Annotated in this window: 47 protein-coding genes and 1 pseudogene (1 of these 48 running past the window's edge); 27 read left to right on the top strand and 21 right to left on the bottom strand. The window is 71.9% G+C overall.

What is annotated here, in order from left to right; translation table 11 throughout:
- Positions 1-1,024: the 3' portion of an O-acetylhomoserine aminocarboxypropyltransferase/cysteine synthase family protein gene (locus AB0K00_RS49290; protein WP_363537337.1), read on the top strand. Its footprint begins 290 nt before the window's first position; only the last 1,024 of its 1,314 coding nucleotides appear in the window; its start codon lies off the left edge, out of view; the stop codon is at positions 1,022-1,024.
- Position 1,025: 1 nt separating this feature from the next.
- Positions 1,026-1,508, top strand: a complete 483-nt coding sequence (locus AB0K00_RS49285; RefSeq protein WP_363537334.1) for a CoA-binding protein — start codon at positions 1,026-1,028, stop codon at positions 1,506-1,508.
- Between the two features lie 3 nt (positions 1,509-1,511).
- On the opposite strand, the gene AB0K00_RS49280 is transcribed toward AB0K00_RS49285, so the two are convergent.
- The gene (locus tag AB0K00_RS49280; protein ID WP_363537332.1) at positions 1,512-3,164 is read right to left on the bottom strand and encodes an ABC transporter family substrate-binding protein; all 1,653 of its coding nucleotides are present in this window, start codon (positions 3,162-3,164) and stop codon (positions 1,512-1,514) included.
- A 95-nt stretch (positions 3,165-3,259) separates the two neighbouring features.
- On the opposite strand from AB0K00_RS49280, the gene AB0K00_RS49275 reads away from it, so the two are divergent.
- Positions 3,260-4,255 carry an ABC transporter permease gene (locus AB0K00_RS49275; RefSeq protein ID WP_363537329.1) on the top strand — a complete coding sequence of 332 codons (996 nt, stop codon included), beginning with the start codon at positions 3,260-3,262 and terminating at the stop codon, positions 4,253-4,255.
- A 41-nt stretch (positions 4,256-4,296) separates the two neighbouring features.
- Positions 4,297-7,062, top strand: coding sequence for a dipeptide ABC transporter ATP-binding protein (locus AB0K00_RS49270; protein ID WP_363537326.1), 2,766 nt, complete (start codon positions 4,297-4,299; stop codon positions 7,060-7,062).
- Here AB0K00_RS49270 and AB0K00_RS49265 read toward each other — a convergent pair whose 3' ends face one another.
- Both AB0K00_RS49265 and AB0K00_RS49260 read right to left on the bottom strand, forming a co-directional pair.
- On the bottom strand, positions 7,063-8,751 hold the full coding sequence (locus tag AB0K00_RS49265) for an SUMF1/EgtB/PvdO family nonheme iron enzyme (RefSeq protein ID WP_363537323.1): 1,689 nt from the start codon (positions 8,749-8,751) through the stop codon (positions 7,063-7,065).
- Positions 8,744-9,205 (bottom strand): hypothetical protein, encoded by a 462-nt coding sequence (locus AB0K00_RS49260; protein ID WP_363537320.1) that lies wholly within the window; start codon positions 9,203-9,205, stop codon positions 8,744-8,746. The genes AB0K00_RS49265 and AB0K00_RS49260 overlap by 8 nt, the downstream gene beginning before the upstream one ends.
- Positions 9,206-9,301: 96 nt before the next feature.
- Between AB0K00_RS49260 and AB0K00_RS49255 the strand changes: the two genes are divergently transcribed.
- The 6 genes from AB0K00_RS49255 to AB0K00_RS49230 all read left to right on the top strand — a co-directional run bounded on the left by AB0K00_RS49255 (position 9,302) and on the right by AB0K00_RS49230 (position 15,150).
- Positions 9,302-9,955 carry an SIMPL domain-containing protein gene (locus AB0K00_RS49255; protein WP_363537318.1) on the top strand — a complete coding sequence of 218 codons (654 nt, stop codon included), beginning with the start codon at positions 9,302-9,304 and terminating at the stop codon, positions 9,953-9,955.
- Between the two features lie 31 nt (positions 9,956-9,986).
- Complete coding sequence (locus tag AB0K00_RS49250) at positions 9,987-10,280, top strand: metalloregulator ArsR/SmtB family transcription factor (protein WP_363537315.1); 294 nt, start codon at positions 9,987-9,989, stop codon at positions 10,278-10,280.
- Positions 10,280-10,669, top strand: a complete 390-nt coding sequence (locus tag AB0K00_RS49245) for a VOC family protein (RefSeq protein ID WP_363537365.1) — start codon at positions 10,280-10,282, stop codon at positions 10,667-10,669. The genes AB0K00_RS49250 and AB0K00_RS49245 overlap by 1 nt, the downstream gene beginning before the upstream one ends.
- Before the next feature lie 45 nt (positions 10,670-10,714).
- The gene (locus tag AB0K00_RS49240) at positions 10,715-11,110 is read left to right on the top strand and encodes a cupin domain-containing protein (RefSeq protein ID WP_363537312.1); all 396 of its coding nucleotides are present in this window, start codon (positions 10,715-10,717) and stop codon (positions 11,108-11,110) included.
- Complete coding sequence (locus AB0K00_RS49235) at positions 11,107-12,108, top strand: phosphotransferase (protein WP_363537309.1); 1,002 nt, start codon at positions 11,107-11,109, stop codon at positions 12,106-12,108. Before AB0K00_RS49240 ends, AB0K00_RS49235 begins: the two co-directional genes overlap by 4 nt.
- Before the next feature lie 2,664 nt (positions 12,109-14,772).
- Entirely contained in the window at positions 14,773-15,150 is a 378-nt protein-coding gene (locus AB0K00_RS49230) for an SgcJ/EcaC family oxidoreductase (protein WP_363537306.1), read from the top strand.
- Here AB0K00_RS49230 and AB0K00_RS49225 read toward each other — a convergent pair.
- Positions 15,143-16,030: a LysR substrate-binding domain-containing protein gene (locus AB0K00_RS49225; protein ID WP_363537303.1), complete on the bottom strand. Its 888-nt coding sequence runs from the start codon at positions 16,028-16,030 to the stop codon at positions 15,143-15,145. The genes AB0K00_RS49230 and AB0K00_RS49225 overlap by 8 nt on opposite strands.
- A 65-nt stretch (positions 16,031-16,095) precedes the next feature.
- Between AB0K00_RS49225 and AB0K00_RS49220 the strand changes: the two genes are divergently transcribed.
- Positions 16,096-17,022, top strand: coding sequence for an EamA family transporter (locus tag AB0K00_RS49220; protein WP_363537300.1), 927 nt, complete (start codon positions 16,096-16,098; stop codon positions 17,020-17,022).
- Positions 17,023-17,067: 45 nt separating this feature from the next.
- On the opposite strand, the pseudogene AB0K00_RS49215 reads toward AB0K00_RS49220, so the two are convergent.
- Positions 17,068-18,054 (bottom strand): annotated as a pseudogene (locus tag AB0K00_RS49215) (PQQ-binding-like beta-propeller repeat protein); the annotation flags it as partial.
- A 190-nt stretch (positions 18,055-18,244) separates the two neighbouring features.
- Complete coding sequence (locus AB0K00_RS49210; RefSeq protein ID WP_363537297.1) at positions 18,245-19,141, bottom strand: hypothetical protein; 897 nt, start codon at positions 19,139-19,141, stop codon at positions 18,245-18,247.
- A 163-nt stretch (positions 19,142-19,304) separates the two neighbouring features.
- On the opposite strand from AB0K00_RS49210, the gene AB0K00_RS49205 reads away from it, so the two are divergent.
- Complete coding sequence (locus AB0K00_RS49205; protein WP_363537363.1) at positions 19,305-22,577, top strand: DUF5127 domain-containing protein; 3,273 nt, start codon at positions 19,305-19,307, stop codon at positions 22,575-22,577.
- A gap of 4 nt (positions 22,578-22,581) precedes the next feature.
- Positions 22,582-24,345, top strand: a complete 1,764-nt coding sequence (locus AB0K00_RS49200; protein WP_363537294.1) for a glycoside hydrolase family 76 protein — start codon at positions 22,582-22,584, stop codon at positions 24,343-24,345.
- 292 nt (positions 24,346-24,637) lie between these two features.
- On the opposite strand, the gene AB0K00_RS49195 is transcribed toward AB0K00_RS49200, so the two are convergent.
- On the bottom strand, positions 24,638-25,156 hold the full coding sequence (locus AB0K00_RS49195; protein WP_363537291.1) for a hypothetical protein: 519 nt from the start codon (positions 25,154-25,156) through the stop codon (positions 24,638-24,640).
- Between the two features lie 23 nt (positions 25,157-25,179).
- On the opposite strand from AB0K00_RS49195, the gene AB0K00_RS49190 reads away from it, so the two are divergent.
- A complete protein-coding gene (locus AB0K00_RS49190; protein WP_363537288.1) occupies positions 25,180-25,686 on the top strand; it encodes a diadenosine tetraphosphate hydrolase in 507 nt (168 codons plus the stop codon).
- A gap of 50 nt (positions 25,687-25,736) precedes the next feature.
- Here the strand turns inward: AB0K00_RS49190 and AB0K00_RS49185 are convergent, their stop codons facing one another.
- Complete coding sequence (locus AB0K00_RS49185) at positions 25,737-26,450, bottom strand: HD domain-containing protein (protein WP_363537285.1); 714 nt, start codon at positions 26,448-26,450, stop codon at positions 25,737-25,739.
- Positions 26,451-26,541: 91 nt separating this feature from the next.
- Here AB0K00_RS49185 and AB0K00_RS49180 point away from each other — a divergent pair, with 91 nt between their 5' ends.
- Positions 26,542-27,471, top strand: a complete 930-nt coding sequence (locus AB0K00_RS49180) for a zinc-binding dehydrogenase (RefSeq protein WP_363537282.1) — start codon at positions 26,542-26,544, stop codon at positions 27,469-27,471.
- Here AB0K00_RS49180 and AB0K00_RS49175 read toward each other — a convergent pair.
- Entirely contained in the window at positions 27,464-27,796 is a 333-nt protein-coding gene (locus AB0K00_RS49175; protein ID WP_363537279.1) for a helix-turn-helix domain-containing protein, read from the bottom strand. The two genes, AB0K00_RS49180 and AB0K00_RS49175, sit on opposite strands and share 8 nt — an antisense overlap.
- Before the next feature lie 71 nt (positions 27,797-27,867).
- On the opposite strand from AB0K00_RS49175, the gene AB0K00_RS49170 reads away from it, so the two are divergent.
- Both AB0K00_RS49170 and AB0K00_RS49165 read left to right on the top strand, forming a co-directional pair.
- On the top strand, positions 27,868-28,353 hold the full coding sequence (locus tag AB0K00_RS49170) for a group II truncated hemoglobin (RefSeq protein WP_363537276.1): 486 nt from the start codon (positions 27,868-27,870) through the stop codon (positions 28,351-28,353).
- A 34-nt stretch (positions 28,354-28,387) separates the two neighbouring features.
- Positions 28,388-30,283 (top strand): Hsp70 family protein, encoded by a 1,896-nt coding sequence (locus AB0K00_RS49165; protein WP_363537273.1) that lies wholly within the window; start codon positions 28,388-28,390, stop codon positions 30,281-30,283.
- 83 nt (positions 30,284-30,366) lie between these two features.
- On the opposite strand, the gene AB0K00_RS49160 is transcribed toward AB0K00_RS49165, so the two are convergent.
- From AB0K00_RS49160 to AB0K00_RS49130, 7 genes are all read right to left on the bottom strand, one after another.
- Complete coding sequence (locus tag AB0K00_RS49160) at positions 30,367-31,443, bottom strand: hypothetical protein (RefSeq protein ID WP_363537270.1); 1,077 nt, start codon at positions 31,441-31,443, stop codon at positions 30,367-30,369.
- Positions 31,440-32,387 (bottom strand): hypothetical protein, encoded by a 948-nt coding sequence (locus AB0K00_RS49155; RefSeq protein WP_363537268.1) that lies wholly within the window; start codon positions 32,385-32,387, stop codon positions 31,440-31,442. The genes AB0K00_RS49160 and AB0K00_RS49155 overlap by 4 nt, the downstream gene beginning before the upstream one ends.
- The gene (locus AB0K00_RS49150) at positions 32,384-33,103 is read right to left on the bottom strand and encodes a hypothetical protein (RefSeq protein ID WP_363537265.1); all 720 of its coding nucleotides are present in this window, start codon (positions 33,101-33,103) and stop codon (positions 32,384-32,386) included. The genes AB0K00_RS49155 and AB0K00_RS49150 overlap by 4 nt, the downstream gene beginning before the upstream one ends.
- Positions 33,087-34,337, bottom strand: a complete 1,251-nt coding sequence (locus AB0K00_RS49145; protein ID WP_363537263.1) for a hypothetical protein — start codon at positions 34,335-34,337, stop codon at positions 33,087-33,089. Before AB0K00_RS49145 ends, AB0K00_RS49150 begins: the two co-directional genes overlap by 17 nt.
- 170 nt (positions 34,338-34,507) lie before the next feature.
- Complete coding sequence (locus tag AB0K00_RS49140) at positions 34,508-35,422, bottom strand: hypothetical protein (protein ID WP_363537261.1); 915 nt, start codon at positions 35,420-35,422, stop codon at positions 34,508-34,510.
- Between the two features lie 147 nt (positions 35,423-35,569).
- Positions 35,570-35,947 carry a VOC family protein gene (locus tag AB0K00_RS49135; protein WP_363537258.1) on the bottom strand — a complete coding sequence of 126 codons (378 nt, stop codon included), beginning with the start codon at positions 35,945-35,947 and terminating at the stop codon, positions 35,570-35,572.
- Positions 35,948-35,955: 8 nt separating this feature from the next.
- The gene (locus tag AB0K00_RS49130; RefSeq protein WP_363537255.1) at positions 35,956-36,867 is read right to left on the bottom strand and encodes a hypothetical protein; all 912 of its coding nucleotides are present in this window, start codon (positions 36,865-36,867) and stop codon (positions 35,956-35,958) included.
- Between the two features lie 271 nt (positions 36,868-37,138).
- Between AB0K00_RS49130 and AB0K00_RS49125 the strand changes: the two genes are divergently transcribed.
- Positions 37,139-39,328 carry a discoidin domain-containing protein gene (locus AB0K00_RS49125; RefSeq protein WP_363537252.1) on the top strand — a complete coding sequence of 730 codons (2,190 nt, stop codon included), beginning with the start codon at positions 37,139-37,141 and terminating at the stop codon, positions 39,326-39,328.
- Between the two features lie 168 nt (positions 39,329-39,496).
- On the opposite strand, the gene AB0K00_RS49120 is transcribed toward AB0K00_RS49125, so the two are convergent.
- From AB0K00_RS49120 to AB0K00_RS49105, 4 genes are all read right to left on the bottom strand, one after another.
- The gene (locus tag AB0K00_RS49120; protein WP_363537250.1) at positions 39,497-41,521 is read right to left on the bottom strand and encodes an MMPL family transporter; all 2,025 of its coding nucleotides are present in this window, start codon (positions 41,519-41,521) and stop codon (positions 39,497-39,499) included.
- Positions 41,522-41,604: 83 nt separating this feature from the next.
- The gene (locus AB0K00_RS49115) at positions 41,605-42,369 is read right to left on the bottom strand and encodes an aminotransferase class IV (RefSeq protein ID WP_363537247.1); all 765 of its coding nucleotides are present in this window, start codon (positions 42,367-42,369) and stop codon (positions 41,605-41,607) included.
- The gene (locus AB0K00_RS49110; protein WP_363537245.1) at positions 42,320-43,828 is read right to left on the bottom strand and encodes a chemotaxis protein CheW; all 1,509 of its coding nucleotides are present in this window, start codon (positions 43,826-43,828) and stop codon (positions 42,320-42,322) included. The genes AB0K00_RS49115 and AB0K00_RS49110 overlap by 50 nt, the downstream gene beginning before the upstream one ends.
- Positions 43,825-46,644, bottom strand: a complete 2,820-nt coding sequence (locus AB0K00_RS49105) for a PAS domain S-box protein (protein ID WP_363537242.1) — start codon at positions 46,642-46,644, stop codon at positions 43,825-43,827. The genes AB0K00_RS49110 and AB0K00_RS49105 overlap by 4 nt, the downstream gene beginning before the upstream one ends.
- Before the next feature lie 130 nt (positions 46,645-46,774).
- Between AB0K00_RS49105 and AB0K00_RS49100 the strand changes: the two genes are divergently transcribed.
- The 8 genes from AB0K00_RS49100 to AB0K00_RS49065 all read left to right on the top strand — a co-directional run bounded on the left by AB0K00_RS49100 (position 46,775) and on the right by AB0K00_RS49065 (position 54,739).
- Positions 46,775-47,836: a sensor histidine kinase gene (locus AB0K00_RS49100; protein WP_363537239.1), complete on the top strand. Its 1,062-nt coding sequence runs from the start codon at positions 46,775-46,777 to the stop codon at positions 47,834-47,836.
- Positions 47,837-47,845: 9 nt separating this feature from the next.
- Positions 47,846-48,508 (top strand): response regulator transcription factor, encoded by a 663-nt coding sequence (locus AB0K00_RS49095; protein WP_363537237.1) that lies wholly within the window; start codon positions 47,846-47,848, stop codon positions 48,506-48,508.
- Between the two features lie 20 nt (positions 48,509-48,528).
- Positions 48,529-49,323 (top strand): HEAT repeat domain-containing protein, encoded by a 795-nt coding sequence (locus AB0K00_RS49090; RefSeq protein ID WP_363537234.1) that lies wholly within the window; start codon positions 48,529-48,531, stop codon positions 49,321-49,323.
- An 85-nt stretch (positions 49,324-49,408) separates the two neighbouring features.
- Positions 49,409-50,614, top strand: a complete 1,206-nt coding sequence (locus AB0K00_RS49085) for an MFS transporter (RefSeq protein ID WP_363537231.1) — start codon at positions 49,409-49,411, stop codon at positions 50,612-50,614.
- A gap of 102 nt (positions 50,615-50,716) precedes the next feature.
- Complete coding sequence (gene clpX, locus AB0K00_RS49080) at positions 50,717-52,444, top strand: ATP-dependent Clp protease ATP-binding subunit ClpX (protein WP_363537228.1); 1,728 nt, start codon at positions 50,717-50,719, stop codon at positions 52,442-52,444.
- A gap of 32 nt (positions 52,445-52,476) precedes the next feature.
- On the top strand, positions 52,477-53,148 hold the full coding sequence (locus tag AB0K00_RS49075; protein WP_363537225.1) for a hypothetical protein: 672 nt from the start codon (positions 52,477-52,479) through the stop codon (positions 53,146-53,148).
- A 33-nt stretch (positions 53,149-53,181) separates the two neighbouring features.
- Positions 53,182-53,547 carry a hypothetical protein gene (locus AB0K00_RS49070; protein WP_363537222.1) on the top strand — a complete coding sequence of 122 codons (366 nt, stop codon included), beginning with the start codon at positions 53,182-53,184 and terminating at the stop codon, positions 53,545-53,547.
- A 253-nt stretch (positions 53,548-53,800) separates the two neighbouring features.
- Positions 53,801-54,739, top strand: a complete 939-nt coding sequence (locus AB0K00_RS49065; protein ID WP_363537219.1) for a helix-turn-helix domain-containing protein — start codon at positions 53,801-53,803, stop codon at positions 54,737-54,739.
- Between the two features lie 49 nt (positions 54,740-54,788).
- Here AB0K00_RS49065 and AB0K00_RS49060 read toward each other — a convergent pair whose 3' ends face one another.
- Positions 54,789-56,357, bottom strand: coding sequence for a putative Ig domain-containing protein (locus AB0K00_RS49060; RefSeq protein ID WP_363537216.1), 1,569 nt, complete (start codon positions 56,355-56,357; stop codon positions 54,789-54,791).
- Between the two features lie 166 nt (positions 56,358-56,523).
- Between AB0K00_RS49060 and AB0K00_RS49055 the strand changes: the two genes are divergently transcribed.
- Positions 56,524-57,671 (top strand): amidohydrolase family protein (locus AB0K00_RS49055; RefSeq protein WP_363537213.1); only part of this gene is annotated, 1,148 nt, incomplete at its 3' end.

Here is a 57,671-nt window from a genome sequence, read left to right as displayed (position 1 = left end):
CGCCCAGGCCGCGGCCCTCTTCACGCTGCTGCAACCGGGCGACCACATTGTGTCGTCCTCCGCGCTGTACGGCGGCACCGTGAACCAGTTCAAGCACCTGCTGCGCAAGATGAGCGTCGAGGTGACCTGGGTCGACCCCGACGACCCGGAGGCGTGGCGCAAGGCCCTGCGGGACACCACGAAGGCGTTCTTCGGCGAGACGATCGGCAACCCGTCCGGCAACGTGCTGGACATCGAGACCCTCGCCGGCATCGCACACGAGCACGCCCTGCCGCTGATCGTGGACAACACGTTCGCCACGCCGTACCTGTGCCGCCCGATCGAATGGGGCGCCGACATCGTCATCCATTCGGCGACGAAGTTCATCGGCGGCCACGGCACCAGCATCGGCGGCGTCGTCGTGGAGGCCGGCACCTTCAACTGGTCCAACGGCCGGTTCCCGGTCGTCGCCGACCCGTCGCCCGCCTACCACGGGCTGCAGTTCCACGAGACGTTCGGCACCTACGGGTACCTGATGAAGCTGCGCGCCGAGACGCTGCGCGACCTCGGGGCGGCGCTGTCGCCGTTCAACGCGTTCCTGTTCCTGCAGGGCCTGGAGACGCTGTCGCTGCGGATGGACCGGCACGTCGCCAACGCGCTGAAGGTCGCGCAGTTCCTGGAGACGCACGAGCTGGCCGCGAACGTCACGCATCCGGGGCTGCCCGGTAGCAAGTATCGTCCGCTGGTGGACAAGTACCTGCCGCTCGGCGCGGGGGCCGTGTTCTCCTTCGAGTGCGCGGGCGGCCGCGACGGCGGGCAGGACCTGATCCGCGGCGTGCAGCTGTGGTCGCACCTGGCCAACGTCGGCGACGCGAAGAGCCTCATCATCCACCCGGCGAGCACCACGCACCGCCAGCTCAGCGACGACGAGCTGCGCGCGGCCGGCGTCGCGCCCGGCACGGTGCGGCTGTCGGTCGGCACCGAGTCGGTCGACGACCTGATTTGGGACCTGGAGCAGGGCTTCGCGAACGTCAAGGCAGGCTGAGATGACCGACCTCGAGCGGTACCAGGACCCGCTGACGATCCAGCGGGTGCTGCACGGCGCCAAGACGATCGCGGTCGTCGGGCTGTCCGGCAACGAGCTGCGCGCGAGCCATTTCGTGGGCTATTACCTCAAGCGGCACGGGTACCAGGTGATCCCGGTCAACCCACGCGAGCCGCGGATCCTCGGCGAGACCAGCTACCCGAGCCTGCACGACGTGCCGGTGCCGGTCGACATCGTCAACGTGTTCCGCGCCCCGGACGCGCTGCCGGGCATCGCCCGGGACGCGGTCGCGATCGGGGCGAAGACCCTGTGGACCCAGTTCGGCGTCATCAACGCCGAGGGTGCGCAGATCGCCGAGGACGGCGGGCTCACCGTCATCGTGGACCGCTGCCTGAAGGTCGAGCACGCCCGGTACGTCGGACGGATGCACTGGCTCGGATTCAACACCCAGCGCATCACGTCCGTCCGCGGCGGCCTGCAATAGCGGTTACGAGGTCCAGCCGACGTCCACGTACTGCCGCTCGCTGCTCAGGCCGAACGCGCCGAAGTTCGCCAGCCCAGGGCGGACCGCGGAGATCTGCGGGGTCTGGAACAGCGGCACCGAGTGCCCGGCCTTCCACAGCAGCACGTCGGCCTGGTTGAGCAGGTCGACGGCCTTGGCCCGGTTCGTCTCCGCGCCGGCCTGGTCGAGCAACTTGTCGATCTCCGGCGCCCCGACCTTGCCGTAGTTCTGCTCGCCGTCGCTGCGGTACACGGGGAACAGCAGCGACGGGTAGATGTTGTCGACGTTGCGGAAATAGGTGAGGTCGAACGCGCCCACGTTGACGTATTTGGCGAAGAAGTCGTTGCTGGGCACCTTGCGCAGCTCGACGTCGATGCCGACCTGGGCGAGCATGTTCTGGATCAGCTGCGGCAGGTCGGTGCTGGCCCGGTTGCTGACGACGAAGACGAGCTTGAGCGCCGCGCCGTCCTTGGTACGGGCCTTGCCGTCCGAGCCCGCGGCCCAGCCGGCCGCGTCGAGCTGCTGTTTGGCCCGGGCGACGTCGAAGCGGCCGGTGTCGCCGCTGTTGTCGCGGTACCCGTCCTGGCTCGGCATGAAGAAGTGGTTGCCGATCGTGTTCACCTTGAACGGCAGCCCCGCCGACTGCGCCGCGGCCAGGGCGGTGCGGTCGATGGCGTTGGCGACGGCCTGACGCACCCGCTCGTCGCCGAGGGGACCGTTGTGGCCGACCGTCAGCTGCGTCTCGTCCCAACGGCCGCCGGTACGGATCGCGGTGTTCGCGGCGCCGGAGAGGCGCTTGTACGCGTCGGCCTCCCGGCCGGGAGCCTGGTCGATCTCGTTGTTGAGATACGCCTCGGTGATCGCGGTCGCGTCCAGGGCCCGGAACACCACCGAGTCCAGCAGCGGCTTCGCGCCCCAGTACTTTTCGTTCGGGACCACGGTGATCGTCTGGGCGGTCTTGTCGGTGGTACCGATCTTCCACGGCCCGCCCCACACCGGGATCTTCTCGATCCAGCCGGTGTTGAACTCCTCCGGCGTGTCGAGCGCGGCGCCGGGCATCAGCGGGTTGAACAGGGACTGCCAGTCCGCGTAGGGCGCCTTGAACGTCACCTTCGCGGTCCGGTCGTCGCCGCCGCGCTCGACCCCGGTGATGGTGTCGTAGCCGGTGGTGGAGGCGACCTGGAACCGGTCGTCGGTGCCGTTGAGCGTCTTCCACTGGGTGGCGAAGTCCTGCCACGTGACCGGGGTGCCGTCCGACCAGGTCGCCTTGGGGTTCAGCTGGTAGGTGACGACCTGCTTGCCCCCGTCGGTGCCGACCTCGGCGGAGGCGAGGACGTCGGGGTTCGCCGCCGGTACCCCGTTGGCGTCGAGGAACCACAGCGCGGGCTGGGTCAGCGCGAGGATCGACGCGCCGTCGCCCTGGGTGCCGTCGGTCTGGCCCACGTTGTACTGGGTGATCCACTGCTGGATCGACAGCCGCAGCGTGCCGCCCTTGCGCAGGGTGTCGCGCGGCTTCGGGTTGATGTCGGCGCTGCCGGTCTTCGGCTGCTCGCCCTGCTTCGCCGGGGCGCCGCCCCCGCCGCCGCAGCCCGTCACCAGTAGCAGCGCCGCAACCGCCAGCGCCATGGAGTTCCTCATCGAACCCGCCTTCCGTCGCTCCATACTTTGTCGATCAGCTATGTATACATCTTCTGATACGTTCATCGATACGATACGCATGAATGTGAGGTGTTGTGCTCGGCTTCCTCGCCCGAAGACTGGCGTACTACGTGGTGCTGCTGCTGTCCGCCGCCTTCCTGTCCTACGTGCTGGCGGCGACCGCGCTGTCGCCGCGCGCCTACTTCCAGGCCCGGGTGCCCCCGCCGCCGGCCGCACAGGTCGACCGGCAGCTGCGCGCCGTCGGTCTCGACGACCGGTCGCCGGTCACGTCGCGGTTCGCCGCATGGGCCGGCCGCGCCGCCCGCGGCGACCTGGGCGTCAGCATCACCGGCACCTCCGTCAACGACGAGTTCGGCCGCCGCATCGGGGTGAGCCTGCGCCTGCTGGTGCTCGGCACCACGCTCGGCATCGTGGCCGGGGTCGCCGCGGGCGCGTGGACGGCGGTCAAGCAGTACCGGCTGTCGGACCGCTCGTTCACGCTCGTGGCGTTCCTGTTGCTGTCCATGCCGACGTTCCTGGTCGCGCTGCTGCTGAAGATCGCCGCGCTCGCGTTGAACCAGGCCAGCGGCCGGCAGGTCGTCGCCTTCACGGGCGAGTCGACGCCCGGGCTGACCGGCCCGACGCTGAGCGTGCTCGCCGACCGGGCCGGGCACCTGCTGCTGCCGACGCTGTCGATCGGGCTCGTCGCGCTCGCCACCTACAGCCGCTACCAGCGCAGCGCCATGCTCGACGTCCTCGGCGCCGACTACCTGCGCACCGCCGAGGCCAAGGGCCTGTCCCGCCGCACGGCGCTGGTCAAGCACGGGCTGCGTACCGCGCTGATCCCGATGTCGACGTTCTTCTCGTTCGGGTTCCTCGGCGTCCTCACCGGCGCCACCTTCACCGAGAAGATCTTCGGCTGGCACGGGATGGGGGAGTGGTTCATCGACTCGGTGAACAACAACGACGTCAACGCGGTCGTCGCGGTGAACCTGTTCGCCGCCGTCACCGTCCTGCTGGCCGGGCTGCTCGCCGACGTGCTGCACGCCGTGCTCGATCCCCGCGTCCGCCTCGGCGGGCGCCGTGGCTGACACGCATGCCGGATCGCCGGCCGGGACAGGCGGTGGCCGCCGTGGCTGACGCCCTGACGGCCGAGCTCGGCGAGCTGGCCGACACCGATCGCGCACCGACGCGGCTGCGGGTGGTCGCCGGCCGGTTCCGCCGGGACCGCGGCGCGCTCACCGGCGCCGCGATCGTGCTGCTGCTGTTCGTGCTCGCCTTCGCCGGGCCGTACCTGACGCGCTGGTCCTACAGCGCGATCGACTACACCGCGCTGCGCGCCGCACCGTCGCCGGCGCACTGGTGGGGCACCAACGGCATCGGCCAGGACGTGTTCGCCCAGACCGTCCGCGGGCTGCAGAAGTCGCTGCTCATCGGCCTGGCCGTCGCCGTCGTCGCAACCGCCCTCGCGGCCGTGGTCGGCGCCGTCGCCGGCTACGTCGGCGGCTGGACCGAACGTCTCCTCGTGCTCGTCGTCGACCTGCTGCTGGTCTTCCCGTCGTTCCTCATCATCGCCATCGTCTCGCCCCGGCTGCGCAGCGGCGGCTGGGTCGCGTTCGTCGGGCTCCTCGCGGTCTTCGGCTGGATGGTGTCGGCCCGGGTCGTACGGTCGCTGACGATCTCGCTCAAGGACCTGCAGTTCGTGCGGGCGGCCCGGTTCATGGGCGTGTCCGCGCCCCGCATCATCGTGCGGCACGTGCTGCCCAGCACCGCGTCGTTCCTCATCATCGACGCGACCCTGGCCGTCGGCGCCGCCGTCATGACCGAGACGTCGCTGTCCTACTTCGGCTTCGGCGTCCAGCCGCCGGACGTGTCCCTCGGCACGCTCATCGCCGCCGGCACCCCGTCCGCGGTCACCTACCCGTGGATGTTCTTCTTCCCGGCCGGCCTGCTCGTGGTGTTCGTCCTCGCGGTGAACCTCGTCGGCGACGGGCTGCGCGACGCCGTCGACCCCCGCTCCCGCCCGGCCCGCGTCCCACGCACCGAGGTCGTCGCACCGTCCACGAAGGACACGACGGACGGTGCCGCGGTGCTGGAGATCCGGGGGCTGCGGGTCGCGTTCGGTGACGGGCCGCCCGCCGTGGACGGCATCGACCTCACCGTCCACCGTGGACAGGTGCTCGGCATCGTCGGCGAGTCCGGGTCGGGCAAGTCCGTCACCGTCCTCGCCGCGCTCGGCCTGCTGCCCGCCAACGCCGCCGTGTCCGGCAGTGTCGTCGTCGGCGGCACCCAGGTCCTGGGCGCCGCACCCCGCGACCTGCGGCGGCTGCGTGGCAACGTCGCCTCGGTCGTCTTCCAGGACTCGTTGTCGGCGTTGACTCCCGTGTACCGCGTCGGCGACCAGCTCGCCGAGGCCGTCACCGCGCACCGCGACGTCTCGCGCGCCGAGGCCCGGCGCCGCGCCGTGGAGCTGCTGCGGCTGGTCGGCATCCCGTCGCCGGAGCTGCGCGCCCGTTCGTTCCCGGACGAGCTGTCCGGCGGCATGCGGCAGCGCGTGATGATCGCGATGGCGATCGCGAACGACCCGGACCTCATCCTCGCCGACGAGCCGACCACCGCCCTCGACGTCACCGTGCAGGCGCAGATCCTGCGGGTCCTGCACGACGTGCGCGAGGCCACCGGCGCCGCCCTCGTCCTGGTCAGCCACGACCTGGGGGTGGTGGCCGGGATCGCGGACACCGTCGCCGTCATGCGCGCCGGGCACATCGTGGAACAGGCACCGGTGCGGGAGCTGTACGAGCGGCCGCGGGAGTCGTACACCCGCGAACTGCTGGACGCACAGCCCCGCCTCGACGCGGCGCTGGATGTGCGGAAACCTGTGGCCGGCGCGCCGGTGCTGCGGGTCGAAGGGCTGCGGCGCACGTTCGGCATCCACCGGGGACGGGTCTTCCGCCGGCGGGTCGGCAGCGTCCACGCCGTTGACGGCGTCGACCTCACCGTCCACCCTGGACAGACGCACGCGCTGGTCGGCGAGTCCGGCAGCGGCAAGTCGACCACGCTGCTGGAGATCCTCGGCCTGCGCCCGCCGGAGGGCGGCACGATCGAGCTGTTCGGCCGCGCCGTCGACCAGCGCCTCACCGCCGCGGACCGCTCGGCGCTGCGGGCCAGGATGCAGCTGGTGTTCCAGGACCCGTTCGCCAGCCTCGACCCGCGGCTGCCGGTCGGCGACGTGATCGCCGAGCCGCTCCTCGCGCAGGGTCACCCGCCGGTGCGGGCGCGGGCCCGGGTCGCGCAGGTGCTGCGCCTCGTCGGGCTCGACCCGGCGGTCGCCCGGCGCTTCCCGCACGAGTTCTCCGTCGGGCAGCGCCAGCGCATCGCGATCGCCCGGGCGATCAGCGTCGAGCCGGAGCTGCTGGTGCTCGACGAGCCGGTGTCCTCGCTCGACGTGACCGTCCAGGCCGCGGTGCTGGACCTGCTCGCCCGGCTGCAGGCCGAGCTCGGCCTGGCGTACCTGTTCGTCACCCACGACCTGGCCGTCGTCGCCAGGATCGCGGACGTGGTCAGCGTCATGTACCTCGGCCGGACCGTGGAGACCGGGCCGGTCGCCGACGTGCTCGGCCGGCCGCTGCACCCGTACACCCGGGCGCTGCTGTCCGCGGTGCCGGTCCCCGACCCGGTCGCCGAGCGGCAGCGCGAACGGATCCTGCTGCCCGGGGACCCGCCGGCGGCGGACGCGCGGCACACCGGCTGCCGGTTCCGCCCGCGCTGCCCTCTGTACGCCACCCTCGAGGCGTCCTTGCGCCCGGTCTGCGAGACGACCGAGCCCGCGGCCACGGCGTCACAGCCCGGCGGCAGCCACCTGGCCGCGTGTCATCACACCGGCGCCGTCATGCGCTGATCAGCCTTCGATCCCCCGAAGTGGAGGTCTCCGCAGGTGGAGCGCGTCACGGTGCGGCAGTGGGGGTTCGTCATCGAACTGGACCAGGACCACGATCCGGAAGCCGAGGTCTGTGTGGCTGGTGCCCATGCCCTCGGCGAGCAGGGCCGCGTTGATCCCCAGGTCGTTGGCGCTGACGTCGTCGAGAAACCCCCCGCCGCGGATCTCGAAGTCCCGATCGATGAAGCGGCGGTCACCGTCGAAGTCGCTGTCGTCGACCGCCATGATCGACATCTGTGGCCGTGGCGGGCGTTGCCGCCGCACCGGCACTCCGTAGCGGCTGTAGCACCACTCCCAGACGTTGCCGAGCAGATCGACGATGCCCCAGCGATTCGCCCGGTTCGCCGCGGGCGCGTCGGCTGGCGCGTTGGACTGGTCGTGAATGACCCGTTGGGCGCTGTCGGCGAAACGGGGCCGGCCGCGCCGTGCGAACGGGAGCAGCCCGCGCCATCCTGACCTCGACCCGGCCAGGTAGGCGCTGTCCCATTCGTCGGAGGTCGGCAGGTCGACGTCCACGATCCTGCCCCGGCGCCGCTCGCCGTCCGGCCCGGTCAGTTCCACCCCACGTGCGCCGCCGGCCAGCCAGCGACAGTACTGCCGGGCCCGCTCGGCATCGACACACACCACGGGACGTCCGTCAGCGTCGAAGCGCGCATCCGACCAGGGCTCGAACGGCCCGCGCCAGGCACCGTTCACGAACTCCTGGCCGGTCGGCGGATCCTCCTGGGTGTCGTCGACGAACTCCCGGAACTGCTGGTTGGTGACGGGATGGTCGGCGATCGCCACGAGCGCGTCCGGCCATCGATCCTCCTGCCGGGACGACTGCGCGGCGAGACCCGGCAGAAGGGTCGCGGTGCCGCCGCTGGGCAGCTGGACCTTCCAGACCGGCCATTCGGGCTCCCGGGTCAGGTGAAACGGCCCGCGCGACTGCCCCGCCAGGTACGGCACCGGCACGACCTCGCCGGTGGTGTTCTGCCGGCCGGCGACGATCGCGAGCCAGTTCGCCAGGTCCTGCACGGACAGCCGGCCGTCCCCGTCCCCGTCTGCCTCGTCGGGGCGCTGCTCCAGACCGGCGCAGAGCGACGCGGTCATGAAGCTGCCGCCGAGACTGTCCAGCTCGCGGGCCTGTTCGAGCCGGTCGCTGGCCAGCAGCACGAGATAGTTCGCCGAGGTCAGCCCCAGGTCGAGCTCCTTGAACGGCACGGCCGCGGCCGACTTGAGGCCGAGCAGCGCCGCGGCCGCGCCGGCGTGGCAGCAGTCCAGCACCAGCAGCCGGTTGCGGGCCTTGCAGAACGCCAGGGCGGTCATCACCCGTGCGACCGGAATCGCCGTTCCCAGGGGTGCGCGGTCAAGGTCGGTGTGGTGCCACAGCAGGACCAGCGTGCCGTTGAGCAGGACGCCGTGCCCGGAGAAGTAACACACGAACTCGTCGGTGTCATCGCAGGACTCCGCGACGCGCTCCAGCACGGCCAGCGCCTCGGCGACGTCCGCCTCGGGCGACGGCGACGTGACCGTGAATCCGCACTCCGGCGATGCGAGCGCGGCCGCGAACCGCTCGGCATCCCGTCGCGCATACTGCAAGGCCTTGATGCGGCTGGTGGCCGGACCGTTCGAGCCGAGCACGACCGCCAGCCGGCGCCGCTCAGTCATCGACCGAGCTCTCCAGGGCGATCTCGACCCCGAGCGCCTTCACGCTGCCGTGCAGCCGCTCCGCGACCTGGCCGTCGTCGGGGGTGACGAACCTGGCGCGTTCGACCCAGTGCAGGATGGGCTGCCCGTCGGCGCCCGGCACGGTCCTGCCTTCGCTGTCCTCCACCGCCACCAGCACCATTTCGCGAACCAGCACCGGCCTGCGGGTGAGCCGGTTGATGGCCCGGATGATCACCGGAGTCAGCGACGTCACCAGGGCGGAGACGCCGAGCAGGACGAGCAGGACGTCCTTGGTCCCGTCGGCACCGGAGGACGGATCCGACCCGGTGGTGGCCGGTACGGCTTGGCCTTCGCGCGCGAGCAGGTCGGTCAACGCCACGCCGTTGTCGGCGAGCAGTGTCGCGACCTCGGGTTTGATCAGCACGTACACGTCGGACGTCGGCACCGCCGTCAACGAACACCTCCAGGGTCGACGTCCATCGTCAGCGACGCCGAAACGACCGAACAACCGGCGAACGGTCGAATCCGGCGCGGAATTAGGCTGCACGGCATGACGGTGGTTGCGGTACGAGGCGAGGCGTTGCGTGAGGTCGATCCTGAGCTGGCGGAGTTCACGGTCGTGGTGGTCGCCCGGGACAAGGACCGGCAGACGACGTTGACGCGGCTGCGGGAGCGGGCCGAGGCGCTGCGGGCCTTGTTCGACCGGCACGCCGAGGCGATCGAGCGGAGGGAGACCAGCGGGCTGCACGTGCACCCGGAGATGGGCAAGAAGGGCGAGCGGGTCACGGCGTACTCCGGCAGCGTGGTGACCACGGTGGTCGTTCGGGACTTCACGGCGCTGGGAGAGATGCTGCTGACGGTCGCCAACCAGGACCAGACGCACGTGGACGGGCCCACGTGGTCGCTGCGCCCCGACAGCCCGGTCCACAAGGAGGTGCGCCGCGACGCGGTCGCCAACGCGATCGCCCGGGGCAAGGAATACGCGGAGGCCCTCGGCGCGCAGGTCGTCGACCTGCTCGAACTGTCCGACCCGGGGCTCGGCGGCGGCGCGCAGTCACTCGGGCGGTTCCAGACGTACGACATGCAGGCGAAGACCCGCGCGTCCTACGGCGGCGCGGCGCCGCTGGAGCTGGACCCGCAGCGGCAGCGGGTGCGGGCAGAGGTGGAGGCCCGGTTCACCGTCACCACGCCGACCGCGCTGTGAGACTTGATATGCAAGCAGATACTTGCCTATCATGGCTGAGGTGAGCGACGTCTTCAAAGCGCTCGCCGACCCGACCCGCCGCGCGATCCTCGACGAGCTCACCGACCGCGACGGGCAGACGTTGTTCGAGCTGTGCGGCCGCCTCACCATGAAGCACCAGATCACCTCGTCCCGCCAGGCCATCTCCCAGCACCTGGACCTGCTGGAGGCGGCGGGGCTGGTTGCGGTGCGGCGGGAGGGGCGGTACAAGTTCCATCACCTCGACACGGGCCCGCTGCACGACATCGTTGAGCGGTGGCTGACCCCACGGACGAAGGACACCTGATGATCATCAACCTGGCCAGCCTGTTCGTCGACGACCAGCGCGCGGCGCTGCGCTTCTACACCGAGGTGCTCGGCTTCGTGCAGAAGCACGACATCCCTATGGGGGAGTTCAGCTGGCTGACCGTGGTGTCGCCGGAGCGCCCCGACGGCACCGAGTTGGTCCTCGAGCCGGCCAACCACCCGGCCGTCGGCCCGTTCCGGGCGGCGCTGATGGAGGACGGCATCCCCTTCACGTCGTTCGCCGTCGACGACGTGCACAAGGAGTATGAGCGCCTGCGCGCCCTCGGCGTCGTGTTCACCCAGGAGCCGACCGAGATGGGCCCGGTGACCGTCGCGACGTTCGACGACACCTGCGGCAACCTGATCCAGATCGCCCACCAGAGCGCGTAAGGAACGTACAAGACTGTTCTTTGGAAAGCGCGCACGATGGACGCCATGCGACCGGTGAACCTGACCGAGGCCCTGGCCTCCTTCGACGACGTGTACAGCCCGCGGATCGTGGCCCGGGTCAACGACTACGACGTGCGCATCGCGCACACCCTGGGCGAGCACGTGTGGCACGTGCACGAGCACACCGACGAGTTCTTCCTCGTCCTGGACGGCCGGTTCGACGTCGCGATCCGCGACGAGCACGGCGAGCGCACCGTGGCCCTGAGCAAGGGCGACACGTTCGTGGTGCCGCGCGGCGTCGAGCACCGCCCGTCCTCACCCGGCGGCGCCATCCTCATGTTCGAGCCGTCCGGCACCGTCACCACCGGCGACCACCACGACGGCGCATTGCCCGGCCACGTCGACAGCACCACGGGTCACGCACTTACTGTGGAGGAGTGAACGACCCCGGCACCCGCCACGCCGCCGACGACGCCCGCCGGCTATCGGGCCTGACGGCGCAGGTGCGGGCGGCGTACGGCTTCCGCTTTCCGGCCGACATCGTCCTGACCGCCGGCCCGCGCGGCGCCCTCGGCCAGATCTGGCGGGTCAACGACACCTTCGCCCTCAAAGAGCTCTTCGGCACCCCGCCACCCCAGCCGGTGCTGGACGCGGAGCTCCAGTTCTCCGCGTTGGCCTCAGCCGCAGGTGTACGACTCCCGCTCAGCCACCCCGACCACGACGGCCAATACCTGCACCAAACGCTCGACGGCACCTGGCTGCGCCTCTACGACTGGATCGACCTGCACCCCGTGGACCTGAGCGCCCCGTCCACCCCAGCCGACCTCGGCGCACTCCTGGCCCGCCTGCACCGCTGCGCCCCACCCGCCACCCCCGACGGCGAACCCTGGTACGACCAGGTCCCGACCGCCGACAGCTGGCCGGACGCCCCACCACAGTTCTCGGGCCGCCTCGCCGAACGCCTCGCCGAGCTGCCTGACCTCTGCGCAGACATAGCCCCGGCCGACCCAGCCGACCTCATCGTCTGCCACCGCGACCTGCACCCAGAAAACATCCTCGCCGACCCCCACGGCTCCCTGGTCGTCGTCGACTGGGACAACCTAGGCCCGGCCGCGCCCCAACGGGAACTGGCCCGGGTCCTCTTCGACTGGTACTGCCCCGGCCCCACCATCGACCTCGACGCCATGCGCGCCCTCTACGCCGCCTACATCCGCGAGGGCGGCCCAGGCCGCATCACCGACCCGGCCGACTTCACCATGCTCCTAGCCTGCCGCCTCAACTTCCTGCTAGCCCAGCTCCGGATCACCCTCAACCCAGACGCCGACCCCAGACACCACACCTGGGCCACCCGCGAAATCGACGAGTCCCTCCACATCCTGCCCACCCGCCCCCACCTCACCGCCGTCCTGACCACACTGCACCCTTCCAGCCATCCCTGACCCCGAAGCGTCGCCCGGTTTTCTGTCGTACCCCTGTGCTTGAGTGTCAGTACGCCTGACGCCGCGCTGTGCCAGGAACATACGGGAGGTGCACCTGCCAAGCCGACCACCTGCGGCCCGTGAAGCTCCCCGCCGCCCGCGCCCGGTTGTGGCCGGCTGCGGGCCGAGACGGCAGGTCGACCGAGCCATCACGGTGTTGCGGTCCAAGGCGGAACTCACTGAGACCGCCGCCCCGTCCCGTCGACGAACGCATCAAGTCCTCGCCCTGACCCACCTGCCGAAGGAAGCTCACCGACCCCGCCAGGCAACCCACGACCGCCAGCCCACCAGCCACCGCACCCTGTCCAAGCCCGCGACCGTCGCCACCGCTTCCGCCCCCACACGCGGCGGCACAACGGATGGTGACACCAGGGTCCCGGCAGCAGCCGTCCCGGCAGCGGCCATGCCATAGCGGCCACTCGCGCACCGTCGAACAGGACGACACCTCCGCAGCGCCGACCGGTCGCCGCTGGACGGGCTGCCCCGCGCAGACGGTCGAGGGCTGCCCGCCGCGCTGATGATGCTGCCCCGCCGTGCTGATGATTGAGGGCCGCCCAACCGCCGCCGACGGTCGAAGGACATGCGGCAGTGGTCGTGCTGCCGCGGCCGCTCAGTTCGCCGTCGAGCAGGACGACACCTCCAGTGCCGGCCTGCTCCCGATGGAGGCTGCTTCGCCGTGCTGACGGTTGAGGGCCGCCCGCCCGCCGCCGACGGTCGAAGGACGTCCAGCAGCGGTTGTGCTACCGCGGCCGCTCAGTCACCGTCGGGCACGACGGCACCTCGCCAGTGCCGGCCGTCACCGATGGGCGGGCTGTCCCGCTGCGCTGACGGTTGAGGGCTGCCCCGCCGTGCTGACGGGGTCGAGGGCCGCCTCGCCGTGCTGACGGTCGAGGGCCGCCCGACTGCCGCCGACGGTCGAAGGACATGCGGCAGCGGTCGTGGTGCTGCGGCCGCTCAGGCACCGACGAGTGGGACGACACCTCCCGAGTGCCGGCGTGTCGCCGATGGGCGGGCTGTGCCCTGCTGCGCTGACGGTCGAGGACTGCCCGACGACCGCTGCCGGTTGGCGGGAGGACCCGAGCCGCAAGAGATGCGGGCGAACCCCGACCGCCAATGGCGGGAGACCGTATGCGGGCTGCCAAGGGATGCGGTCGAGGTGGACCTCCACGCGGGGCGAGACGAGGCCGCCGGGCTGGAGCCGCACCGGGCACCCGAGGTTCGGGGCATCCGGCTCCCTCGGCTGAGTTGCAGCGCTTGGGATTCGAATGCCTCGGTGCGGCGCAGCTGGCCGGATTGGCTGCGCCGGACGGAGCGGGCGTCGATGCCGGGCGACTAGTTCGGGTGCTGGTTGTGCTGCCATGCGCAGGCGCCGGGTGTGCGGTCGCAGGCGCCCGCTGCGGAACCGCAATCGCTGGGCCGGCACGCTCTGACCTCGCTTGAGCAGGCGCGGGTGCTGGGTTGGTCGGTTCGGACGCTGCCTGAGCGCCGGCGCAGCATCTGGCTCCCTCGGCGGAGTCGTAGCGCTTGGGATTTGGAAGCATCGGTGCGGCGTCGCGGGGCGCGTTGGCGGAGTCGGACGGAGCGGGCGTCGATCCCGGGTGACCGGTTCGGGTGCTGGTTATGCTGCCGTGCGCAGGCGCCGGGTGTGCGCTCGCAGGCGCCCGCTGCGGAACTGCAGTTGCTGGGTCGGCATGCTCTGACCTCGCCTGAGCAGGCCCGGGTGCTGAGCTGTCCGACTCCGACTCCGACGCCGACGCCGACGCCGACGCCGACGCCGGCCGAGCGGGTGAGGGTGCTGGGGCGGTGGGTTCGGGCGCCGACTGTGTGGGTGCGGGTGGTGGGCTGATCAGTTCGGGCATCGATTGTGCGGGTGCGGGTGCGGCCGCTGGGCTGGTCGGTTCGGGCGCCGACCAAGTGGGTGCGGGTGCTGGGCTGGTCGGCTCCGGCACCGACCGAGCGGGTGCAGGTGCTGGGCAGGTCCGTTCGGACGCCGACTGGGCAGGCGTGGATGCCGGGCGGCCGACAGACCGAGGCGCCGCCGGTGAGGGTGCTACCGCGGGGGTGCCAGGCGCAGGCGCCGGTTCACTGCCCACCCGCTCCGTGCGACCCGAAACAGGAACCGGCCGAGCGCGTGCCGGCGCCCTTGTGGCAGGCGCGGGTCCCGGCCCGGCTGGCGCGGATGTCGTGGCGCTCGCCGCCGGTCGGCACGGTGCTGCGCGCTGCGGGACCGGGTCAGCCGCGACCGCGTCCAACTCCGCCAACAGTTGAGCGTTCCGCAGCCGCACCAACTTCGTCGCATGACGAGCCGCCAACCCGTGCGCCCGAGCCTCCGCGAACTCCGCCCGAACCCGCAACTTCTCCTCACGCCGCCGCACAAACTCAGCCCGCTGCGCAGCCAAACGCGCATCCCAATCAATCGAACCCAACGAAGAAGAAGACCCGGAATCCGGTGCGTCCAAAGAAAAATACGGCCGTGGCATGCGCCGCCTCCCCCCGGTAGGCGCTACCCCACCATTCTCGAACCCGCACACCCCCACGTCCAGCGCCATCACGCCACGTGACCACCCGCACACCACCCAGCACGAGGCTTGACCTGAAGCTTGGTTGAGGTTCAAGAGTCTTGGCATGGACACGGAACTGGGCGCGCTGCGGGACGTTGTCGGCAGGGTGCAGGACGCGCAGCAGCGGGAGTCGGTCGAGGAGTTCGTTGCGCTGTTCAGGCACGACGCGATCTGGACGACCGGGCACGGCCGGCGGCTGACGGGGCGGGACGAGATCGGCGCCTTCACGCGCAAGGTACTACCGGGTGCGATGCGCGGCACCACCGTCACGTACGAGATGCTCGACGTCCTGTTCATCCGGCCGGACGTGGCCGCGGTCCGGGTCCGGCAGACAACCGTTTCCCCAGACGGCACGGCGGAGGGCAGCCCTGTCTACGTGATGGCGAAGGAGGACGGCCGCTGGCTGCTCACCGCATGCCAGAACACGCCTGTGGTCAGCTGAGGCCGAGGCTCAGGGCTTCGAGCACGACGTGCAGCGGCGGCCAGGCGCGGCGGCCGAGGCGGGTCACCGCGAACACGCGCATCCGCACGTCTGGGCGGCGCAGCGGCACCAGTGTGACGCCGTCGAGGGTGGGCTGGTCCGCGGGCAGGAGCGCGACGCCGAGCCCGGCGACGATCAGGTCCTGGATCAGTTCGAGGCTGTCGGCGCGGTGGGCGATCCGCGGTGTGTAGCCGGCCATCGACGCGACGGTGCGCACCACGTCCTCGTCGGCGCTGTTGCGCGAGTTGACCAGCCAGTGCGTGTCCCGGAACGCTTCAAAGACCTCCAGCGCACCACCGTCCACTGTAGAGCCAGCCGGGACGCCCAGGCTCCATTCTGTGCTCCACAGTGGCGTCGCCTCGAGGGTGTCCGGGAATCCGGACGGCGCCAGGTTGTAGTCGTAGGTCAGGGCGAGGTCGACCCGGTCGCCGGCGAGCAGTTGCAACGCCTCGGCCGGCTCGTGCTCGTGGATCAGGACGCGCAGCCGCTCGTGGCGGGCCGGCAGCGTCGCGACGATCGGCAGCAGCGACCGGCGGATCGCGGTGGCGAATCCGGCGACCCGCACCGTGCCCGCCGGCTCGGCCGACGGGTCCAGGTCGAGGCGGGCGGCCTCGACCGCGGCGAGGATCGTCACCGCGTGCCGGGCCAGCCGCCGCCCTGCCGGGGTCAGCCGGACCCGCCGCCCGTCCGGCTCGATCAGGGCGGTGCCCGCCTCCCGGGCGAGGACCGCGAGCTGCTGCGACACCGTCGACGTGGTGGTGCCGAGCTCGTCGGCGACCTCCCGCATCGAGCCCAGCCGGGCCAGCTCCGCCAGGAGCAGCAGCCGGTCATTGTTCAGCATTTTCGAACGGTACCTCAGCAAAAGCCACGTGGACGTGAACGGTTGGGATGGCGTGTACTTCGGGCATGTTCGCCGCGATCGCCTCCATGATCTGCATCCAGCTCGGGCTCGCCGCCTCCGTCGGCCTGTTCGACAGCGTCGGGCCGTCCGGCGCGGTCAGCCTGCGCCTTGCCTGCGCGGCGGTGCTCCTGCTCGCGCTGGTCCGGCCGCGACCGCGGGACTTCACCCGCGCCAGCATCCTGGCCACCGTCGCGCTCGGGGTCGTCACCGGTTGCATGACGCTGGCGTTCATGGCGGCCGTCGCGCGGCTCCCGCTCGGCACCGCCAGCGCCCTGGAGTTCCTCGGGCCGCTCGCCGTCGCAGCCTTCCGCGGGCGCCGGGCCACCGTGCTCTGGCCGGTCCTCGCCGGGGCCGGCGTGCTGCTGCTGACCGAACCGTGGCACGGCCGCACCGACCCCGCCGGCGTCGGGTTCGCCCTCGCGGCCGCCGCCTGCTGGGCCGGCTACATCCTGCTGACCCAGCGCGTCGGCGACCAGGTCAGCGGCTACGCCGGCCTCGCCGTCTCCACCGCGGTCGCCGGCCTCGTCGCGTCCGCGGTCGCCGGCCCGTCCGTTGCCGCAGGGCTGACCTGGCCGCTGCTGGCCGCGGGGTTCGGCCTGGCCGTCCTGCTCGCTGTGGTGCCGTTCAGCCTGGAGATGTACGCCCTGCGCAAGCTCACCGCCGGCGCCTTCGGCACGTTGATGAGCCTTGAACCGGCGATCGCGCTGGTGGTCGGCGGGGTCCTGCTGCACCAGGCGCCTGGCCCTCTCGCGGTGCTCGGCGTCGCGCTGGTGGTCGCCGCAGGCGTCGGTGCCGCCCGCACCGGCTCACGGGCCGTAGGCTCGCAACGTCCTGCCGTCGGTGAGGTACAGCCGCCCACCGGCGACGACAGCGTGACCGGTCGCACCGTCGAACCGGCCGGCGCCGGGCACGTCCCCGCCGGTGACCGGTGACAGGACGGCCATGGGGTTGCCCTCGACGGTCACGTACAGCAACCCGCCCGCGCGCACGGGACGCTGCACCGCTCCCGGCAGCTGCCGGGTCCACAGCTTCGCGCCCTTCCCCGCCTGGAACGCGGTGAGCGTGCTCCCGCCCGCCGCGTAGACCCGCCGCCCGTCGGTCGCGACCGACTCGACCGTGCCCGGCTGCCGCCAGGCGAGCTTGCCGGACCCCGCGCCGATCGCCGACAGCCCGGTCTGGTCGCCCTGCCCGACGGGGTCGGGCACGGCGAAGAACCGTTCCGCGGTCGCGGCGAGCGGGCTCCACCGCATAGGCGCCCGCCACAGCACCTTGCCCGCGGCCACGGTCACCGCGGTGGTGCCGGTCGCGTCGTGCAGCAGCACCCGCCCCGCGGCGGACACCGGACCGGCGAGCACGGCACCGCTGCGGCTCCACCGCTGTGCGCCGTCGCGTCCGCGGTACGCGATGATCGTGTCCTCGTTCGTCGCCGTCGCCCACCCGGACGTGACGACGGTCCCGGCATCCACCACCAGGTCGTTGACCGGCGGCTCCTGCACCACGTCCCACCGCCGCGCCCCGGTCGCCGCGTCGAGCGCGAACAGGAACCCGTCGGGATCGCTGTTGGCGTAGCACGACGCCCCGGCGACGATCAGCGTCCCGTCGGCGACCACGATCCGCCGGAAGTCCCGGCTTTGCAGGATCCGCGTGTCGCGCCACAGCTTCTTGCCGGTGCCCGCGTCGAGCGAGGTGACCCCTTCGCCGTCCAGGATGTACACCCGCCCACCGGCGACGAGCGGCGGCGGCAGCGCGGGCGCGCACCCTTCGGCCCCGAGCGCCGGCGTCGCTGCCCACCGCAGCTTCAGCTTGCCGACGTTGCCGGCGTTGATGGTTCGTTCGTCCGGGTTGTAACCACTGTTCCCGGCGTCGAACCCGTCATGCGTCCACCGCCCCGCCGCCGCCGACAAGGCCGGCACAGGCAGCGACGGCAGCGGCGGAGGTGGCGGCGGCGAGGCGCTGCCCGGCATCGGCATGGCGCTGACGGCGCCCGCGGCAATCGCCAGCGCAGCGACGAGCCGCAACGGTCCGGCGGCGATCCGCCGTCGCAACTTGGTCATGACAAACATCCCTCGGTCTGCACCGGGGGAGCGGTCGACTCTGACGTTCGCGACTCTACCCGACATTTCGGATATGTCAGGCCGATTGGTACAGCGCGCGCTACGGATCGGCCGGGGGCGGGGTGTAGCCGCACGTGGCGGGCGTGCATTCGTGGTCGCGGCCCCACAGGTACGTGTCGCGTTCGGTGGCCCGCGCGACCTGCAACAGCTGGCGCTGGCGGTGCCGCGGAACCGTCGAAGGCAGCGCCGTGAACGTCTCGGGCATGACCGCGACGGAGGTGCACACCTGCTCGCCGTCGCGCATCGTCAGCAGCGCCAAGCATTCCCACCAGGGGATCGGGATCCTGCCGTCAGGGTGGGGCCAGTAGTAGTCCGCCGGATCGGGCACGAGGTAATGGGTCGCGTCCGGGTCGAGGTGGGCGCGCAGCCACGGGCCGCTGCCCCCGCCCAGGCCGAGCCGCCGGCGACCGGCCTCCGCGTAGACCTCGCACATCGCGTCCGTGGACAGGGCCTTGAGCACGTGTGCCTCACGGGGCAAGGGCCGGCGGCCGGCCGGCGGTGACACCGGCCAGCCGGCGAGCGTGCGGACCCGCCGCGCGACGGACAGCCGGGGCGCGCCGCGCGGCGTCTCCGGCAGCGGGGGCGGTGGCGTCCACCGGTAGCCCGCATCGTCGAGCCAGGCGAGCATCAGCGCCCGCCCTCGCGAACCGCTGGTCTGCCAGGTCCAGCTCATCGGCCGGGCGTCCATCGCGCGTTCCTGGGTGCTGCGCCTGCCCTGGTCGGAGAACCGCGGGAGGTCCCGCCGCCCGGCGACCATCGGCAGGTTGTGGCAGAGGTCGGCGAGGAGCGCGATGCGTTCGAGGCGCTCGTGCTCGCCCGGCTCCGACGCCCGGGCAAGTGACCGGATCTCGATCAGCGCCCGGGCGGCGATCACGGCCGCGGCGCCAGCATCGCCAACGGGCTGGAGGTGCCGCCGTTCGGGCTCGGCCGTTGCCATGCCGGCGAGCCTAGCGGACCGCCGCCGGACCCGGGGCAGGCCCGAATCGCACAGACCGCCGTGAATATTGATAAGGACTGTTGACAGTTTGCGTCGGGAAATGTTTGCTGATGTCGAATCCGTCCGGCCCTTCCACCGCCATGGGGAGCCCCGCGTGACATCGATGCCACATGCGTCCCGCCGGGACGTCCTCCGCCTCGCCGCGCTCAGCGGCCTGACCGGCGCCGCCGCCGCGGCGGGCGTGACTCTGGGCGGTGACCCGGCGTACGCGGCGTCCACGTTCACCCCGATCCGGCCGCCCGCCACGCCCCTCGCCGTCCGGTCGCCGTACCTGTCGACCTGGCTGCGCGCCGACACGCTGCCCGGGAACTGGCCGACGTTCTGGACCGGCGCCGCCACCGCGATGACCGGCATCGTGCGCGTGGACAACCAGCCGTACGTGTTCATGGGCTCGCCGAGCGGCGGCTGGCCCCTCGCGACGCAGACCGCGCTGGTCGTCACCGCGACCCGGTCCACGTTCACCATCACCGCCGGCGCGGTCCGCCTCGAGGTCGAGTTCCTGAGCCCGGTGGACCCCGCGAACCTGCGCCGCCAGTCGGTCCCGATGAGCTACCTGAGCGTCACCGCGACCGCCACCGACGGCGGCGGCCATGCCGTCAGCGTCTACCTGGACATCTCGGGGGAGTGGGCGCACGGCGACCGCGCCAAGCAGATCACCTGGGCCACCCAGGTCGTCGGTGACCAGCGGGTGCACACCTGCACGCCGAGCGCCCCGACCGTCCTCGGCGAGTTCGCCGACCAGGCGTCCTGGGGCACCGTCGTGTTCTCCACCGACGAGGTCGCCGGCCTCACCTGGCAGACCGGCGCCGACGGCACCGTCCGCGCCCGCGGCGCCGGCAACGCGACACTGCTCAACACCGGCGACACCAACCAGCCCCGCGCGATCAACAACGCCTGGCCCGTGTTCGCGTTCGCCCGCGATCTCGGCCAGGTCGGCGCGACAACGAGCCCGGCGTTCGTGTTCGTCATCGGCCACGTGCGCACCCCCGCGGTGTCCTATCTCGGGGCGAACCTCGACCCGTACTGGCGCACCCAGTGGGCGACGTGGCAGGACATGCTGCGCTGGTTCCGCGCCGACCGGGACGCGGCCCGCGCCGGTGGGGCCGCGACCGACGCCGCCGTCACCGCGGCCGCGCAGCAGGCGGGCGGCACCCAGTACGCGGCGCTGTGCGCGCTCGTGCTTCGGCAGGCGTTCGGGGGTACCGAACTGGTCAGCCGGGGCGGCGCGCCCTGGGCGATGCTCAAGGAGATCTCGTCCAACGGGGACTTCAGCACCGTCGACGTCATGTACCCGGCGTTCCCCGCGTACCTCGCGCTGAGCCCCCGCTACCTGGAGCTGCTGCTCGCGCCGCTGTTCGACTACACCGAGGTGCAGGGCTTCAACAAGCCGTTCGCCCCGCACGACCTCGGGGTGTACCCCAACGCGTTCGGCCGGATCGGCACCGACGAGGAGGACATGCCGGTCGAGGAGTCCGCGAACATGCTCATCATGGTCGCCGCGCTCATCGCCCGGATGCCCGCCGCGAAGGCGACCGCCTACGCGACCGCGCACCTGACGAAGCTGCGCCAGTGGGCCGACTACCTGGTCGCGAACCTGCCCGACCCCGGCAACCAGAACCAGACCGACGACTTCACCGGCTTCATCGCCCACAGCGTCAACCTGGCGCTGAAGGGCATCGTCGGCATCGCCGCGATGGACGCGATCGCCCGCGCCGCCGGCGTCGCCACCACCTACGCCGGCACCGCGAAGGTCTACATCGGACAGTGGGCGGCGATGGCGCAGAACGCCGGCCACACCCACCTGAAGCTCACCTACGACGGCGCCGACACCACGTGGAGCCTCAAGTACAACGGGTTCGCCGACCGGCTGCTCGGCACGAACCTCGTGCCGCCCGCGATCGCCGCCGAGGAGGCCGCCTGGTACCTGTCGCAGCAGCACACGTACGGCGTGCCGCTCGACCCGCGGCACGAGTACACGAAGGTCGACTGGGAGCTGTGGACCGCCGGGTTCCTCGCCGCGCAGCCCGCCGCCCGCGACGCGCTCATCGGCAAGGCGTACCAGTTCGCGAACACGACCGGGACGCGGGTGCCGTTCACCGACTGGCACGACACCAACACCGGCAACGGGCAGGGGTTCGCCGCGCGACCCGTCATGGGCGGCGCCCTCGCGCTCATGACATTGCGGTACACCCCGAACGGCCTCACCGGGGCGTGGCCCTTCACGACCGGGGTCCTCGACGCCAGCGGCAACCGCAACGACCTCGGCGCCGGCGGCACGCTCAGCGGCGGCACCCTCGCGCTCACCGGCGCCGCCGCGCCCGTGACGGCCCGCCCGGTGGTGCGCACCGACGGCAGCTTCACCGTCATGGCCAGGGTCAACCCCACCAACCTCGCCGGGTTCCGCACCGTCCTCAGCCAGGACGGCCTGCGCCTGTCCGGCTTCTACCTGCAGTACTCCGCCGCCGACAACCGGTGGGCGTTCACCATGCCGGCCGCCGACACCGACAACGCCGCCGCGACCCGCGCACTGTCCACAGTGGTCCCGGCGGTCAACACGTGGGTGCACCTGACCGGGGTCTACGACGCCGACGCCGGGCAGCTGCGGCTGTACGTCGACGGCACCCTGCAGGGCAGCGCCGCGTACAGCGCCGGCTGGCGGTCCACCGGTGCCCTGGCCGTCGGCCGGGCCAAGTGGAACGGCGCGCCCGCCGACTTCTTCATCGGCGTCGTCGACGACGTCGCCACGTTCGGCCACGCGCTCACGGCCGCCGAGGTCACCGCCGCCGCCCACCTCGGCGACGGCCTGGTCCGCGGGTTCGAGCTCGACGGCGCCGAGACCGGCCTCATCCTCACCGGCGGCGCCGCCTACAGCGGCGGCGCGCTGGCCCTGGCCGGCGGTGCAGCCACGACCGCGGGTCCGCTGGTGGACACCGCCGCGAGCTTCACCGTCGCCGCCTGGGTGAACCTGACCGCCACCACCAACTTCGCCACCGTGCTGAGCCAGGACGGGGTGCAGGGCAGCGGCTTCTACCTGCAGTACTCCGCCGTCGACAACGCCTGGGCGTTCGCCATGCTGGCCTCGGACACCGCCGGCGCGGCCGCGACCCGGGCGGTGGCGCCGCTGCCGCCGCAGGCCGGTGGCTGGACCCACCTCGTCGGGGTCCGCGACGCCGCCGCCGGGCAGCTGCGCCTGTATGTCAACGGCGTCCTCACCGCCACCGCCGCGAAGAGCGCCGCCTGGCCGGCCGGCGGGGCGTTCGCGATAGGCCGCGGCCGGTGGAACGGTGCCGTCGCCGACTTCCTGCCCGGCCAGGTCGACCAGGTCAGGGTGTGGAACCGCGCTCTGACCACCACCGATGTGCGGATCCTGAGGTGACGTCATGCGACGCGTGCTGGTGACCCTGCTGCTGCTCGGCTTCGTGGTACTGCCCGCGTCCGCGGCGCACGCCGCGACCGCGATCTGTGCCCTGTACTGCGACACCCGCGACCCGTCCCTCGCCCGGCAGGAGACGTTCCCGGTCCCGGCGGTGACGGTCAACGGGCGGCGGCTGGTGCTGCACGTGTCCGATGTGGACGGTATGGCGTGGGGCAGCATCGACGCCGGTGTGCTCGGCGACGCGGTGTGGCTCGACCGGTCCTTCGACGGCGGCGCGAGCTGGGAGGGGCTGCTCGGCAAGGCGTCCATCCCCGGCACGTGGACCGGCACCCGCACCCTCATGTACAACACCGGCGACCCGTCGCACCATCGCCGTGGCGTGATCCGCGCCTGCGGTGACGCCCGGGGCATCGCCTGCACCGCCTGGTCGCACCTGCCGTTGTGCGCGCCGACGTGCGACGGGGCGGCCGGCGGTACCGACGCGGAAACGGTCAGCACAGTGGGCCTGAACGGTCGCACGTTCGGCCTGCACCTGGACGCGGCCGGCATGGCGTGGGGCACCGTCAGCGGCGGGCGCACCGGCGACGAGATCTGGCTGGACCGCTCGTGGGACGCGGGCGCGACCTGGCCCGGTGGCTCGTCACTCGGGCGCACCACCGCGACCCGCACGGCCAGGTTCAACACCGCCGATCCCACGTCGCTGCTGTACGGCGGCGCCGTGCGCGCCTGCGGACGGCCGGTGGAAGGGCAGAACGGCGCCTGCACCGCATGGGCGCGCCCGTCGTCGAACCGGGCTCTTGCGATGGCCGACGCGCTGATGTACTCCTACGACCCGAGCACCGCCTGGTGGCCGTCGAGCTGGTGGAACTCCGCCGTCGCGCTGCGCACCGTCATCGAGTACACCAGCCGCACCGGTGACACCAGGTACCTCTGGACGGTGCGGCGGACGTTCGACGTCAACCGGGTCGCGTTCCCCGCCGGCGCCCGCTCCTCCGACCCGATCGACGGGCACTTCATCAGCCGCTCCATCGACGACAGCGCCTGGTGGGGCCTCACCTGGCTGGCCGCGTACGACCTGACCGGCGACCGCGCGTACCTCGACGAGGCGGTCACCGTTGCCGCCTACGTCAACGGGTTCTGGGACACCTCCACCTGCGGCGGCGGCGTGTGGTGGGACCGGGAACGCACGTACAAGAACGCCGTCACCATCGGCCTGTACGTGCGGCTCACCGCGGCCTTGCACAACCGGCTGCCCGGCGACACGACCTGGCTGCAGCGGGCCGTCACCGGCTGGAACTGGTTCACCGCCAGCGGCATGATCAACGCATCTGGACTGGTCAACGACGGCATCACCGCCGGCTGCGCCAACAACGGCCAGACCGTGTGGAGCTACAACCAGGGACTGGCGATCGGCGCCGGGACGGAGCTGTACCGCGCCACCGGCACCACCGCCTACCTCGACCGCGCCCGGCAGCTCGGCGCGGCGGCGCTCGCCTCACCCCTGGTCCGCTCCGGCGTGCTCACCGAGTCGTGCGACGTGACCGGCCAGACCTGCGACGACAACGCCAAGCAATTCAAGGGCATCTTCATGGGGTACCTGGCGGAGGCGGGCACCCAGTTCTCCTCGTTCCGGACCAACCAGGCCAACACGGTGTGGAACGGCCGCGACACCCTCAACCGGGTCAGTTCCCGCTGGGCCGCTTCCTCCACGGCCGTGGCCGACTGGCGTACGCAGGCCAGCGCATTGTCGGCCGTCCTGTCCGGTTAGTGCCGCGCCGGCCACGACGCCAAGCCCGGCGAGCACTGGCTGCAGCAGTCGGTCCGGTGGCGGGAGTCCTTCACCTCCGACAACCGGCCGACCGTGCAGGTCGGCACCCGCTCCGACATGAAGCCGTACATTTCGATGCCCGGTAAGGTGCCGTGGGGTGATCCCTGCCAGCGCGTGGTGGCGAGGCTCTCAGGCAACCCTGATCCACAACAGCACCGCGTTCCTCAAGTGCACCGAGCCCTGTGGCGTCGGCAATGGGCTGTCGTCGGCGACACCCCGCTGACGGCCACGCTCACGGGTTGACCTTGACCGCGCCCGGCAGGTCGCTCGTGTCGGCCCACCGGTATGCGGTCGTCAGCCCGCGCGCGTCGAGGTACAGGGCGTTGAGAATCAGGCGATGCTGGAACTCGGCATAGACGGGTCCCTTGCCGTCGAACTCGCCGCGCAGCGCCTTGCCGAGCCGCGCGGTGTCGACCTCGCCGGTGCCGAACTCGGCGAGCCGCGCCGCGTCGTCCGGGGCCGGCCGGTCCGAGCGGTACCGGTGCACGAACCGCCCCTCGCGGTACGCCTCCAGCTGCAGCCAGTCGGAGTCCTCGACCACGTTGGCCAGCGTCGCCCAGCCGGTCCCGGCGCCGATCCGCTCCGCCAGCTCACCCGGGTCGGCGAAGTCGAGCGCGCCCTCCCGCGGGATGACCGCGGTCCGGTTCGCCGCGGCGGGCAGTGCGATCGCGTCGACGCCGGCCGCGGTCAGCGCGTCGCAGACCGGCTCGATCGCGGCGGCCACGAGCAGCGTCTGGTAGCTCGTCCCCATGCCGTGACGGTACCGTGACGGCGATGGACGACTGGCGCAAAGACCGTATCCGGTCGGCACTGCAGGGGCGCAACCCCACGGTGCTGGCGCGATTGTCGTCGGGATTCGCGGTGATCGGCGACACCCAGTTCCTGCCGGGCTACTGCCTCCTGCTCTCCGACGACCCGTCCGCGGACCGCCTGGTGGACCTGCCCCGGGCGCGGCGGCTGGCGTTCCTGGCCGACCTGGACCTCATCGGCGAGGCGGTCCAGATCGTGTGCGCACGGCACGACCCGCAGTTCCGGCGGGTCAACTACAGCATCTTCGGCAACCTGGACCCGATCCTGCACGCCCACGTGCACCCCCGCTACGAGTGGGAGCCGCCGGAGCTGCTCTGCGGCCCGGTCAGCCACTACCCGGCGGTGGCGCGGACGGTGCCGCTGGGACCAGGCCACGACAAGCTGCGCGCCGACCTCGCCGCCGAGATCGTCCGGCTCAGCGCCGACTACGACGAGCTCGCCCGGATCCCCGAGGACTTCCCCGGCCTCTGATCAACTCGCGGTGACCGTCCACATCGGACACGAGAGTGACCCACGAACCTTTAACCGGCAGGGTCGAGGATCGCCGCGAAGCGTTCCTCGGCGAGGTCGAGCTGGCGGAAGATGTGCTGCTTCACCAGCCGGGACAGCGGCGTGTCCGGGCGGGCGACCAGCTCCCGCAGCACCGGCACGAGGGGGCGGTACTTCGTGGCGGCCGAGGCGACCTTCGGGCCGGTGGTGTGGATGACGCCGACGCCGTTGTCGGTGAAGTCCGACACCTTCAGCACCCGCGCCCACGGCTCGCGTTCGAGGCTCTCCCGGACGTGCTGCCGGTACTGCTCGTGCTTGTCGAGGGCAGGGTCGTAGACGGGATTGGTGACCGCCGCGACGAGCCGCGCCGTGCGGGCGCCGAAGCGGGCGGCCAGCACCGTGAGCGCCGCCTCCGCCGTGGCGCCGGGCGTGCCGGCCAGCTCGTCGGGGTGGTCCTCGACCGTGTCGTGCAGGACCGCGGCCGCGATCACGTCGACGTCGGTGACCTCGTAGTGGTGCATGACGCGGATCGCGACCCGCAGCAGGTGGTTCACGTAGGGCTCGCGCACCCGCCGGTCGTCGCGGTGCAGCCGGCCGGCCAGCTCCAGCGCGTCGGCCAGCCGCGCCCGCTCGTCCTCCGCGAAGCGCTGGATCTCCAGCCGGTACCGCTCCCGCAGCCCGTCTTCCCCGTAGACCTCGGTGATCGCGTGCATCGGCATCGTCGACAGGTACGACGGATAGTCCATCGTCCACATATATCGGATCAAGGTAACTTCCCGGCATGGGGACGGGTCCTCTTGACCTGAACATTGGTTGAGGTTCGAGAATCGTGTGGTGATGCGAGCTGTGTGGTGGCGTGCGGTCGGTCCCCCGTCGGTCCTGGAGCTGGGGGAGGCCGCCGAGCCGGTCCCCGGGCCGGATGAGGTGCTGATCCGGGTGGAGGCGGCCGGGATCACGTTCATCGAGACCCAGACCAGGGCGGGCCGGGCCCCGAAGGCAGGTGCGGTCCCGCCGGCCGTGCTCGGCAACGGGGTCGGCGGGACCGTCGCCGGGGTCGGTCCCGGCGGTGATCCCGGGCTGGTCGGCCGGCGGGTCGTGGCGAGCCTCAACGGCACCGGCGGCTACGCGGAGCTCGCCGTCGCCGCGGCCCGCAACGTGGTGCCGATCCCCGACGGGGTGTCGACCCTCGACGCGACCGCGCTGCTCGCCGACGGCCGGACCGCCCTCGGCCTGCATGAGCTCGCCGCGCCCCAAGCGGGGGAGACCGTCGTCGTCGAGGCGGCCGCGGGCGGGGTCGGCAGCCTCCTCGTCCAGCTGGCCCTCGCCGCCGGCGCCCGTGTCATCGGCGCCGCGTCCGGCGAGCGCAAGCTCGCGCTGATCCGTGACCTCGGCGCCGAGGCAGTCGACTACACCGTGCCCGGTTGGACGGACGCCGTGAAGGGCTTCGACGTCGTGTACGACGGCGTCGGCGGCACCATCGGACGCGAAGCCCTCGCCGCGACGGCGGCCGGCGGCCGGTTCGTCGTCCACGGCGCCGCCGGCGGCCCGTTCACGCAACCCGGCGAGGGCGTGACCAGCTTCGGCTTCCCCGAGCTGATGCGCATCGGCCAGCGCGTGCCGGAGCTGGCGGCCCGCGCGCTGCAGGCCGCCGCCGAGGGCCGGCTGCGCCCCGTCATCGGCCAGACGTTCCCCCTGGAGCGCGCCGCCGACGCCCACGCCGCCATCGAGTCCCGCCAGGTCCTCGGCAAGACGCTGCTGATCACGTAGCGACGGGCGTGCCGGTGCGGGCGGCCCGGGCGGCGCCCCAGTCGTAGAGGGCCTGCAGGACCGGGGCGAGGCTCACGCCTTCCTCGGTGAGGCGGTACTCGACGTGGGGCGGGACGGTGCCGTGGTCGTGGCGGGACACCAGGCCGTCCGCCTCCAGCTCCCGCAGTCGCTGCACCAGCATCTTCTCGCTGACGTGCGGCATGCGGCGGCGCAGCTCACCGTAGCGGTGCGCGCCCTCCTTGAGGTGAGCGAGGATCACCGGGCGCCATCGACCGCCGATCACGTCGACGGCAAGCTCGACCGGGCAGTGGTAGCGCTTCTCCATCGTTCGGGCCCCCTACTTACCGAAGAGTGCGTACTTGATCACCAACCGCGCGGTGTGGTCGGGTGTTCCCCATGGACGACGTGGACGACGTGGACAAGACGCAGCCGCCGACGCTGTACGAGTGGGCCGGCGGGACCGAGGCGCTGGTGGGGCTCTGCGAGGCGTTCTACCGCAAGGTGCCGCAGGACGAGCTGCTGGCGCCGGTGTTCGCGCACATGCATCCGCGGCACGCCCAGCACGTCGCGGTGTGGCTGGCCGAGGTGTTCGGCGGGCCCGCGACCTACACGGCCGAGCACGGCGGCTACCCGTACATGCTGAGCCAGCACCTCGGCAAGGGCATCACCGAACCGCAGCGGCGGCGCTGGATCAACCTGATGCTCGACGCCGCCGACGAGGTCGGGCTGCCCGGCGACCCTGAGTTCCGGGCCGCGTTCGTCGGCTACCTGGAGTGGGGGACGCGGCTGGCCCGGGAGAACTCGCAGCCGGGCGCCGACCCGCCGCGCGAGGCGCCGGTGCCGCGGTGGGGGTGGGGCGTGGCGCCACCGTACCAACCGTGAGACAGCGGGCCTGTCGGACATTTAGGCTGAAAGGGTGGGTGGCTATCAGCTGAGCGTCGACTTCGGCACCTCGAGCACCGTCGCGGTGCTCGTGGGGCCGGACGGCGAGCACCATCCGCTGCTGTTCGACGGCGAGGAGTTCCTGCCGTCCGCGACCTGCCTCGACAACGCGCCGCATTTGCTCGTCGGCCGCGACGCCCTGCTGCTCGGCCAGGCCCATCCGGACCGGCTCGCCGCCTACCCGAAGCGCGCCGTCGACCGCGGCGCCGTCGTCCTCGGCGGCGTCGAGTGCCCGGTCGGCGACCTGTACGCGGCCGTCTTCGCCCGCGTCGCCGCCGAGGCCCGCCGGGTCGCCGGCGAGCCGATGAGCACCGTGACCCTCACCCACCCGGCGTGCTGGGACCGTCGCCGGCAGGCGACCCTCACCCGCGCCGCGGCAAAGGTCGGCCTCGGTCCCACCAGGCTCGTCGCCGAGCCGGTCGGCGCCGCGCGGCACGTCCTGGACGCCGGCATCCTCGAGGTTGCCGACGGTGCGTCGCTCATCGTGTACGACCTCGGCGCCGGCACCTTCGACGCCGCCGTCGTGCGCCGCCGCGGCCCGACCTTCGACGTCCTCGCCCAGCGGGGCCTGCCCGACGCCGGCGGCCTCGACCTCGACATGGCCGTCGCCGCCCACCTCGGCAACCTGCTCGCCGACGACACCATCCGCTGGGAACGCCTCATCCGCCCGCAGAGCGTCGAGGACCGCCGCGCCGCCCGCCGCCTGCTGGACGAGGTCCGCGCCGGCAAGGAGATGCTGTCCGTCGCCGACGCCACCACGATTCTGGTGCCGCTCTTCGAGGAGTCGGTACCGCTGTCCCGCGCCGAACTGGAACACATCGCCCGGCCGCTGCTCGACCGGACCGTGGCCGCGACCGTCGCCGCGATCGCGGAGGCGGGCGTCCCCCGCGCCGAGGTGGCGGGCGTGCTGCTGATCGGCGGATCGTCGCGGATCCCCCTGGTGGCGCGGCTGCTGCGGGACGCCCTGGGCGTGGAGCCGACCGCGATCCGGCGCCCGAAGCTGGCGGTGGCCGACGGCTGCCTCCCGGTCCGCACCCGCACCCCGGCCCGCCGCCCCCGCCGCGCCGGACCGGTCGCGACGCCCGCGCCGGTGGTCGACGCCGAACGGATCGCGGAGCCTGTCGCGGGGCCGGCGGTCGCGGCAGCGTCCCCGTCTGACGCGCGGGCCGCCGGTGTACCGCCGTTCGAGCCGGCCGCGTTCGAGCCTGCCGCGTTCGAGTCCGCTACGACTACGGGGACGGTGGGCGGCGCGGCGCCGCCGTGGCAGTGGCCCGAACCTCCGATCGTCGAACCGGTCGACGTCCCGCAGCAGCGGCGGCCGTCGCTGCTGGACCGCGTCCGCCTCCGCCGTCCCCGCACCAGCCCTCGCACCAGCCCCCGGCCGGCCGCTGCCGCGCCTCGGACGCCGGCGGCGACGAGGGCGAAGGCGGCCAGGGTCGGGAAGGTCGCGGCCGGCACCGTCGTTGGTTCGGCGGTCGCCATCGCCGCGGGTGTCTGGGTCGGCTTCGCCGTGGCGCCGTCGGAGTCGTTCTCGACGATCCAGGTCGGTCAGTGCGTACGCCAGGACGGCGCCCAGGCCCGCCGCGTCGACTGCACCGAGGTCGACGCCTACACCGTCACCGCCAGGGTCTACCCGGCCGGCGCCTGCCCCGATCCGGCCCAGCCGTACGCGATGCAGGAGCAGACCCAGCTGTGCCTGGCCCCGGCCGCCCGGAACCCCGCCGACCCGCAGCCCGGTGACCCACAGCCCGGTGACCCGCAGCCCGCCGGCCCGAAACCCGCTGACCCGAAATCCGCCGGGAGGAAGCCGGCCGGCCCACAGCCCGCCGGGTCGAAGGTCACCGCCCCGGCCCGCAATTTCGGCCCCTGACCGCCACTCCGGGCCGTTCGAAGCGTTTGGGGCCGTCCCGGGCTGTTCGGGCCGGTCAGGGCGCTTCAGGCCGGTCAGGGCGTTCAGGGCCGTTCTGGGCGGGCGTCGCGGTGTAGGTCGAGCCTGGCGAGCTCACCCTGCAGGCGGGCCAGCTCCGGCCCGGCCCCGCCGCACGCCCGCAGCGCGTCGGACAGCACGAGCCACGGCCGCTGACCCCGCGCCGCTTCCAACTCCCGCAGCAGCTCCGGGACGTCGAGCACCGGCCCCGCGCCCGCGCCGATCCGGTCGCGCAGGGTCGCCGGGAAGCGGGCCAGCACCCGTTGCGCCCCAGCGAACGACGAGAACGGGGGCACCGCGACCAGCAGCCGGGTGAGGTGCTGCAGCGCGCCCGGGCTCAACGGCCTGGCCCGGCCGGCGGCCGCGGGCGGGTCGAGGACCGCGGGCACGAAGCCCGGATCGAGCCGGTTCCGGGCCAGCCACGGCTCCGCGCCGTAGGGGTTGCCGTTGTACGTGGCGCAGCTCGGGTCCTGGCCGGGCACCCGGTCGAGGACCTCCTTCGTGATCTGGTCGACGTGCAGGAAGGGCCCGGCGCCGTCCACACCGCTGCGCATCAGCTCCACCAGCGCCTGGCTGAACCGCAGCCCGTACGCGGGCTGGTCGGCCGAGGCGGCCATGAGCATCGCGATGCGGGTGCGCCCGCTGCGGTTGCCCTGGGTCAGGTCGGCCGCGGGCGGCAACCCGGCGCCGGCCATGCACAGGTCGACGAGGGCCAGGACGCCGTTGATCCCGGGCTCGTCGAAGACGTCCGCGAGCAGGTCGTTCAACCGGATCGTGGACAGCAGCGAGGTTCGCCGCGACCTGCCGGTCATCATCCGCAGGCTGCCGGCCTGTGCGAACCCGTGGCCCAGGAACGCCACGACGAGCGTCGCGCCGTGCCGGCCGGCGTACTGCGCGGCCGCGACGACCGTGGTCCGGATCGCCTCGTCGTCCAGCTCACCGAAGATGATCCCCGACCCGTCCAGCGCCGGCCGGCAGGAGCCGGCGTCCGGGTCCAGCAGCAGGTCCACCAGCGACCCGGCGGTCGGCTCCAACGGTGCCAGCTCGCCCATCGTCCGGCATTGCGACGCCACGACGAGCGCGTGCCGCAGCGGGGTCGTCATTGCTGGCCGAGGACGGGCGTGAAGGCCTCCGCGATCGGCGCGGCGACCTTCGGCTGCTGCAGATACTTGGTGGCTGTGTGGACCCAGATGCCGGCCGAGTCCACCCGCGTGCTGCGGGGCGCCACTCCGCTGGTGTTGGGCCGCACGAACGTCTCGACGACGGGGCGGGCCGCGACCAGGTCGTCGCGGTCCCAGTAGTTCAACCAGCGGCCGACGCGCGGCGGCGTCGACCGGCACGCCTCGGGGATGTGCTGCCACACCGCGCCGCGCAGGCCGATCGGCGAGCCGAGCGTCACGAAGAGCGGCACTGGTCCCGTCCACTCGTGCAGCGCCTCCAACGCCACGATGCTGCCGAGGGAGTGCGCGACGACGACCGCGGGACCGTCGTCCAGCGCGGCCCGCAGGCGACGCCGGATGCGCACGTCGAGCGGGGTTCCCGCCTCGTCGACGTCGTTGCGGGCGAGGTACCGGGCGACCTGCACCAGGTCGGCGATCATCAGCGCGCCGGTCAGGCGGTGCCCGGCAGGCCGGATGACGGGCAACGACAGCAGCGTCGTCGCGACGCCGATCAGGTGCCGGACCGGTGCGAGCAGTCCCTGCGGCGCCCCCGACGGCGCGAGCTGGTGCATCGCGTGGCGCAGGATCCGCCGGCTCTCGTCGTCCTCGCCCAGCTCCCGCTGATGGACGATGATCTCCTGCATCATCGCGTGGACGATCGCGGCCTGGGCGGCGTCGAGGTCCGTCCGGTGGCCCTGCTTGTCCGGCCGCTGGTACAGGTCGGCGTAGCGCACGAACGCGGTCCTGATCGATCCTCCGCGCAGCAGCGTGGCGAAGCGTTCATGGCCGGCCGCCGCGGCGCCCGTCGCGAGCGCGGACACCCAATCCGCCCGCTCGGCGTCGGGACGCTGGTGCGCGCCGACGCCGTGCACCAGGACGAGTCTCATCCCCGCTCGTCCCTCTCGGCCGTGACGAGCGTCTGGCGCAGCTTGAGCATGCGGTCGGCGGCGTAGACGCCCTTGGCGACGGTCGCGTTGGCGTAGACGACGCAGCGCGGACCCATGATGACGCCGGGGCTGAACACGGCGTTGCAGCCGACCTGGACGTCGTCGCCGATGACGGCGCCGAACTTGCGCAGGCCGGTGTCGACGCGCGCGCCGTCCACGTCCAACTGGATGGTCGGCCGCCGGCCGTCGGCGCCGCGGCGGGGCGAGATCGGGACGTTGCCGAGCTTCACGCCGGCGCCGAGGTTCACCCGGTGACCCAGGATGCTGTCACCGACATACGCGAAGTGCGGGGCCTTCGCCTCCGGCAGCAGCAGGGCGTTCTTGCACTCGCTCGCATGACCGAGCGAACTGCCCGCCAGCAGGATGCTGTCCTCCCGCACGTACGCGCCGTGCCGGACGACCGCCGAGCAGCCGATGTAGGCCGGTCCTTTGACGTAAGCGCCCGGTTCGATCGTCGCCCCGGCGCCGATGAACACCGGCCCGTCGTCGATCCACGCACCGGGGCTGACGTCGCCCTCGATCACCCGCCGGCCCTGCAATAGGCCGGCGGTCAGCTCCGGCAGGGCCCCGAGCACCTCCCACACCCGGCCGAAGCGCCCGAGCAGGGCGTGCACCTGCGGGTCGGCGAGGTCGAAGCAGTCATCTGGCCGTGTCATGGTCCAACTCCTCTTGCCGCTCCGCCCACACGTTGAGTGCGGTGGTGAGGGCGTCCTTCACCGACTCCCGCAGGTTCTGTTCGACGTCCAGGTCGTCGTGGTTGCGGTTGGTCACCAGCGAATGCACGAACGAGGCATTGAACCTGTTGCTGGCACCGACCACAAGGTCGACGTCCGCCTTCGCCCTGGCCCGCTTCTCGCCGATCACCTCGCCGTGCAGCAGGACGAACGCGTCCGCGCCGTGCTCCTGCGTGGTGCTCCGGATGACGGTGATCGGCGGCAGCTGCCGGCTACGGCCGAACGTCGTGAGCAGGTCACGGGGCCCGAGGCGTTCGTCGGCGAGCAGCCCCGCCGCCTTCATCAGTTCCCTGAGCTCGTCGAGGGTGCAGAAGTAGACGTCGATGAGCTTGTCGTTGAACGCGTCGAGCAGCGCCGCCTCGGCCGTCGGGTTGTCGCCGGACACGAACCGCCCGTGATCGATGCAGACCAGCAGGGTCGGCGGGAACTTCAGCAGCGTGTCCCGCAGGTCGGTGCCGAGCTGGGTGCGGAAGTACCCGGAGATGTACAGCACGCCGCCGGCCCGCGTCCGGTGGAGCAGCTTGCGCTGGACCGACCCCCATTGCAGGCTGCTGAGCGCGCCCATCTGCGTGAAGGTCGTGTAGAAGCTGCGGTTGCGCTGCGACAGGTGGACCGACACCGCGCACGGCATGTTCGGCAGCTTCGACAGATGCCGCCGGGCGATCCACCGCTCGCGCCTGAGCAGTCGCCGCAGCGTCCTGCTGAACGTGTCACCCACGCCGATCTGGGAGAATAGGTCGCTCTTGCGGTGGTGGTCCTCGTAGAGGAACTTGCCGAAGTACCGTCCGGCGCCGCCCGGGGTCATCGTGACGGTGTCGAGGTTCTTGAACTCGCGGCCGTCGAGGCTGGTGACGTCGATCGGGGTGAGGGTGAGGTCCAGGTAGAGGCCGCCGACCAGCACGAACCTGCTACGGCCGCCGCGCTGCAGGTAGCGTGTCCGCCAGGACAGCGGATACTTGCGGCGGGGCAGTTTGGCGGCGGTCCGCCAGGTCGGCACCGTGATGTCCGCCGGTGGCCGCAGCAATCGGCGCACCCGCGGATACGGCTCGGCCAGCTCCCAGATCCAGCGGATGACCAGACCGGGTGGCCGGATTCTGAGCAGCGCCAGGAGCATGACCGCGACCGTCACCAGCGCCGCGGCCGTGGCGGTGCGCATGTTCAGGTCCATGACGGACGCCTCCCGCCGGCCATCGGAACTGCCAGGAGCGCGGCGCCGGGGCGTGCCGGGTCCGGCGGTTGGGTGACCGCCGTGGATCGGGGCGCTTCCGGGCGTTCCTGGTGCATCGTCAGATGACTGACGGACAAGCCGCTGCGGCGGCCGGTGGCTCAGCTCCGCGCGTGGCCGGACAGCCCGGACAGCTCTGTGATGCGGCGCAGGAGCAGGCCCTCGCGCAGCGCCCACGGGCAGACGTCGACGTGCGTGATGTCGAGGGCTTCCATGGTGGCGGCGGCGATGACGGCCCCGGCGAGGAGCTGCCGGGAGCGGCTGGCGGCGACGCCGGGCAGGGCGGCGCGGTCCTCGGGGCGCATCGCGGCCAGGCGCGGGATCCACTGGCGGAGGCCGCCGATGGTGAGCCGGCCGTCGGCGCCGGCGACCCGGGCCAGCTGCTTGAACGTCTTGGACGTCGCGATGTAGCGTGCCGCCTCCGGCATGCCGGCCGCAAATGGCCGCACGGAGCGCAGGACGTGCCGGTGGACGGCGTCGACGTCGCGGGTGCGGGCCGGGTGGCACGGCAGCATCGTGCGGGTGACGCGGGCCGCGCCCAGCGGCAGCGACACGGCGATGTCGGGCAGCTCGCCCGCGCCGGCCGCGATCTCGGTCGTCGCGCCGCCGATGTCGAGCAGCAGCACCTGCCCCGCGGACCGGCCGAGCCAGCGCCGCACGGCGAGGAACGTGACGCGGGCCTCGTCCTCGCCGCTGAGGGAGCGCAGCTCGATGCCGGCGGCCTCGCGGACCCGGTCGCGGATCTCCTGGACGTTGGTGGCGTCGCGGATCGTGGCGGTGGCGAGGGGGATGAGGTCGGTGACGGCGTGGCGGCGGGAGGCGTCGACGGTCTCGGTGACGGCGGAGACGAGCCGGTCGACCGCTTCGTCGGACAGCGCCCCGTCGCCGTCGACGGAGTCGGCCAGCAGGGTCGGTGCCTTCAGCCGGAACACCGACTGCGGCGGGCCTCCGGGGCGTGCGTCCACGACGTGCAGGTGCGCGGCGTTGGAGCCCACATCGAGCACGGCCAGTCGCATCGGCACCCCTCCCCGTCGTCCTGCTGCGTCAGCGCAGTGGCGCTACCCCGACATTGTCCCACCGAAACATTGCGCCACTGTTCCCGGAAACGGTCGGATCGGCGCTACGAGACGGAGGACACACAAAAGCGTCCATTGTGGACGGCATCAGGCCGGCACGTGCCCCAGATCGACGATGCAGAACCGGTTGCCGTCGGGATCGGCGAGCACCACGAAGTCGGGGTCGTCGGGGTAGCTGTCCCACGCCACCCGTTGTGCGCCCAGCACAACCAGCCGCGCCGCCTCGGCCTCCTGCTCGGCCACGTCGGCGACATGCAGGTCCAGGTGGATTCGCGGGTGATCCTGCGGCGGGGTCTCGTTGCGCTGCAACGCGATCGGGGTGCCGGCGCCGTCCGCGGGGACGAGGATCGTCGCGGCGCCGCCGAAGCCCGTCTCGTGCAGGCGGTAGCCCAGCGCCTCCTGCCAGAACCGGACGGCGCGCGGCTGGTCGGTGACGCCCAGGACGATCGCACCCACGGTCAGCACGCCGCGGCTCAGCTCTTCGGGGCCTCGAACACGAGCATGGCGTCGGCCGGGGGTTCGCCGTAGATGGCGCGCACGTCGGCCTCGTCGAAGCGGGACTCGTCGGCGACGTTGACGAAGTCGCGGATCGCGGTGCCGGAGCAGTACGTGTCGGCGAGCGGCGCGCCGCGTCCGGCCTTGACGTCGGGGACGTGCACGGTGCGGAAGTCGACGCTGTAGCGGGCCAGACCGGAGGTGTTCGGGGTCGACCGGTGCAGCTGGGCGCCGGAGAACAGCAGCACCTGGCCGGGCGCGGGCAGCACCACCAGCTCGTTCGGCGGGTTGTGCTCGATCGCGCCGGGGCGGACCTGGGCCTCCTGCTTGACCGACGCGGCGGTGGTGAGCCGGCCGACGTTGTTGCGGTAGTAGTCGAAGTCGCCGGAGTTGTTGTCGACGGGCCGGTTGAACCGGTCGAGGTCGAAGGACATCGCGTTGTCGTCGCGCGCCGGGAAGATCGGCAGCCACCAGTTGAGCTGCTGGTTCGGCGCGGAATACCACACGTCGCGGTGCCACGGGAAAGCGAACGCCACGCCGGTGGTCAGGTGCCCGACCGGGAACGAGGTGCGGGGCTTCGGCACGTCGAAGTGGGTCTCCTCGGCGGTGAAGCCGGCCTCCTCGATGATGTTGCGGACCAGCTTCTTGGACCGCTCGTCGTGGATGAACCGCGGCTTCCACGGGCCGAGCAGCGCGGCCATCGCGGCCGGCTCGAAGTGCTCGTGGGCGTGCTCCGGGTCGTGCGGCGCGAACAGCTCGGTCAGCTGCTGCCGGGCGTGGTCGACGAACTTCGCGACCGAGGGCAGCTTCGTCATCACCAGCAGGTGACCGTCGTAGAGGCGTTGGCGCAGCACCTCTGGCGGTGCCTGCAGGTCGACGTGAACGGCCATCTGACTTTCCTCCCCGGAGAAACATTCGCAGGTGAGCCTAGGCATCCGGCGGTGCGCGCGACACCCGGACCCCCGGACAGTGGCGGGTTCGTCAGCTTTCTGACTGAAGGGGGTAGGGCGCCCCTCGGGTGATCGGCCGACCCGGCTCCGCCGAAACAGCAGGCCAAGATCGAAATTGGCAAATGGATGGCAACCGATTGCCATGCCGAGAGCCCGGTCATTACCGTCCGAGGCACATGTCCCCACCCCGCCAATGAGGGAGATGCACCAAATGCCCCATGCCCAAATCAGGGCGGCAAAAGCCCTGCTCAGCGCCGTACTCCTGCTCGGCGGCACGGTCAGCGTCCTCGGTGCCACCGCCGGTGCCGCGCACGCGGCCTGCGGCACGAGCAACGTCGCGCTCAACAAGCCCGCCACCTCCTCGTCCAACGAGAACGGCAGCCTGACCCCGAACAAGGCCGTCGACGGCAACGCCAGCACCCGCTGGTCCAGCGCCTTCAGCGACCCCCAGTGGCTGCAGGTCGACCTCGGCGCCACCACCGACGTCTGCCAGGTCGTCATCACCTGGCAGACGTCCTACGCGAAGGCGTTCAGCGTCGAGGTCTCGCCGACGGCCGCGGCCGGCAGCTGGACCTCGATCTACTCCACCACCACGAGCACCGGCGGCACGCAGACGCTCAACGTCGCCGGCAGCGGTCGCTACCTGCGCGTCTACGGCACGCAGCGGGCGACCGGCTACGGCTACTCGATCAAGGAGCTGGCCGTCTACAGCGGCACGCCCACCGAGCCGCCGGTCTGCACGAACCCGCCGGTGTCCGGGGCGCTGCCGTCCACGTTCATCGTGTTCGACCCGTCCATGTCCGCGGCCAGCATCCAGAGCCAGGTCAACGCGGTCTTCGCCCAGCAGGAGGCCAACCAGTTCGGCACCCAGCGTTACGTGCTGGCCTTCAAGCCCGGCACGTACAGCGGCATCAACGTCAACACCGGTTTCTACACCTCGGTGATCGGTCTCGGCCGCAACCCCGACGACGTCGTCATCAACGGCGACGTCACGGTGGACGCCGGCTGGTTCGGCGGCAACGCGACGCAGAACTTCTGGCGGTCGATCGAGAACCTGTCGATCGTGCCGAGCGTCGCCAACAACGGCGACCGCTGGGCCGTCGCGCAGGCCGCGCCGATGCGCCGGGTGCACATCCGGGGCAAGCTCAACCTGGCCCCCAACGGCTACGGCTGGGCCAGCGGCGGCTACATCGCCGACAGCAAGATCGACGGCAGCGTCGGGCCGTACTCGCAGCAGCAGTGGTACACCCGGGACAGCTCCATCGGCAGCTGGGTCAACGGCGTGTGGAACATGGTGTTCTCCGGCGTGCAGGGCGCCCCGGCGAACAGCTTCCCCAGCCCGGCGTACACCGTCGTCGGCAACACCCCGGTCATCCGGGAGAAGCCGTACCTGTACCTGGACGGCAGCACCTACCGGGTGTTCGTGCCCAACCTGCGCACCAACGCGGTCGGCACCACGTGGTCCGGCGGCTCCACCCCGGGCTCGTCCATCCCGATCTCGGACTTCTTCGTCGTGACGCCGGGCACCGGTGCCGCCACGATCAACGCCGCTCTCGCCTGCGGCAAGCACCTGTTCTTCGCCCCGGGCGTCTACCACCTCAACCAGACGCTCAACGTCACCAACCCGAACACCGTCATCCTCGGTGAGGGGTACCCGACGCTGATCCCGGACAACGGGGTCAACGCGATGACCGTCGCCGACGTGGACGGCGTGAAGATCGCGGGCGTGCTCTTCGACGCCGGCACCGCCAACTCCAACGCGCTGCTCACCATCGGTCAGGCCGGCGCCACCGCCGGTCACGCCACCAACCCGACCACGGTCCAGGACGTCTTCTTCCGCATCGGCGGCGCCGGACCCGGCAAGGCGACCAACAGCCTGGTCGTCAACTCCAACAACACGATCATCGACCACATCTGGGCCTGGCGCGCCGACCACGGCGCCGGCGTCGGCTGGACCGTCAACACCGCCGATACGGGCCTGATCGTCAACGGCAACAACGTCTCCGCCTACGGGCTGTTCGTCGAGCACTACCAGAAGGACGAGGTGATCTGGAACGGTCAGGGCGGCCGGACCATCTTCTTCCAGAACGAGCTGCCCTACGACCCGCCGAGCCAGTCCGCCTGGCGCACCGGGGCCCGCGGGTACGCGGCGTACAAGGTCGCCGACACCGTCACGTCACACGAGGCGTGGGGGATGGGCAGCTACTGCAACTTCACCGCCGACCCGTCGATCGTCGCCGAGCACGGCTTCGAGTCCCCGGTGACAGCGGGCGTGAAGTTCCACGACCTGCTCACCGTCTCCCTCGGCGGCAAGGGCACGATCGCGCACGTCATCAATACCACGGGCGGCCCGGCGCAGGGCACGAACACAGTTCCGGTGTACCTGGTGAGCTTCCCGTGACAGCTTTTCGTTAACAGCGTTTGACATTCCTGTTCCATCGACGTACAACTCTGTGAGAGCGCTCTCAGCAGAGCTTGCCCGGGTCGGCCGCCACCGGCCCGGGCAGGACCGTTCTGGGGCGGGGCCCGTCCGGCATGGGAGCGCCGGGCGGGCCCATCTGCGTGCCGGCTACGGCAGCGCGGCGGCGACCCGGGGCCGGGTCTCGGCGGCCGCGGGCTCGATCGCCGGCGGGACGCGGCCGGGCCACCAGGCGGCGCCGCCGAGCAGGGTCATCGTCGCCGGGACCAGCAGCATCCGGACCACGGTCGCGTCCAGGACGATCGCCACGACCAGGCCGAGCCCGATCTCCCGGATCGGCGCGAACCCGCCGACCAGGAACCCGGCGAACACCACCACGAGCAGCAGCGCTGCCGAGGTGACGATCCGGCCGGTCTGCTGCAGGCCGACGGCCACCGAGCGGCGGGAGTCCGCACCGGTGAGGCGGTGCTCGCGGATGCGGGCGAGCAGGAACACCTCGTAGTCCACCGACAGGCCGAACGCGATCGCGGCGACGAGGACCGGCACGGTCAGGTCGATCATGCCGAGGTCGCCGCGGTCCTGGAAGACGAGGGTGACCACGCCCAGCGCGGCGCCGATGCTCAGGACGCTGGTCAGCACGGCCTTCAGCGGCAGCAGCAGCGAGCGGGTGAACGCGGCGAGCAGGACCACCGTCGCGGCGACGACGATGAGCGCGGCGAGCGGGCCGTAGTCGGCGAGCATGCCGCGGTAGTCGACGAGGCGCGCCGCGTCGCCGGCGACGAGGACCTCGAAGGGTGCCGCCACGTCCCGGACCGCGGTGACCGTCGCGCGGCCCTGCGGAGTCTCGGGGCGGTGCACGGGCGTCGCGCGGACCACGGACACCGCCGGCGACACGGGCTCGACCTGCACCGCGGAGACGCCGGGGACGCCGCGCACGCGGTCGGCGAACCGCACCGTCGCGGGGTCGCCGGCGGGGGAGCGGACGACGGCGAGGATGTCGTCGGGCCCGACGAACGCGGGGTAGTGGGCGGCGAGCTGGTCGTACTGCTGGCGGGTCTGCGTCTCCGACGGCAGGGCCCGGGCGTCGCTGTTGCCGAGGCGCATGTGCACGGCGGGCACGGCGAGGGCGAGCAGGCCGGCGGCGGTGAGCACGGTGGTGAGCACCGGGCGGCGCTGCACCGCGACGGCGATCCGGCCGAAGACCCCGCCGCCGGCGCGGGCCGCCGCGGGCCGGACCCGCTTGCCGACGAGCGCGAGCACCGCCGGGAGCAGGGTGAGCACGGCCAGCATGTTGACCAGCACGACGCCGGTACCGGCGAGCCCCATCGAGCGCAGGAACGCGTCGGGGAATACGGCCAGGCCGAGCAGGCTGGCGGCGACCGTGAGGCCGGTGACGGCGATGGTCCGGCCGGCCTTGTCGACGGCGGCGGCGAGGGCGGTGGCCACGTCGTCGGTCGCGGCCCGCTCGGTGCGGAACCGGCTGATCAGCAGCAGCCCGTAGTCGACGGCGAGGCCGACGCTGAGCATGGTGGCGACCTGGATCGCGTAGACGGAGATGTCGGTGCCGAAGCTGAGCGCGTACAGCAGGCCGAACGTGCCGCCGATCCCGGCGAGCGCGACGATCAGCGGCATCGCCCCGGCGAGCAGCCCACCGAACACGACGACGAGCAGGACGAGCACGACGGGAAGGGTGAACAGCTCGGCCCGCTGCACGTCGGACTGGGCCTGCGCGGAGAACTCGCTGTCGGTGAGCGGCCCGCCCGTGACGGTCACCCTCGCGGGGTCGACGGCCCGCAACCGTTCCGCGACCTTCGCCGAGGCGTCGTCGCCGGGCGGCGCCACCGTCACCTGCAGCAGCACCGCCGTGCCATCGGCGGACGGCAGCGGCGTGCCCACCTCGGTGACGCCGGCCATGCCACGCACCTCGGTCAGCGCGGCGGACAGGTCGACGCCGCCGGTCGCGACCACGGTCAGCTCCGCGGGCCGCGGCCCGGCGGCGTCGTCGCGCAGCTTCAGGGCCCGCTCGGTCTCCGAGCCGGGCACGGTGGCGACCTGCGCGGTGAGCTTCATGAACACCCCGCCGCCGACGCCGAACCCCACGGCGACGACCGCGACCCAGAACACGATGACCATCACGGGCCGGCGCAACGCCAGCGCTGTCAGAATCCGGAACATGGCGTCGATGCTCGTCGTCGCGGCCCCGGTCCCGCCTCGCCGCGGGGAGCGGTCTTCGCCTCCCTCTCAGGAGTGAGCCCGGGCTACAGCTCGTCCCACGGGACCGAGGACAGGGCGCCGCCGACCCTGGCCATGAGGGCGTCGTCGATGTCGAAGACGTGCTCGTCGATCGCGGTGACCGGCACGACGCCGATCGAGTTGGCGGCGAACGCGGCCCGGTAGGCGCCGAGGTCGTCCAGCGTCACCGGAACCCGGCGGGACGGCAGGAGCGGCTCGATCAGCTGCATGGTGATGCCCGGCAGGGCCGGCGCGTCCGGCCACACGACGTGGGTACCGTCGAAGAACGCGATGTTGTGCACGGCGGCCTCGCTCACCGAACCGTCGGGGCCGGTGAGCAGCGCGTCGTCGAAGCCGTGCTCGACCGCGGCGCGGCCCCAGTAGAGCTGACCGAAACCGCCGAGGTGCTTGATGTGCGCGACGGGCCGCTGGTACGGCGCCGACATCAGCCGCAGCGGCGCCGGCGACGGGTACACCGGCGGCCGGACCGCGACGAGCACCGAGAGCGGACCGTCCGGCGCGGGCTGGTAGACGTTGACCCGCACGGCCGCGTCGGGCACGTCGCGGACCGCGTGGCGCAGCAGCGAGCGCGCGTGCGCGGGCTCCAGCGGGGTGTCGAACAGGGCGAGCGACGCCGACGCCAGCCGGCTCAGGTGCAGGCCCAGGCCCTGCACGCGGCCCGAGCGGACCTGGAACGCGGTCAGGTGGCCGTAGTTCGCCAGCGCCGGGAAGTACAGCTCCTCAGGCGTGGGCGAGTGACCGTCGATCTCCAGCCGGATCAGTCCGTTCATGATCGGTCACCATAGTCCGCACGACCTGCTCGAGGTCGACGCGGGGCAGCATCCGGCCGCCGATCTTCACCAGCGGGCTGCCGGCGAGGGACACGGGCGCGTCGGGGTCGGTGTCGGCGCGGCGCTCCTCCCACTCCGACTCCTCGATCGCGCGCAGGTGCGGCACGATGAAGCCGACGCGGGTGCCGCGGGCCTCGATGAGCAGCACCCGGGCGGTCGCCTCGTCGAGCTCGACCGGCCGGCCGAGGAGGCCGGCGAGGCAGATCAGCGGCACCGACGCGCGCTGGTGGGTGAAGACGCCGCGCAGCGGGCCGCCGCCGACGAACGGGATGACGTCGGTGGGGAACGGCACGATCTCGGTGATCTGGGTCAGCGGGCTCGCGACGTCAACGCCCGCGTCGTAGGTGAGGAACTTGCGCACGCTGGTCTCGATGACCCGGCCGTCGAAGCGCGGGTCGGCGGCGTCGGACCGCTCGGCGACCCGGGCCACGACCGGGGTGCCGCCGACGGGGGTGCCGAGCGCCGCGAGCGTGCCCAGTTCCTCGTCGGCGCGCAGCGCCTCGCCGTCCAGGACCAGGTAGGAGCCGCCGGCCTGGCCGGGCAGGATGCCCACGGCGTGGGCGGAGGCCGGCAGGCCGAACTCCGGCAGCGGCAGCACGTCCGCGTCCGGGACGGCGACGATGCTGACCACCTCCGTGACGGCGAACGCGAGCAGCCCCCGCTCGAACGCCAGGGACACGCCGCGCTTCACGTCCACCGGGGTGAGCGCGCCGAGGCGCAGCACCGCGAGGGTGTCCACCGTCGGCACGTACCGGTCGCCGAGTTCGACCACGCCGTGGATCGTGGGGCCGTCCAGCGGTGAGGACTTGAGGATCAGCTCCGGCACCACCGAGTGGATGTGCGACACGTCGACGGCCAGGCCGATCTCGCCGCAGCGCAGCAGCATCATCATGCTCCGACCGCCGGCGGAGATCCCGGACGCGGCCTGCTGCGCCTGGGCGACCGCGCCGCTCGGCCCGCCGGTGTCCGCAGCCAGCACCATCCCCGGGGTGTGCTTCACCGCAGCGCAGTCCAGGACGCTGACGACGGCGCTGTCGTCCGGGCGCTCGAACGTACGGGTGAACAGCGGCAGGCTGGTGTTGACGCTGATGTCCAGGTGCGCCTCGTCCTCGATGAACACCACGCCGCGGACCGCGTTGGCGAGCAGCCCGAACACCGACCCGTCGTAGGTGACCACGACGACCACCTCGGCGGCGACGGTGTCCTCGTGGCGGTCCAGCAGCACCCGCAGGTCCAGCACCGGGATCACCTGGTGGCGCAGGTTGACCGCGCCGACCAGGCCGGGCGCCACGGCCAGCAACGGGTCGAAGGTCGCCGGGCACGGGATCACCTCCCGCAGCTCCGACAGCGGCAGCGCCACCTGGACGTCCGCGACGGTGAACACACCGTAAAGTGTCATGACTTCTCGGTGGGCCCGGCGCCGATCAGGTCGCCGATGAGGGTGTTCACGGTCCGCGAGGACTCCTGCTGCTGGCGGGTCGAGGCGACGATGTGGTGGATCGACTCGGACGTCTTGCCGACGCTGCGCAGGATCTCCTCGAACGCGTCCTGCGCCCGCTGCGCCACCTGCGAACCCTGGTTGATCCGGGTGGCCGACTCCACGATGAGCCGGCTGATCTCGCGGGCCGAGTCGGAGGAGCGTTCGGCGAGCTTGCGCACCTCACCGGCGACCACGGAGAACCCGACGCCGTGCTCGCCGGCGCGGGCCGCCTCGATCGAGGCGTTGAAGGCCAGCAGGTTCGTCTGCGACGCGATCTCCCCGATGACCTGCACGATCGCGGCGATCTGGTCGGAGGAGCGTTCCATCAGGTCGATCGCCTCGATCGACTTGCGCAGCTCCTCGAAGCCCCGCTGCGCGTTGGACTGCGTCTCCCCGGCCAGCTCGCTGGCCTGGCCGGCGTTGCCGACGATCTGCGCGATCGACGTCGACAGGTCGCCGATGGCGCTGCTCATCTCGCCGGTCTTGGTGCTGAGGCGGTGCTCGAGGGAGACCTGCTCGGTGATGTCCTGCGCATACTTGACGACCTTCACCGGCTCGCCCTTGAGGTCGAAGATCGGGTTGTAGGTGGCCTGCAGGTACACGTCGCGGCCGTACTTGCCGACCCGGTGGAACCGGCCGTTGAGGAACTCCCCGCGGCTCAGCCGCAGCCAGAAGTCCCGGTACTCCGGCGAGGTGATGTATTCCTGGGTGCAGAACATGCTGTGGTGCTGGGTCCTGATCTCGCGCAGCGAGTAGCCCATGGTCCGCAGGAAGTTGTCGTTGGCGGTGAGGACGTTGCCCTCGAGGTCGAACTCGATGACCGCCTGCGCGCGGTTGATCGCGGTGACCTTGCCCTCGAACTCGGCGTTGCGCAGCTTCGCCGCCGTCACGTCCGCCGCGAACTTCACGATCTTGTAGGGCCTGCCGTCGAGGTCGAGGATCGGGTTGTAGGTCGCCTGGATCCAGATCTCGCGGCCGTCCTTCGCGACGCGCTTGTACTCCCCGGTGTCGTACTCGCCGCGCCGCAGCCGCTGCCAGAAGTCCTCGTACTGGTCGGAGGTGGCGTCGACGGGGTCGACGAACAGCCGGTGGTGCTTGCCGCGGACCTCCTCGAGGGTGTAGCCGAACAGGTCCAGGAAGTTGCGGTTGGCGTCCAGGACCGTGCCCTTGGGGTCGAACTCGATGACCGCCTGCGCGCGGTTGATCGCGTTGACCTTGCCCTCGTACTCCGCGTTGCGCTGCTTCGCCTCGGTGACCTCGGTGGCGTACTTGACGACCTTGTACGGCCGGCCCTCCAGGTCGAAGATCGGGTTGTAGCTCGCCTGCAGCCACACCTCCTTGCCGGCCTTGCCGATCCGCTTGAACTCCCCGGTCTCGAACTCACCGCGGGTGAGTTTCGCCCAGAATGCCCGGTATTCCTCGCTCGCGGCGTGGACGGGGTCGACGAACATCCGGTGGTGCTTGCCGCGCAGCTCGTCGACGTTGGTGTAGCCGGTCAGCTGCAGGAAGTTGCGGTTCGCGTCGACGATGATCCCGTCGAGGTCGAACTCGATGACCGCCTGGGCCCGGTCGATCGCGGTGACCTTGCCCTCGTACTCGGCGTTGCGCTGCTTCGTCTCGGTGATGTCGGTGGCGTACTTGACGACCTTGTACGGCCGGCCCTCCAGGTCGAGGATCGGGTTGTAGGTTGCCTGCAGCCACACCTCGCGGCCGTTCTTGCCGATCCGCTTGAACTCGCCGGCCTCGTAGTGACCCTTCGCGAGCTTCTGCCAGAAGTTGCGGTACGCGCTGCTGCGCGCCTCGTCCTCGGTGACCAGCTTCCGGTGGTGGTGCCCGACCAGCTCGTCGGCGTCGTAGCCGGTCGCGTCCAGGAACGTCTTGTTCACCTCCCGGATCGTGCCGTCGAGGTCGAACTCGATGACCGCCTGCGCGCGGCCGATCGCGGCGACCTTGCCCTCGAACTCGACCGTGCGCAGCTTCTGCTCGGTCACGTCCATCGCGTACTTGACGATCTTGTACGGGCGGCCCTCGAGGTCGAAGATCGGGTTGTAGCTGGCCCGCAGCCACACCTCCCGGCCGCCGCGCCCGATCCGCTTGAACTCCCCGCTCTCGACCTCGCCGCGGGCCAGCCGCGCCCAGAACTCGGCGTACCCGGCGCTGTTGCCGTACGCCTCCTCGACGAACATCCGATGGTGCTGGCCGACCACGTCGCCGAGCGAGTAGCCGGTGAGCTGCAGGAAGTTCTCGTTCGCACCCTGGATCTCGCCGGTGAGGTCGAACTCGATGACCGCCTGCGCCCGGTCCACCGCGGAGTACTTGCCGCGCAGCTCCGCCAGGAGCCGCCGGTCGTTGGTGATGTCGTAGGCGGTGAGCAGGATCGCGTCGGGCTCCTTGCCCGCACCGGGCACCGGCCCGCAGTTGAGCCGCAGCCACCGCTGCCGCCCGCCGCTGTCCACGATCGAGGTCACCTGCTCCAGGAACTGCCCCACCCGCGCGCTGTCCATGAGCTGGTCCACGATCTGCGACTGCAGGTGCCAGACCTCCTCCAGCCGCTTGCCGGCCAGGTCGGCCAGCGGCAGGTCGGTCGTCTCCAGCACCCGGTCGTTCACCGAGACGACCGTGCCGTTCTTGGCGTTCAGCACCACGATCATGCGCTCCTGCACCAGGAGGCGCAGCGACGCCTCGGCGAGGGCCGGCGTGTGGCTGTCGTTGACGAGGCCGATCGGATCCGGCACGGTTGCTCCTCGGGTACCGCCGCGGTGCGAACTGATTCATCGTGATGTTCGGCGGCGCGGCACCGGGCTTGAGGACAAACCGCTCCTACGACTGAGGCGCCCGGCCGCGGCGGCGGACAGAATGGCTGCCATGCGCATCCGGGCCGTGGACATCCTGATCACCGCGGTGGTCACCGCCGCGACGGTGTATCCCGCGGCGGTCTGGGGCACCTCGGCCGACGTCGCGCTGGCGCTGCTCGCCTCCGTACCCCTGCTGTGGCGCCGGCAGGCGCCGGTGCTTGTCGCGCTCGCCTGCGGCATCGGCACCACCTGGCTGTCGATCCAGGACCATCTGTTCGACCTGCCGTATGGCCAGCTGGTGGCCACCTACACCTGGGCCGAGCTGGCGACGCCCCGCTGGCGGCTGTTCGCGGTGGCCGGCACCGTCGTCGGTGTCGGCGTGTCCCTCGCTGTTCCGCAGGAGAGCCCGCCGTCCGTCGGCTACGTCGGCATGATGTTCGTGACCGCCTACGCGCTCGGCACCGGCGTCCGGGCCCGCCGCGACCGGATCGCGTACCTGGAGGAGCGCACCCGCCGCCTCACCGAGGGCCGGGACGCCGCCGCGAGCGCCGAACGGGCCAGGATCGCCCGCGACATGCACGACGTGCTCGCCCACTCCGTCGGCCTGATGGTCGTGCAGGCCGAGGGCGGCGCCTCCGTCGTGCGCACCGACGCCGCCCGGGCCGAGGCCGCGTTCGACGCGATCGCCGACACCGGCCGGGAGGCGCTCGTCCAGCTCCGGCACGCCCTCGGCGTCCTGCGTGACCAGCAGCCGGAGCCGCCCGGCCTGGACGCCGTCGCGTCGCTGGTCGAACGCGCCCGCCGGACCGGTCTGGACGTCACCCTCACCCGCGACGCTGTGCCGTCCGTCCCCGCGGAGGTCGGCGCGACCGCGTTCCGGGTCGTGCAGGAGGCCCTCACCAACGCCGTCAAGCACGCCGGTGCGCGGCATGTTGCCGTGGTACTGGCAGCGGAAGGCCCGTCGCTGCGGGTACAGGTGCGCGACGACGGCCGCGGCGGCGTCCCGAAACCCGGCGGTCACGGCCTGTCAGGCATGGCCGAACGGGTCGCGGCGGCCGGCGGCACCCTGCGGACCGGGCCGTCGGAGCAGGGCCCGGGGTTCGAGGTCTCCGCCGTCCTGCCGGCCGGGTAGGTTGCCCCGATGTTGACCGTCGTCGTCGCCGACGATCAGGCCCTCGTCCGTGACGGCCTGTGCATGATCGTGTCCTCCCAGCCGGACATGACCGTCGTCGCCGAGGCCGCCGACGGCGTCGAGGCCGTCGCCGCCGCCCGCGCCCACCACGCGGACGTCGTCCTCATGGACGTGCGGATGCCGAACCTCGACGGCATCGGCGCCACCCGCGAGATCTGCGCCGCGACCGCCGCCCGCGTGCTGGTCCTCACCACGTTCGACCTCGACGAATACGTCTACGACGCGCTGCGGGCCGGAGCGTCGGGGTTCCTGCTCAAGGACATGCACCGCACCGAGCTCGTCGCCGCCGTGCGGACGGTCGCCGCGGGGGAGTCGCTGCTGGCGCCGACCGTCACCCGCCGGCTCATCGCCGACGTCCTGCGCCACCGCTCCGCGGCACCATTGCCGCTGCTCAGGTCGTTGTCGTCGCTCACGCCGCGGGAGCTGGACACCCTGCGCCAGGTCGCCCGCGGCCTGTCCAACGCGGAGATCGCCGCGGAGCTGTTCGTCACCGAGCACACCGTCAAGACGCACGTCTCCAGCGTCCTGACCAAGCTCGGCCTCCGCGACCGCGTGCAGGCGGTCGTCGTCGCCTACGAGTCCGGCCTGGTCCGGCCCGGCGGCCCGATCTGAGGCATGTGTACCGTTGGGCGGTGGACCTCCGCTCCGGCCCCCTCGAAGAACGCGAGGAGCAGCTCTATCAGCTCCTCGACCGGCTCCGCGAACACGGCGACGAAACCGCCGCGGCCGCGGTCCGCACCGTCGTGCGCGACTACCAGGATTACCACCGCTCTCTGTACACGAGGGCGCTGAACCAGGCGGAGCTCTTCGTCGACGAGTCGCTGCGCGCGCCGCTGCTCGCCGCGCTGACGGACACCCGGTACAACTGCCAGGCGTGGGCGGCGATCGGCTGCGCCGCCGGCGGCTTCACCGAGGCCGTGCCGGCCCTCGTCTACCTCGTCGACGACCACGACTGGAACGTCCGCGAGCAGGCCATGCGCGCCCTCGGCCGGCTCGGCGACGCCACCGTCGTGCCCGCGCTCGCCCCGCTGCTCGGCGACCCGCAGGAGTACACCCGCCAGCACGCCGCCGACGCCCTCGGCGAGATCGGCGGCCCGGAGGCTCTCGACGCGCTGTGGCACGAGTTCGAGCACCGGCGGTTCGCCCGGATCGGTTACGTCGCCAGCAACCTCGCCCGCTTCACTCCCGAGGTCATGCCCCGCCTCGAGCAGGCCATCACCAGCCCCGACCCCAACCAGCGGTACTGGGCGGCGATCGCGCTGGGCTCCACCGGCGACGAGCGGGCCGCACCGACCCTGGAGCACCTCATGGCCACCGACCACGCCGCCACCGTCTTCGACGGCCGGGTCGACGTCGCCGCCAAGAAGGCGCTGCGCACCCTTCGCCGCATCCAGACCGCGATCGCCGCCCGCTCGGCCGCGGGCTGAGTCCGCGGCCCGCTCCGCTGCGGGCTGAATCCGCCGACCGCGAACCGCTCTTGATCCGCGTCGCCGGACGCGATCAGGTGAGTCGATGAGCATCGGTGTCCGCTCCTCGCCCTACTGGCCCGTCGTCAGCCACCCGCAGCTCGGCCGGGTCCTGCCCGGCCTGGTGGTCTCCGCCCTCGGCGACGGCATGTCCCTGGTCGCCGTCACCTGGCTCGCCCTGCAACTGGCACCGGACACGCACCGCGGCACCTGGGTCGCGGTCGCCGTCGCCGCATACTCGCTGCCGAGCGCCGCCGGCGGCGTCCTCTTCGGCCGGTTCCTGCGCGGCCGCGGCGGCGCCCAGCTCGCCGGATGGAACGCGATCCTGCGCGCCACCGCCCTCGGTGCGATCGCCGTCACCTACGCCCTCGGCGGCCTGAACCTGGGCGTGTACGTGACGCTCCTGGCCGCTTCCTCACTGCTGGCCGCGTGGGGCTCGGCCGGGCACTACACGCTCATCGCGGAGCTGCTGCCACCCGTACACCATCTGCCGGCCAACGCCGTGATGACCACGATCGCCAACTTCGCCACCATCGTCGGGCCGCCGCTCGCGGGGTTCCTCATCGGCTGGACCAACCCGGCGACCGTCATCGCTGTCGACGCGGCCAGCTTCGCGGTGCTGGCGCTCACCTATCGCCTCGCGGTGCCGCCCGGCGACCCGGTCGAGGCGCCGGCGTCGTCCACGGCCGGGTTCGGCGCCATCCGCGCCAACCGGACGCTGGTCGGCCTGCTCGCCCTGTCCTTCGCGTTCTTCTTCCTCTTCGGGCCGTTCTACGTCGCCATGCCGATCCACGTCGCCGAGGACCTGCACGCCTCGGCCACCGTCCTGGGCGTCTTCTACACCGCGTTCGGCGCCGGTGCCCTGCTCGGCGGGCTCGTCGCCGGATACCTGAGCCGCTGGTCGCTGTGGCCGACGACGATCGGCATCGTCCTTGCCTTCGGCACCGCGATGCTCCCGCTCGGCCTCGGCGCGCCGACCGTCCTCGCGGTCTCCAGCTTCGCCCTTGCCGGCGCGATCTGGGCACCCTACATGTCCACGTCCATGGCCCTGTTCCAGCGCACCACCCCGGCCGCCGAGCTGCCCCGGGTCCTGGCCGCCAACGGCTCGATCCTGGTCCTCGCGGTGCCGCTCGGCACGATCCTCGGCGGCCCGCTCGTCGCCGGCTTCGGCGCCCGCGAGACCCTGCTGCTCTGCGCGGTCGCCACGATCGCGCTCGGGGTCCTCGCCGCGCTGGTCGTCGCCCGCCGGTGACGCTTCCGTCGAACCGCCGCCCGCCGTCCGCGCCGAATCCCGACCTGTTCGGCGGAGGCGGCGCCCTTGCCACGTCCGGTGGCGGTGACCTTCGATGGCTACGTGTCGTGGAAAACGGACAACAACCCGGTGTTCTGCTCCTTCTGCAAAAAGCCGAATCGGGAGGTGAAGAAGGTCGTCGCCGGGCCTGGTGTGCACATTTGCGACGAGTGCATCAACATCTGCGTCGAGATCATGGTCGAGGAGGGCCTGCCGCTGAGCGTGCCGGTTGCCGCGGCCGCGCCGCAGGTCTCCGCGCCCGGGCCGCCGGTGAAACTCACGGTGCCCTCGCCACGGCAGATCTTCGATGCCCTGAGCAAGCAGGTGTACGGCCAGCCGAACAGCCTGAAGGTCACCGCCATCACGGTGTTCCGGCACTACAAGAAGGCGGCCGACGGCGGGTTCGCCGTCTACGAGGACAAGGACAACCTGCTGCTCATCGGGCCGACGGGATCGGGCAAGACGCTGATCGCCAAGGCGCTCGCGGACCTGCTCAAGGTGCCGCTGGCCATCGTCGACGCGACGACCCTCACCGAGGCGGGCTACGTCGGCGAGGACGTCGACATCATCGCCCGGATCCTGATGCGGGAGGCCGGCGACAACCAGGCGCTGGCGGAGAAGGGCATCGTCTTCATCGACGAGATCGACAAGCTGGCCCGGCTGTCCAGCCAGAACCGGAGCATCACCCGCGACGTCAGCGGCGAAGGCGTGCAGCAGGCGCTGCTGACGATGCTCGCCGGCGGCACCGTCGAGGTGAACCTGTCGGGCAACCGCAAGAACCCGGAGATGCCGCGCACCCGGTTCGACATGCGCGAGGTGCTGTTCATCGGCGCCGGCAGCTTCGAGGGCATCCAGCAGATCATCGAGGCGCGCCGGCGGGCGCTGCCGGGGACCGACGCCGGCTCCGCGTTCCCGTCGGCGGCCAACGCGGACGCGTCCAGCTGCTCGCAGCTGGACCTGGAACTGTTCGGGCTCATGCCGGAGTTCGCCGGCCGGTTCACCTCGATCAGCGAACTGCGCGCCCTGGAAGCCGAGGACTACGAACGGATCCTGCGCACCTCACGCCGTTCGGTGCTGCAGGAGTACACCGACTTCTTCCGCTCGCTCGGCGTCGACCTGCAGGTGCAGGACGAGGCGTACGCGGTGATGGCCGGCGCCGTGGTGCAGGAACGCTCGGGCGCCCGCGGGCTGCGCCGGGTCATCGAGCGGATTCTCATGGAAGTGCTGTTCGTGCTGCCGGACAAGCCGTCGTTCAAACGGTGCGTGATCACCGAGGACGCGGCGCGCGGGCTCGCGTCCGCGACGGTCACCGACGGCGACGGGACCGAGGTGAAGCTCCGCCGCAACAAGGTCTTCCTGAGCTACTCCCGCCGGGACGCGACGTTCCTCAACGAACTGCAGACGATGCTCGCGCCGATGGTGCGCAACGGCACCCTCGACGTGTGGTTCGACGGCGACATCAAACCCAGCCAGAAGTGGCGCGAGGAGATCAACAACGCGCTCGGCCTGACGCGCGTGGCGCTGCTGCTGGTGAGCCCCAACTTTCTCGCGTCCGACTTCGTCGTCAAGGAGGAGCTGCCCTTCTTCCTCAAGGCCGCCGCGGAGAACGACGTGAAGATCGTGTGGGTGCTGCTCGGCCACTGCCTCTACGAGGAGACACAACTGGTGCACTACCAGGCCGCGTTCGACCCGGCGCTGCCGTTCGACGGCATGACGGACAGCGCCCGCCGTTCGGCCTGGGCGAAGGTCTGCCGCGAGGTGAAGGCGCTGGTCGACCAGAGCACCTTCTGATTTTTGTCATACCCGTGTGGTGGTATCGGGGCATGGATGTGGTGGTGGAGCGGCACGGCGGGCAGTTCCGGCTCGTGCACGTCGCCGACGCGCTGGTGCCCGCGGTGCGCAAGGCCGCCTTCGTCTCGCGCGACGGTTACTGGTGCAAGCAGTTCCCGCCGGACACCCCACACCTGGACCGCGCCTGGACCAACTTTCAGCGGCTGATCACGCCGCTGCTGCGCCAGGCGGCGGGGCTGGACCCGGTGCCGTGGGCCGAAGCCCTGCACGAGGTGTGCCGCCGCCTCACCCCCGCCGGGGTCGACTGGTGGCTGGGCGGCAGCGCGGCCCTGGCCGTCCGCGGCATCCCGGTCACCCCGGGCGACCTCGACCTCATCGTGTCGGACGCCGACGCCCGGCGGGTGGGTGACCTGCTGCTCGACGGCCTGGTCGAGCCGGTCGCCCCGGCAGACTGGTTCTGCTCCTGGTGGGGCCGCGCGATGCTCGGCGCCAGGGTGGAGTGGGTCGGCGGGGTCGGTCCGGCCGCCGACGAGCCGGAGCCGACCGACTTCGGCCCGCTCGCCGCCGCCGGTCTGGAGGTGGTGCGCTGGCACGACTGGGAGATCAGGGTGCCGCCGCTGGCCTTGCAGCGTGCCGTCAGCGTGCGCCGCGGGCTGACGGAGCGGGTCCGCCTGATCGACGCGGCGGCCGCGACGCCGCGGTGACCGGCCGTGCGGGCGGGTGCCTATGCTCGTCCCGTGCTCGTGCAACCGTTGCCCCTCGGCACCGTCATCACCGCTGTCACCTGGCTGAACACCCCGGAAGGCGGCGGTGGCACGGCGCGCTTCGCCGTCCGGGCGGACGCCGTCAACCGTGCCAGCCCTGCGCTCGTCAACGTCGAGGTCGTCCTGGCGCCGCCGGACGGCGATCATGTCGTCATGCGCGCGGGCGGACCCTCGGTCGGCCCGACCTGGAAGGCGTCGGACCACCAGGAGCCGGGGGTGCTGCCGCAGGCCGGTGCCGCGCTGGTCCTGGTCGAGCAGGCCGACGGTGCGCCCGAGACGTCGGTGTTCAGGACCCGGGACGGGCAGCACTTCGTCCTGTACTTCACCGGTCGGGTCTGACAGGGCGAGCCCGGCGGGCTCGTTGTCCCGCGAGCCGTGGTCGCGAAGGAGCCGGCCGCCCCCGTCGCCGCGGCCGGCACCCTCGCCGTGGCAGGTCAGACGGTCAAGCGGCAACCGTCGCGCCATCGGTCGTCCGGCCGGCGGGTCCGCCCGGGGACGGACCGAGTTCACTACACGGCGGCGGCGACCGGCAAACGGTTCGACGATCGTCGAACGGACGGGATCGATCAACGTCGGTACCATCGACGGGGTGATGTCGGTGTCGATCGGCGTGGAAGGTCTGGCCCGGCTGCGGCTGGCGCCGTCGCCGGCCGTGGAGGCGCTGGAGTGGCTGCGGCTGACGGCGCGTGGTGAGCGGCACCGCGAGCTCGGTGACCCCGGCCCGGCCGCCCGCTTCGCGCTGCGCGACCGCGACGTGGCGCTGCTCGGCAAGGTCGTGCGCGCCAGCTCCAGCTACACGCCGGACCTGCTCAGCCCCGGCCCGAAACTGCACAGCTGGGACGGCGAGTGGCAGCACCAGCTCGAACAGGTCCGCGAGACCCCGGCCGGCGTCGCCGTCGACCAGGTGCTGGGCGGTCAGTTCGCCGACCTGCCGCGTGACGTGCGGGACGCCGTCGACGACGGGACGTTCGCCAGGCGGGCCGCCGTGGGTCTGCGCCGGTTCTACGACACGGCGCTCGCCGACCAGATCACCGCCGTCCGCGACGCCATCGACGCGGAGCTGACCTTGCGCGGGCGGCTGATGGCGCGGCACGGGCTCGGCCACACCTTGAACACGCTGCATCCGTCGGTCCACTGGACCGGCACCCGGATCGAGCTGACGGGATCGTCCGCGACCACGCACCACCTGCCGGCCGCGGGCCTGGTGCTCGTGCCGTCGGTGCTCGGCTGCCCGCGGCTGGCCACGCAGCTGGACGACACGCCCGACGCGACCGTGCAATATCCACTGTGGGGCCGCATCGCCCCCTCGGCCCGGTCGGCGGGGCTGATCGACCTCGTCGGAGCCAGCCGGGCCGCGATCCTGCGCGACCTGGACGAACCCCGCTCGACGACCGAACTGGCCCGGCGGCACGGGCTGAGCAAGTCGACCGTGTCGCATCACCTGGCCGCGCTGTTCGGTGCCGGCCTGCTGGTCCGAGTCCGGCAGGGCAAGGCCGTGCACTACAGCCGCAACCAGGCCGGCGAGCGGTGAGCGTGCGCAGGCCGGGCCCCGGGGGAGCCCGGCCTGCGCGTGCGGTGGATCAGCTGACCGTGACGGCCAGGTCGTCCAGCACGAAGGAGGTCTGCAGGGACGAGTCCTCGGTGCCGTTGAACTTGAGGGTGACGGTCTGGCCGGCGAAGGCGTTGAGGCTGTAGGTCTTGGCCTGGTAGCCGGTGGCCTTGTTCAGGTTGGACAGGGTGCCGAGGGTGGTGGAGCCGGCGGTGACGGTGAGTTTGTCGTACGCCGTTGAGGTGGTGGTCTCGGCGGTGTCGATGTGCACGTAGAAGGTCAGGGTGGCCGAGCAGCCGGCGGGGATGGTGACCGTCTGGGAGATCGACTCGGTGTGGGTGGAGCCGTAGCCGAGCAGCCAGGCGGAGTAGGTGCCGGTGCGGGCGGGCTGGCCCTGGCTGGACCACTGGCCGATGGCGCCGGTCGTGCCGGTCCAGGAGGTCGCGCCGGACTCGAAGCCGGGGTTGAGCAGCTTCTGGCCGCTGCACGTACCGCCGCCGCCACCGCTGACCGTCCAGCTGAACGTGGCCGTCCCGGTCGCGTTGGTGCTGTCCTTGACCGTCACCGTCGAGGTGGTCGTCTGCGCGGTCGTCGGCGTGCCCGAGATCAGGCCGGTGCTCGCGTTGATGGACAGGCCCGCGGGCAGGCCCGTCGCCGAGTAGGTCAGCGTCTGGCCGGAGCCGGACGACGACGCCGAGATCTGCAGCGACTTCGCGGTGCCGACGGTCGCGGTCTGCGCGCCCGGGTTCGTCACGGTGACCGTGTTGCCGCTGCCCGGGGGCTTGGTGAGCAGGCAACCGGCGACCGACAGGTCGATGACCCGCGACGAGTTGAGGCAGGTGGTGAACCAGTAGGTCTGCTCACCGTAGCTCTGTCCCTGGTGGACGGTCACGTTGCCGTTGGCGTCGACCTCACACGGGTTGTTGAGGGTGCAGCTGGCGCCGTCGTCGTTGCCGGTGTTGTTGATGCCGATGATCGTGTTGTCCGACGAGCGGATGATCGGCGAACCGGACGTGCCGTGGGTGGTCTGGCAGCCGGTGTTGTACCGGATCGAGTCGTGCCACGTCCACTGGTCCTCGCGCAGGGTGGGCACGAAGCCGTTGATCGAGCAGGTCCAGACCTGCTTCCAGTAGCTGGACGGGATCGTCATCGCCGTGCCGTCGGCCGGGTGGGTGGCGGCGATCGTCAGCGCGGTGGTGTTGTAGCTCGTCTTGATCTGCGCGAACGTCTGGGTGAGCTGGTACAGCGCGACGTCGGTGTTCGTCATCGTGCCGTAGATCAGCTTGTCGGCGCGCACGGTGCCCAGCGAGGTGCCGGTGTTGCTCAGCAGCGTGCCGGTGCGGGTGCTGGTCCGGTTCTGCAGGACGACGCCGGCGTTGATGAAGCCGCCCTCGTAGCAGTGACCGTTGGTGAGCAGCATGGCCCGCTCACTGTCGACCGACGAGGGGTACCGCACCAGGGCGCCCGAGCAGTTGTTCAGGGCGATGGTCGCGGTCAGCCCGGTGACCTGCAGCGCCTGGGCTGGTGCGGGGCCGGCGACGACGCTCGCGGCGACGGCGAGGATGGCCGCGCCGATCGCGATGACCCGTCTCTTGCGCATGGGTGGGTGGTCCCTTCCGGTTGGGGGTACGCAGCGGGGTGTCGCGGGATACCGCGAACACTTCGCCGACCGTCGATGTGGTGATGGCACCATCACATCGACGGGCATGCCGGTCAACGGGGTGGACCCTTTGCGTACCCCCACGGTTGCCAGGCATGCTGCGCAAATGAGTGCGCTGTTGTTCATCGGCGGCCGGGTGTTCGCCCCCGGGCGGCCCGAGGCGGTCGTGGTCCGCGACGGACGGATCGTCGCCGTCGGGGACCGTTCCGCCGTCATGTCTGAATTGTCCGGCGGTGCGTTCGACGTCGTCGACCTCGACGGCCGCGCGCTCGTCCCCGGCCTTCAGGACGCGCACATCCACCCCGTGTCCGGCGCGCTGGAGCGGCTGCGCTGCGACCTCACGCCGTGGCACACGAAGGCCGACTACCTGGCCGCGGTCGCCGCGTACCCGGGCGACGGCTGGATCACCGGCGGCGGCTGGTCGATGGCGGCGTTCCCCGGCGGCCTGCCGCACCGCGACGACCTCGACACCGTCGCCCCCGACCGGCCCGTCTTCCTGCCCAACCGAGACCATCACTCGGCGTGGGTGAACAGTCGCGCATTGCTGATTGCGGGCATTGATCGTGGCACGCCGGACCCGGCCGATGGAAGGATCGAACGGGATGCCGCGGGGGAGCCGACCGGGGTCCTGCACGAGGGGGCCATGGATCTGATCACGGGGCTGCTGCCCGCCGACACCGCCGAGGACTACGACCGGGCGCTGGTGGAGGCGCAGCGTTACCTGTTCAGCCTGGGCGTCACCGGCTGGCAGGACGCGATCGTCGGCGCCTATGCCGGCACCCGTGACCAGTTCGACACCTACGTGTCGGCGGATGCGGCAGGTGTACTGCGGGCGCGCGTCACCGGCGCGCTCTGGTGGGACCGTGGGGGCGACGAGACGCAGATCGCCGGCTTCGAGGCCCGCCGCGCGCTCGCCACGCACGGCCGGTTCCGCGCGACCGCGGTGAAGATCATGCAGGACGGCGTGGCGGAGAACTTCACCGCCGCCATGATCGACCCGTACGTCGGCCAGGGCGCGCACTGCGGCCAGTCCAACGTCGACCCCGCCCGCCTGCGCGACTACGTGACCCTGCTCGACGCCGCCGGCTTCGGCGTGCACTTCCACGCCATCGGCGACCGCGCCGTCCGCGAGTGCCTCGACGCCGTCGCCGCCGCCCGCGCCGCCGGCGCCGTCGGCGCTTCGGGTGCCGCGGCGGGTGGCGGCTCGGGCATGGGGGTGCGTGGCGGCCCGGCCACCTTGGCACGCGGCGGATC

The sequence above is a fragment of the Dactylosporangium sp. NPDC049525 genome (assembly GCF_040676755.1).
GTDB lineage: Bacteria > Actinomycetota > Actinomycetes > Mycobacteriales > Micromonosporaceae > Dactylosporangium.
The sequence above is the reverse complement of the archived record's forward strand: the minus strand, read 5'-3'. Positions and strand labels throughout refer to the sequence as shown.

Coding starts and splice junctions, on each gene's coding strand:
- AB0K00_RS49285 (WP_363537334.1), top strand. CDS start 1,026: ATGACCGACCTCGAGCGGTACCAGGACCCGCTGACGATCCAGCGGGTG.
- AB0K00_RS49280 (WP_363537332.1), bottom strand. CDS start 3,164: ATGAGGAACTCCATGGCGCTGGCGGTTGCGGCGCTGCTACTGGTGACG.
- AB0K00_RS49265 (WP_363537323.1), bottom strand. CDS start 8,751: ATGACTGAGCGGCGCCGGCTGGCGGTCGTGCTCGGCTCGAACGGTCCG.
- AB0K00_RS49255 (WP_363537318.1), top strand. CDS start 9,302: ATGACGGTGGTTGCGGTACGAGGCGAGGCGTTGCGTGAGGTCGATCCT.
- AB0K00_RS49250 (WP_363537315.1), top strand. CDS start 9,987: ATGGCTGAGGTGAGCGACGTCTTCAAAGCGCTCGCCGACCCGACCCGC.
- AB0K00_RS49245 (WP_363537365.1), top strand. CDS start 10,280: ATGATCATCAACCTGGCCAGCCTGTTCGTCGACGACCAGCGCGCGGCG.
- AB0K00_RS49240 (WP_363537312.1), top strand. CDS start 10,715: ATGCGACCGGTGAACCTGACCGAGGCCCTGGCCTCCTTCGACGACGTG.
- AB0K00_RS49230 (WP_363537306.1), top strand. CDS start 14,773: ATGGACACGGAACTGGGCGCGCTGCGGGACGTTGTCGGCAGGGTGCAG.
- AB0K00_RS49225 (WP_363537303.1), bottom strand. CDS start 16,030: ATGCTGAACAATGACCGGCTGCTGCTCCTGGCGGAGCTGGCCCGGCTG.
- AB0K00_RS49220 (WP_363537300.1), top strand. CDS start 16,096: ATGTTCGCCGCGATCGCCTCCATGATCTGCATCCAGCTCGGGCTCGCC.
- AB0K00_RS49210 (WP_363537297.1), bottom strand. CDS start 19,141: ATGGCAACGGCCGAGCCCGAACGGCGGCACCTCCAGCCCGTTGGCGAT.
- AB0K00_RS49205 (WP_363537363.1), top strand. CDS start 19,305: ATGCCACATGCGTCCCGCCGGGACGTCCTCCGCCTCGCCGCGCTCAGC.
- AB0K00_RS49200 (WP_363537294.1), top strand. CDS start 22,582: ATGCGACGCGTGCTGGTGACCCTGCTGCTGCTCGGCTTCGTGGTACTG.
- AB0K00_RS49195 (WP_363537291.1), bottom strand. CDS start 25,156: ATGGGGACGAGCTACCAGACGCTGCTCGTGGCCGCCGCGATCGAGCCG.
- AB0K00_RS49190 (WP_363537288.1), top strand. CDS start 25,180: ATGGACGACTGGCGCAAAGACCGTATCCGGTCGGCACTGCAGGGGCGC.
- AB0K00_RS49185 (WP_363537285.1), bottom strand. CDS start 26,450: ATGGACTATCCGTCGTACCTGTCGACGATGCCGATGCACGCGATCACC.
- AB0K00_RS49180 (WP_363537282.1), top strand. CDS start 26,542: ATGCGAGCTGTGTGGTGGCGTGCGGTCGGTCCCCCGTCGGTCCTGGAG.
- AB0K00_RS49175 (WP_363537279.1), bottom strand. CDS start 27,796: ATGGAGAAGCGCTACCACTGCCCGGTCGAGCTTGCCGTCGACGTGATC.
- AB0K00_RS49170 (WP_363537276.1), top strand. CDS start 27,868: ATGGACGACGTGGACGACGTGGACAAGACGCAGCCGCCGACGCTGTAC.
- AB0K00_RS49160 (WP_363537270.1), bottom strand. CDS start 31,443: ATGACGACCCCGCTGCGGCACGCGCTCGTCGTGGCGTCGCAATGCCGG.
- AB0K00_RS49155 (WP_363537268.1), bottom strand. CDS start 32,387: ATGAGACTCGTCCTGGTGCACGGCGTCGGCGCGCACCAGCGTCCCGAC.
- AB0K00_RS49150 (WP_363537265.1), bottom strand. CDS start 33,103: ATGACACGGCCAGATGACTGCTTCGACCTCGCCGACCCGCAGGTGCAC.
- AB0K00_RS49145 (WP_363537263.1), bottom strand. CDS start 34,337: ATGCGCACCGCCACGGCCGCGGCGCTGGTGACGGTCGCGGTCATGCTC.
- AB0K00_RS49140 (WP_363537261.1), bottom strand. CDS start 35,422: ATGCGACTGGCCGTGCTCGATGTGGGCTCCAACGCCGCGCACCTGCAC.
- AB0K00_RS49130 (WP_363537255.1), bottom strand. CDS start 36,867: ATGGCCGTTCACGTCGACCTGCAGGCACCGCCAGAGGTGCTGCGCCAA.
- AB0K00_RS49125 (WP_363537252.1), top strand. CDS start 37,139: ATGCCCCATGCCCAAATCAGGGCGGCAAAAGCCCTGCTCAGCGCCGTA.
- AB0K00_RS49120 (WP_363537250.1), bottom strand. CDS start 41,521: ATGTTCCGGATTCTGACAGCGCTGGCGTTGCGCCGGCCCGTGATGGTC.
- AB0K00_RS49115 (WP_363537247.1), bottom strand. CDS start 42,369: ATGAACGGACTGATCCGGCTGGAGATCGACGGTCACTCGCCCACGCCT.
- AB0K00_RS49110 (WP_363537245.1), bottom strand. CDS start 43,828: ATGACACTTTACGGTGTGTTCACCGTCGCGGACGTCCAGGTGGCGCTG.
- AB0K00_RS49100 (WP_363537239.1), top strand. CDS start 46,775: ATGCGCATCCGGGCCGTGGACATCCTGATCACCGCGGTGGTCACCGCC.
- AB0K00_RS49095 (WP_363537237.1), top strand. CDS start 47,846: ATGTTGACCGTCGTCGTCGCCGACGATCAGGCCCTCGTCCGTGACGGC.
- AB0K00_RS49085 (WP_363537231.1), top strand. CDS start 49,409: ATGAGCATCGGTGTCCGCTCCTCGCCCTACTGGCCCGTCGTCAGCCAC.
- AB0K00_RS49075 (WP_363537225.1), top strand. CDS start 52,477: ATGGATGTGGTGGTGGAGCGGCACGGCGGGCAGTTCCGGCTCGTGCAC.
- AB0K00_RS49065 (WP_363537219.1), top strand. CDS start 53,801: ATGTCGGTGTCGATCGGCGTGGAAGGTCTGGCCCGGCTGCGGCTGGCG.
- AB0K00_RS49060 (WP_363537216.1), bottom strand. CDS start 56,357: ATGCGCAAGAGACGGGTCATCGCGATCGGCGCGGCCATCCTCGCCGTC.